At 52.1% G+C, this 57,671-nt stretch carries 52 protein-coding genes (2 of these 52 only partly in view); 23 read left to right on the top strand and 29 right to left on the bottom strand.

The genetic code is table 11. The features are described 5' to 3' along the window. Nucleotides 1-15, top strand: partial view of a 2-keto-3-deoxygluconate transporter gene (gene kdgT / locus FDW97_RS04605; protein WP_038635946.1) — the 3' end only. It extends 969 nt beyond the left edge of the window; the window shows 15 of its 984 coding nt (coding positions 970-984); the start codon falls outside the window, past its left edge; its stop codon occupies nt 13-15. A gap of 41 nt (nt 16-56) precedes the next feature. Here the strand turns inward: kdgT and FDW97_RS04610 are convergent, their stop codons facing one another. Then, nucleotides 57-953, bottom strand: coding sequence for a dihydrodipicolinate synthase family protein (locus FDW97_RS04610; RefSeq protein WP_137350709.1), 897 nt, complete (start codon nt 951-953; stop codon nt 57-59). A gap of 152 nt (nt 954-1,105) precedes the next feature. Between FDW97_RS04610 and yiiM the strand changes: the two genes are divergently transcribed. The 4 genes from yiiM to FDW97_RS04630 all read left to right on the top strand — a co-directional run bounded on the left by yiiM (nt 1,106) and on the right by FDW97_RS04630 (nt 5,035). Beyond that, nucleotides 1,106-1,780, top strand: coding sequence for a 6-hydroxyaminopurine reductase (yiiM, locus tag FDW97_RS04615; protein WP_137350710.1), 675 nt, complete (start codon nt 1,106-1,108; stop codon nt 1,778-1,780). 218 nt (nt 1,781-1,998) lie between these two features. Continuing rightward, entirely contained in the window at nt 1,999-2,703 is a 705-nt protein-coding gene (locus tag FDW97_RS04620) for a GntR family transcriptional regulator (RefSeq protein WP_060683053.1), read from the top strand. A gap of 7 nt (nt 2,704-2,710) precedes the next feature. Then, entirely contained in the window at nt 2,711-3,667 is a 957-nt protein-coding gene (locus FDW97_RS04625; protein WP_137350711.1) for a sugar phosphate isomerase/epimerase, read from the top strand. A 117-nt stretch (nt 3,668-3,784) separates the two neighbouring features. Next, on the top strand, nt 3,785-5,035 hold the full coding sequence (locus FDW97_RS04630; protein ID WP_137350718.1) for an MFS transporter: 1,251 nt from the start codon (nt 3,785-3,787) through the stop codon (nt 5,033-5,035). 40 nt (nt 5,036-5,075) lie between these two features. Here FDW97_RS04630 and cpxA read toward each other — a convergent pair whose 3' ends face one another. Together cpxA and cpxR are read right to left on the bottom strand one after the other, a co-directional pair. Further along, nucleotides 5,076-6,449, bottom strand: a complete 1,374-nt coding sequence (gene cpxA / locus FDW97_RS04635; RefSeq protein WP_042313425.1) for an envelope stress sensor histidine kinase CpxA — start codon at nt 6,447-6,449, stop codon at nt 5,076-5,078. Next, the gene (gene cpxR, locus FDW97_RS04640; protein WP_038635960.1) at nt 6,446-7,144 is read right to left on the bottom strand and encodes an envelope stress response regulator transcription factor CpxR; all 699 of its coding nucleotides are present in this window, start codon (nt 7,142-7,144) and stop codon (nt 6,446-6,448) included. The genes cpxA and cpxR overlap by 4 nt, the downstream gene beginning before the upstream one ends. Before the next feature lie 150 nt (nt 7,145-7,294). Between cpxR and cpxP the strand changes: the two genes are divergently transcribed. Beyond that, nucleotides 7,295-7,795, top strand: coding sequence for a cell-envelope stress modulator CpxP (gene cpxP / locus FDW97_RS04645; RefSeq protein WP_069324867.1), 501 nt, complete (start codon nt 7,295-7,297; stop codon nt 7,793-7,795). A gap of 124 nt (nt 7,796-7,919) precedes the next feature. Here the strand turns inward: cpxP and FDW97_RS04650 are convergent, their stop codons facing one another. Next, a complete protein-coding gene (locus FDW97_RS04650) occupies nt 7,920-8,378 on the bottom strand; it encodes a DUF3757 domain-containing protein (RefSeq protein WP_137350712.1) in 459 nt (152 codons plus the stop codon). Between the two features lie 325 nt (nt 8,379-8,703). On the opposite strand from FDW97_RS04650, the gene fieF reads away from it, so the two are divergent. From fieF to FDW97_RS04680, 6 genes are all read left to right on the top strand, one after another. Next, nucleotides 8,704-9,606, top strand: a complete 903-nt coding sequence (gene fieF, locus FDW97_RS04655; protein WP_038635968.1) for a CDF family cation-efflux transporter FieF — start codon at nt 8,704-8,706, stop codon at nt 9,604-9,606. Between the two features lie 185 nt (nt 9,607-9,791). Next, a complete protein-coding gene (gene pfkA / locus FDW97_RS04660; RefSeq protein WP_006686196.1) occupies nt 9,792-10,754 on the top strand; it encodes a 6-phosphofructokinase in 963 nt (320 codons plus the stop codon). A gap of 204 nt (nt 10,755-10,958) precedes the next feature. Then, entirely contained in the window at nt 10,959-11,948 is a 990-nt protein-coding gene (gene sbp, locus FDW97_RS04665) for a sulfate/thiosulfate ABC transporter substrate-binding protein Sbp (RefSeq protein ID WP_085049739.1), read from the top strand. Between the two features lie 104 nt (nt 11,949-12,052). Further along, entirely contained in the window at nt 12,053-12,802 is a 750-nt protein-coding gene (locus tag FDW97_RS04670) for a CDP-diacylglycerol diphosphatase (protein ID WP_038635973.1), read from the top strand. A 73-nt stretch (nt 12,803-12,875) separates the two neighbouring features. Then, on the top strand, nt 12,876-14,180 hold the full coding sequence (locus FDW97_RS04675; protein ID WP_085049740.1) for an SLC13 family permease: 1,305 nt from the start codon (nt 12,876-12,878) through the stop codon (nt 14,178-14,180). Nucleotides 14,181-14,293: 113 nt separating this feature from the next. Further along, complete coding sequence (locus tag FDW97_RS04680; protein WP_038635979.1) at nt 14,294-15,766, top strand: DASS family sodium-coupled anion symporter; 1,473 nt, start codon at nt 14,294-14,296, stop codon at nt 15,764-15,766. Between the two features lie 40 nt (nt 15,767-15,806). Here the strand turns inward: FDW97_RS04680 and tpiA are convergent, their stop codons facing one another. Both tpiA and FDW97_RS04690 read right to left on the bottom strand, forming a co-directional pair. Continuing rightward, nucleotides 15,807-16,574 carry a triose-phosphate isomerase gene (tpiA, locus tag FDW97_RS04685; RefSeq protein ID WP_038635981.1) on the bottom strand — a complete coding sequence of 256 codons (768 nt, stop codon included), beginning with the start codon at nt 16,572-16,574 and terminating at the stop codon, nt 15,807-15,809. 111 nt (nt 16,575-16,685) lie between these two features. Continuing rightward, nucleotides 16,686-17,282: a YiiQ family protein gene (locus tag FDW97_RS04690; RefSeq protein WP_038635984.1), complete on the bottom strand. Its 597-nt coding sequence runs from the start codon at nt 17,280-17,282 to the stop codon at nt 16,686-16,688. A 100-nt stretch (nt 17,283-17,382) separates the two neighbouring features. Here FDW97_RS04690 and FDW97_RS04695 point away from each other — a divergent pair, with 100 nt between their 5' ends. Continuing rightward, complete coding sequence (locus tag FDW97_RS04695; RefSeq protein WP_038635986.1) at nt 17,383-17,811, top strand: DUF805 domain-containing protein; 429 nt, start codon at nt 17,383-17,385, stop codon at nt 17,809-17,811. Between the two features lie 70 nt (nt 17,812-17,881). Here FDW97_RS04695 and fpr read toward each other — a convergent pair whose 3' ends face one another. From fpr to FDW97_RS04715, 4 genes are all read right to left on the bottom strand, one after another. Then, nucleotides 17,882-18,628 carry a ferredoxin--NADP(+) reductase gene (gene fpr, locus FDW97_RS04700; protein WP_038635988.1) on the bottom strand — a complete coding sequence of 249 codons (747 nt, stop codon included), beginning with the start codon at nt 18,626-18,628 and terminating at the stop codon, nt 17,882-17,884. Between the two features lie 95 nt (nt 18,629-18,723). Continuing rightward, nucleotides 18,724-19,734, bottom strand: coding sequence for a class II fructose-bisphosphatase (glpX, locus tag FDW97_RS04705; protein WP_137350713.1), 1,011 nt, complete (start codon nt 19,732-19,734; stop codon nt 18,724-18,726). Between the two features lie 140 nt (nt 19,735-19,874). Beyond that, nucleotides 19,875-21,383 carry a glycerol kinase GlpK gene (gene glpK, locus FDW97_RS04710; protein ID WP_085049741.1) on the bottom strand — a complete coding sequence of 503 codons (1,509 nt, stop codon included), beginning with the start codon at nt 21,381-21,383 and terminating at the stop codon, nt 19,875-19,877. A gap of 22 nt (nt 21,384-21,405) precedes the next feature. After that, a complete protein-coding gene (locus FDW97_RS04715; protein ID WP_038635996.1) occupies nt 21,406-22,251 on the bottom strand; it encodes an MIP/aquaporin family protein in 846 nt (281 codons plus the stop codon). 428 nt (nt 22,252-22,679) lie between these two features. Here FDW97_RS04715 and zapB point away from each other — a divergent pair, with 428 nt between their 5' ends. Further along, a complete protein-coding gene (zapB, locus tag FDW97_RS04720) occupies nt 22,680-22,925 on the top strand; it encodes a septal ring assembly protein ZapB (protein ID WP_019077914.1) in 246 nt (81 codons plus the stop codon). A gap of 206 nt (nt 22,926-23,131) precedes the next feature. On the opposite strand, the gene FDW97_RS04725 is transcribed toward zapB, so the two are convergent. From FDW97_RS04725 to priA, 11 genes are all read right to left on the bottom strand, one after another. Further along, nucleotides 23,132-25,063 carry a sigma 54-interacting transcriptional regulator gene (locus FDW97_RS04725; RefSeq protein ID WP_137347083.1) on the bottom strand — a complete coding sequence of 644 codons (1,932 nt, stop codon included), beginning with the start codon at nt 25,061-25,063 and terminating at the stop codon, nt 23,132-23,134. Nucleotides 25,064-25,222: 159 nt separating this feature from the next. Next, a complete protein-coding gene (locus tag FDW97_RS04730) occupies nt 25,223-26,182 on the bottom strand; it encodes a 2-keto-3-deoxygluconate permease (RefSeq protein ID WP_038636001.1) in 960 nt (319 codons plus the stop codon). A gap of 86 nt (nt 26,183-26,268) precedes the next feature. After that, on the bottom strand, nt 26,269-27,432 hold the full coding sequence (locus tag FDW97_RS04735; protein WP_085049743.1) for a UxaA family hydrolase: 1,164 nt from the start codon (nt 27,430-27,432) through the stop codon (nt 26,269-26,271). Between the two features lie 21 nt (nt 27,433-27,453). Next, nucleotides 27,454-27,744, bottom strand: coding sequence for a UxaA family hydrolase (locus FDW97_RS04740; protein WP_038636007.1), 291 nt, complete (start codon nt 27,742-27,744; stop codon nt 27,454-27,456). A 227-nt stretch (nt 27,745-27,971) separates the two neighbouring features. Continuing rightward, a complete protein-coding gene (gene rraA / locus FDW97_RS04745) occupies nt 27,972-28,457 on the bottom strand; it encodes a ribonuclease E activity regulator RraA (RefSeq protein WP_008787034.1) in 486 nt (161 codons plus the stop codon). 92 nt (nt 28,458-28,549) lie between these two features. After that, the gene (gene menA, locus FDW97_RS04750; RefSeq protein WP_038636012.1) at nt 28,550-29,479 is read right to left on the bottom strand and encodes a 1,4-dihydroxy-2-naphthoate polyprenyltransferase; all 930 of its coding nucleotides are present in this window, start codon (nt 29,477-29,479) and stop codon (nt 28,550-28,552) included. 67 nt (nt 29,480-29,546) lie between these two features. After that, on the bottom strand, nt 29,547-30,878 hold the full coding sequence (gene hslU / locus FDW97_RS04755) for an HslU--HslV peptidase ATPase subunit (RefSeq protein WP_038636017.1): 1,332 nt from the start codon (nt 30,876-30,878) through the stop codon (nt 29,547-29,549). A gap of 9 nt (nt 30,879-30,887) precedes the next feature. Then, complete coding sequence (hslV, locus tag FDW97_RS04760) at nt 30,888-31,418, bottom strand: ATP-dependent protease subunit HslV (protein WP_003028805.1); 531 nt, start codon at nt 31,416-31,418, stop codon at nt 30,888-30,890. A gap of 91 nt (nt 31,419-31,509) precedes the next feature. Continuing rightward, on the bottom strand, nt 31,510-32,484 hold the full coding sequence (gene ftsN, locus FDW97_RS04765) for a cell division protein FtsN (RefSeq protein WP_074458535.1): 975 nt from the start codon (nt 32,482-32,484) through the stop codon (nt 31,510-31,512). 93 nt (nt 32,485-32,577) lie between these two features. Next, entirely contained in the window at nt 32,578-33,603 is a 1,026-nt protein-coding gene (gene cytR, locus FDW97_RS04770; RefSeq protein WP_003028807.1) for a DNA-binding transcriptional regulator CytR, read from the bottom strand. Between the two features lie 154 nt (nt 33,604-33,757). Beyond that, on the bottom strand, nt 33,758-35,956 hold the full coding sequence (gene priA, locus FDW97_RS04775) for a primosomal protein N' (protein WP_087856662.1): 2,199 nt from the start codon (nt 35,954-35,956) through the stop codon (nt 33,758-33,760). 257 nt (nt 35,957-36,213) lie between these two features. Between priA and rpmE the strand changes: the two genes are divergently transcribed. The 3 genes from rpmE (at nt 36,214) to FDW97_RS04790 (ending at nt 38,959) form a co-directional block, all read left to right on the top strand. Then, complete coding sequence (gene rpmE, locus FDW97_RS04780; protein ID WP_038636025.1) at nt 36,214-36,426, top strand: 50S ribosomal protein L31; 213 nt, start codon at nt 36,214-36,216, stop codon at nt 36,424-36,426. A gap of 338 nt (nt 36,427-36,764) precedes the next feature. Then, nucleotides 36,765-37,445, top strand: a complete 681-nt coding sequence (locus FDW97_RS04785) for an oligogalacturonate-specific porin KdgM family protein (protein ID WP_087856663.1) — start codon at nt 36,765-36,767, stop codon at nt 37,443-37,445. 89 nt (nt 37,446-37,534) lie between these two features. After that, complete coding sequence (locus FDW97_RS04790; protein ID WP_137350714.1) at nt 37,535-38,959, top strand: MFS transporter; 1,425 nt, start codon at nt 37,535-37,537, stop codon at nt 38,957-38,959. A 53-nt stretch (nt 38,960-39,012) separates the two neighbouring features. Here the strand turns inward: FDW97_RS04790 and metJ are convergent, their stop codons facing one another. Next, the gene (gene metJ / locus FDW97_RS04795; RefSeq protein ID WP_003825168.1) at nt 39,013-39,330 is read right to left on the bottom strand and encodes a met regulon transcriptional regulator MetJ; all 318 of its coding nucleotides are present in this window, start codon (nt 39,328-39,330) and stop codon (nt 39,013-39,015) included. 265 nt (nt 39,331-39,595) lie between these two features. Here metJ and metB point away from each other — a divergent pair, with 265 nt between their 5' ends. After that, entirely contained in the window at nt 39,596-40,756 is a 1,161-nt protein-coding gene (gene metB / locus FDW97_RS04800; RefSeq protein WP_069324858.1) for a cystathionine gamma-synthase, read from the top strand. A 2-nt stretch (nt 40,757-40,758) separates the two neighbouring features. After that, the gene (gene metL / locus FDW97_RS04805; RefSeq protein ID WP_085049747.1) at nt 40,759-43,191 is read left to right on the top strand and encodes a bifunctional aspartate kinase/homoserine dehydrogenase II; all 2,433 of its coding nucleotides are present in this window, start codon (nt 40,759-40,761) and stop codon (nt 43,189-43,191) included. 108 nt (nt 43,192-43,299) lie between these two features. Here the strand turns inward: metL and FDW97_RS04810 are convergent, their stop codons facing one another. After that, nucleotides 43,300-43,677, bottom strand: a complete 378-nt coding sequence (locus tag FDW97_RS04810; RefSeq protein WP_087856665.1) for a carboxymuconolactone decarboxylase family protein — start codon at nt 43,675-43,677, stop codon at nt 43,300-43,302. Between the two features lie 89 nt (nt 43,678-43,766). Here FDW97_RS04810 and FDW97_RS04815 point away from each other — a divergent pair, with 89 nt between their 5' ends. The 3 genes from FDW97_RS04815 (at nt 43,767) to katG (ending at nt 48,068) form a co-directional block, all read left to right on the top strand. Next, nucleotides 43,767-44,675 carry a LysR family transcriptional regulator gene (locus FDW97_RS04815; RefSeq protein ID WP_137350715.1) on the top strand — a complete coding sequence of 303 codons (909 nt, stop codon included), beginning with the start codon at nt 43,767-43,769 and terminating at the stop codon, nt 44,673-44,675. A gap of 157 nt (nt 44,676-44,832) precedes the next feature. Continuing rightward, nucleotides 44,833-45,720, top strand: a complete 888-nt coding sequence (gene metF / locus FDW97_RS04820) for a methylenetetrahydrofolate reductase (protein ID WP_038636049.1) — start codon at nt 44,833-44,835, stop codon at nt 45,718-45,720. Between the two features lie 167 nt (nt 45,721-45,887). Next, the gene (gene katG, locus FDW97_RS04825) at nt 45,888-48,068 is read left to right on the top strand and encodes a catalase/peroxidase HPI (RefSeq protein WP_042313364.1); all 2,181 of its coding nucleotides are present in this window, start codon (nt 45,888-45,890) and stop codon (nt 48,066-48,068) included. Between the two features lie 85 nt (nt 48,069-48,153). Here katG and FDW97_RS04830 read toward each other — a convergent pair whose 3' ends face one another. From FDW97_RS04830 to argE, 6 genes are all read right to left on the bottom strand, one after another. Next, on the bottom strand, nt 48,154-49,257 hold the full coding sequence (locus FDW97_RS04830) for a glycerol dehydrogenase (protein WP_038636055.1): 1,104 nt from the start codon (nt 49,255-49,257) through the stop codon (nt 48,154-48,156). A 12-nt stretch (nt 49,258-49,269) separates the two neighbouring features. Continuing rightward, nucleotides 49,270-49,932: a fructose-6-phosphate aldolase gene (gene fsa / locus FDW97_RS04835; RefSeq protein WP_038636057.1), complete on the bottom strand. Its 663-nt coding sequence runs from the start codon at nt 49,930-49,932 to the stop codon at nt 49,270-49,272. 245 nt (nt 49,933-50,177) lie between these two features. Continuing rightward, on the bottom strand, nt 50,178-51,038 hold the full coding sequence (locus FDW97_RS04840; RefSeq protein ID WP_087856668.1) for an AraC family transcriptional regulator: 861 nt from the start codon (nt 51,036-51,038) through the stop codon (nt 50,178-50,180). 85 nt (nt 51,039-51,123) lie between these two features. After that, nucleotides 51,124-52,857, bottom strand: coding sequence for a phosphoethanolamine transferase CptA (locus FDW97_RS04850; protein ID WP_137350716.1), 1,734 nt, complete (start codon nt 52,855-52,857; stop codon nt 51,124-51,126). A gap of 211 nt (nt 52,858-53,068) precedes the next feature. Then, entirely contained in the window at nt 53,069-55,720 is a 2,652-nt protein-coding gene (ppc, locus tag FDW97_RS04855; protein WP_042313352.1) for a phosphoenolpyruvate carboxylase, read from the bottom strand. 279 nt (nt 55,721-55,999) lie between these two features. Beyond that, nucleotides 56,000-57,151, bottom strand: coding sequence for an acetylornithine deacetylase (argE, locus tag FDW97_RS04860; RefSeq protein ID WP_110496288.1), 1,152 nt, complete (start codon nt 57,149-57,151; stop codon nt 56,000-56,002). Between the two features lie 155 nt (nt 57,152-57,306). Here argE and argC point away from each other — a divergent pair, with 155 nt between their 5' ends. Beyond that, on the top strand, nt 57,307-57,671 hold the 5' portion of the coding sequence (gene argC, locus FDW97_RS04865; protein ID WP_085049753.1) for an N-acetyl-gamma-glutamyl-phosphate reductase. The gene runs 640 nt beyond the window's last position; only the first 365 of its 1,005 coding nucleotides appear in the window; its start codon is at nt 57,307-57,309; the stop codon falls past the right edge of the window.

The following is a 57,671-nucleotide window of genomic DNA, read 5'->3' on the forward strand; positions in this document are numbered from 1 at the left end:
GGTACCGTGAAGTAAGCCTCTTTTGCCGGATGGTCTGCGCCATCCGGCTTAGTCAGTTAACCTTTGACGACGAACACCTCATCAATAGTCCGACATTCCCCCTCATTCAACTCTCCGCCAGCATTACGTGACACGCCGGTGCAGTAGCCAAACTTACGCGATACCACGGTTTTGATGGTGGTGACAAAATCTTCGCCAATGGCGTAGATGGACATATAGGTGCCAATCTGGTCCTGAATATCGCGAAGCGTCGCCAGGTCGCCCTGCTTAAACGCCTCCCGCGCGCTGACAAACAGTTCCGGCATAACGTTGTTCAACCCTGAAATAATCCCCGCCCCGCCTGCCAGCAGGTTAGGAATGTAGTATTCGTCATAACCGGACAGTACGGCAAAATCTTCCCGCACGGCGCGCGTTGTCTGAATCATACTGCGGGTATGTGACTGACAGTCGACGGTATCTTTGATGCCTGCGAAATCTGGGAACTCGGCAGCGAGAGTGGCAACCAGCTCCGGCGTTAAATCACAGCCGGTACGCGCCGGGAAATTATAGGCAAACCATTTACCGCTGAGTTTCTGTCCCAACTGGCGGAAGTAGCTCAGCAGCTGTTTCGCCGTTTGTCCGTAGTAGTAAGGTGGCAGGATCATCACGGCATCATAACCTGCGCGATATGCTTCCTGCGCCATCAACAGAACATCATTCTGGCAGGTGGATGAGACGTTGGCGACCATCTTCAGCGAGCTCATAGCCCGGGCTTCACGGATCAGCAGCAGTCGTTCTTCGAGCGTAAAAGAAGCAAACTCCCCGATGCTGCCCATCAGCAAAATCACGTCGATTTTGGCCTCGGTTAAACGTTTGAGATGCTGGCTCAGACCGTTGAGATCGATCTTGCCGTCATTATCCATTGGCGTAATGGAAGGGCACCAGACGCCAGCAAATTGCGATTGACCAGTCACGTAGTCGACTCCTTATTTGAAATGATGTTTCAAAACAAGCTTACATTGATAGCATGTGTCCCTAAGCTTCATGTGAACCGTGCTCTCATTTTGAGCGACTGGGATAAAATAAATATGGTGTAATGGGGGAAATTTATCGGGAGAGGGAACAGATGCGATATCCGGTCGATGTTTTTACAGGCAAGATTCGGGACTACACGGGAAGCCGTCCCAGCGCGATTGCTAAAGTTCAGGTCGATGGTGAGCTGATGCTGACCGAACTGGGCCTGACGGGGGATGAACAGGCGGAAACGAAAATTCACGGCGGGCCGGATCGCGCGCTGTGCCACTATCCGCGTGAACACTATCAGCACTGGAGACAAGAGTTTCCGGAGCAGGCGGAGTTATTTGTCGCGCCCGCTTTTGGCGAAAACCTCTCCACTGAGGGGCTGATGGAAGAGAATGTGTATATTGGCGACATTTTCCAGTGGGGAGACGCGCTGATTCAGGTCACCCAGCCGCGCTCGCCGTGCTTTAAGCTGAATTTCCATTTTGGCATTAGTGATATGGCCAGCCAGATGCAGAATGCGGGCAAGACGGGCTGGCTATGCAGCGTCATCGCTCCCGGTCAGGTTTCGACGGACGCGCCGTTGATCCTGGCGTCACGCGTCAGCGACGTCAGCGTGCGCGAGGCGATTGCCATTGCCTGGCATATGCCGTTTGATGACTCGCAGTATCACCGTTTACTGTCGGCTGCCGGGTTATCGAAGAGCTGGACCAGAACGATGCAAAAGCGCCGTTTAAGCGGCAAGATCGAAGATAATTCCCGCCGTTTGTGGGGGAAATAACGCTCACCTTTAGCTTGCCATTAAATCAGGTGGCGACACCTGATTTATCGTCCTCATGGTTCATCTCCTCACGTACTAAAACCTGCCTGTCGCGCCATGTGTCCAGGCCATTCTTGATACCTGGCCCACAAAAAGAAACGATGCGTTGAAAAAAAACTTGAGTATTTCGTGCACTCAAATATCTTAGCTTCAAATTGGTTTAAACCAGATTGAGTGAGATGAAAAAGAAAAACAATGTTGATGTGCTCAGAGAGCGCTTTGAAAGCTGGTTAAACGAGAATAATTTGCCAGCGGGCTCCAAATTGCCTTCGGAGAGAGAGCTATGTGAGCTGCTGGATGCAAAGCGCATGACCTTACGTCAGGTTCTGATCGAGCTGGAGATTGATGCACGTATTTTCCGCAAGAACCGTAGCGGGTGGTTTATTTCATCGAAGCGATTTATTTATAACCCGAAATCACTTTCCAGCTTCAATGCCGAGGCCTGTGCCCAGGGGCGTAAACCTTTTTGGGATTATTTGACCAAGGAAACGATTGAGACGGTTCCGCACCATGTTGAGGATGTGTTTCTCTCCTCCGGCGATCGCTATTTAGTTACCGGCTGGTGTGGTCTTGATTCGCATAAGGTGTTTTACCATGAATCCTATATTGATGCCGATGTTGCGCCAGGATTCATAAACAAACTTGGCAATCAGTCTTTTGCCAGCGTCTGGGAAGATGCGTTTGGTCATGTATTAAATATCAAAGAAATGATTTTTAAACCGGTCAACATGCCGGAAGTGGCCTGTAAAGAACTGGGCGTTGCGCCAAATACTTATGGAATTTTAGTAGAAAAACATCGGGCAACCCGAGATAAAAAAGTGGTTCAGGTTGATTTTGAATACTGGCGACTTGAATCAGTGGAACTTGTTATTCGTGATGAATGAGAAAACTATGGGAAAATATAACCAGGAACTTCTCGCTGAACGCGCGAGAAATATACCGCTGTACCTACATGCTTATGCCTTTCATCTGAATATGCGCTATGAGAGAGTCCTTCCTGGCGATCTTCTGGATATTGCATATCAGCAAAAATTAAAAGGTGTAAAAATACATGTTGAGGATGGTGAATCCCAGTCACTGCAGAAACTAAACGATCGACAGTTACACGATTTTAAAGAAAAGGCCAAAAAATATAATTTGGATGTGCATATCGAAACGAGCGCATCGGACAAGGCGACGTTGACGGATGCGATCCGTATTGCCGTGGCAACTGGCGCAACGTCAGTTCGTTTCTACCCGCGCTATGAAGGGCATCTCAACGATATTATGGCGAAGATCGCCAATGATATTGCGTGGTTGTCTCAGTATGATGATTGCGGCCTAAGCTTTACCATCGAACAGCATGAAGATCTGCAAGGCCATGAGCTGGTGACGCTGGTTAAGAATAGTGGAATGAAGAATCTCTCTATTCTGTTTGATTTTGGCAACATGATTAATGCCAATGAGCAGCCGCTTTCTGCGTTAGAGGTTATGTCTCCTCTGATCACTCAGGTACATATCAAAGACGCTAAAATTATTAAAGAAGGTAAAGGCTGGGGGCATGAGGCTTGTCGTTCTGGATACGGCGACTTACCCATGGAAGAGATGCTCAAAGCATTATTACTCTTAGGTGAAGATAAACCGCAAGTACATGCTTTTGGTCTGGAAGAAGAGGTTGAATATTATGCACCGGCATTTCGTTTCGATGATGAAGGTGATAATCCCTGGATCCCATGGCGCGATGCAAGTTATACGCCGCTACCTGACGCTGACATGATTGATGCGCGACTGGCGCAGGAAAAAGAACATGCTCTGGCTCAAATAAAATATATTCGTGACTTGTGTAATAAATTTATAGGTAATCAATAACTTTTTAAAATTTTACTAAATGCGAAAAGGGTTATGAAAATAACTCTACAATTTTATTAATTATATAATTTAATCTGGATATTTCTCTCAACAAGCAATGAGGGTTTACTCATGTTCATGAATAAATGGGCAAGGCTTTGTTTTTTGATTTTAGGCGGCGGCACAATATTCAAACTTTCAAGTATGAAAGATGTTTTCTATGTGCCAATGCAAAATGACTGGGGTTTAACCAATACGCAGATTGGCTTAAGCTTTACGGTTTATACGATTGTTCAGACAACCGGACTGTTTCTTTCGCTCTATATTGCAGACCGTTATTCTAAGAAAATATTATTACCCTTTGGTCTGATCGGCGTAGGGCTTTGCGGTTTATATCTGGCAACGCTACCGTCATTTACCGGTTATCTCATTTGCTTTGCCGCAATGGCGTTCTTTGCCGATGTGGTGTATTGGCCGGTATTGCTGAAAGCCGTACGTCTGCTGGGTACGAAAGAAGAACAAGGTCGCATGTTTGGCTTTTTAGAAGCCGGACGCGGCGTGGTGGATGTCATCGTCGCTTCTGGCGCCCTGTTTGTTTTTGTTCAGTTTGGTGAAGGCAAAGCGGGCATGCAGGCGGGTCTGTTGTTTTATACGGTCATTACGCTTGCGGCAGGTATTGTGACGTACTTTATTGTCGATGACGACAAAGTGAAAGGCGGCGAGAATACCAGTGCCAATATGGAAGTGTTAAAGGGTATTAAACATGTTTTGTCCTGCCCTAACGTCTGGTTGGCTTCTTTAGGGATTTTCTTCGTTTACGCCGCATATTGTGGGCTGACTTACTTTATCCCCTTCTTAAAAGACATCTACATGTTGCCGGTAGCACTGGTCGGCGCGTACGGCATCATCAACCAGTATGCGTTAAAAATGGTAGGAGGGCCGATTGGTGGACTGCTGGCGGATAAGGTTGCTAAATCGCCGACGGTGTACCTGAAATGGACCTTTCTGATCTCTGCCGTTGCGATGCTTGTTTTCATGCAGTTGCCGCATCAAACAATGAACGTGTATATCGGTATGGCCGCAACATTAGGATTCGGGGCGATTATCTTCTCACAGCGTGCGATTTTCTTCGCGCCAATGGATGAGATTGGTACGCCACGTGAGTATGCCGGTTCGGCAATGGCGTTTGGTTGCATCATCGGTTATATGCCAGCCATGTTTGCGTACACGTTATACGGCTATTTGCTGGACACCAATAGCGGCATCAAGGGCTACAACTATGTCTTTAGCGTGATGATTGCGTTCAGCTTAATGGGCTTTATCTGTTCGACAATTCTGGTGAAGCGGATTAAAAAGCAAAAGCTAGCGGCTGCGACCGCAACTGCATAATGTGAGTGCTTCCCCGGCAATACGTGACCGGGGAAGCCTGTTAAGCGCGTTTGTACAGCGGTAACCAAATCACCAGCCGTAAACCACCCAGCGGGCTGTCTTCGGCCTTCACCCAGCCACGATGCTGCTGGATTGCGGTTTCCACAATCGCCAGACCCAGCCCCGTTCCGCCAGACTCGCGATCGCGCGCCTCATCGGTACGATAGAACGGACGGAAAATCTGCTCCCGGTCTTCAGGGCTAACACCCGGACCATCGTCGTCCACGGTGATGGTGATCCCGTCTTTATCCACCGCGAAGCCCACTTCAATCTGCGTGTGTGAATAGCGCAGGGCGTTGCGCACAATGTTTTCCAGTGCGCTTTCCAGCGCATTTGGGTTACCGTACAGCGGCCACGGACCCGGCGGGAAATTCACCGTGAGCGATTTACCCATTTGCTCGGCTTCAAAGGCGGCGTTATCCAGCACTTCGCCCCATAGCTGATTGGCTTTCACCGTTTCACTGACCAGCGCGTTTTTCTGCTGATTACGTGACATCACCAGCAGGTCGTTGATCATGCTGTCCAGCCGATGCGCTTCTGTTTCAATGCGCTCCAGCTCCTTGCTCTCGCCACTACGACGACGCAGCAGGGCAGTGCCCAGTTGCAGACGCGTCAACGGCGTTCTCAACTCATGAGAGATGTCCGACAGCAGGCGTTGCTGCGTGGTCATCATCCGCTCCAGCGCCGTCACCATCTGGTTAAAGCTGGCGCCCGCCGCCAGAAACTCCTGCGGACCGGCTTCCAGTTCCGGATGCTGGCGCAGGTTGCCCTGGGCCACTTCATCTGCCGCGTTTTTCAACTTACGCGCCGGTTTCGCCAGACTCCAGGCAAGCCAGAGCAATAACGGAGAGCTGACTAACATGGTGACGATCAGCAACAACAGCGGTCGGTCGAACAGCAGGTTGATAAAGTCAGATTGCGAGCTGCTGGCAGGTCGAATGAGATACAACTGGTAGTTATCTTCACCGTCTCTGACGGAAAAAGGCCCGACCATCTCAACGCGACCGTATTTTTTCTTTTGCGGATGGTCGGCGTTATCGGCCTGACCAATAAAGTTACGAATGATCTGCATTTCGTTGCGTTCTGCGCCGATCACGCGTCCTTCCGTGGTAACAAGTAATAACCGCTGTCCTGGCGGCGCCCACTTGTCTATCGCCCGAAACAAGCGACGCCACCACATCAAATCGTTGGGTGGATCGTTCGCCAGTTCAGCTTCAACGTGTTGCTCAATCATCAACCCCTGGCGCTGCTCGCTGTCCAGTAGCTCGGTCATCTGACGTGAGTCGAGCTTGGGTAGCATCAGTACCAACATCAACACCAGTGCCAGCGTCAACCAGAAGATGGCAAAGATGCGTGCGGTTAAACTCCCTATCATGAAGCGGAGACCATCAGGTAGCCACGACCACGCAGCGTTTTAAACCACGGATGCCCATCTTTACGCTCTGGCAGCTTACGACGCAGGTTCGAGATGTGCATGTCGATCGCGCGATCGAAAGGCGTCAGGCGTTTGCCCAGCACTTCCTGGCTTAGATGTTCACGCGAAACCACCTGGCCGAGATGCTGCGCCAGCAAATAGAGCAGGGTGAATTCGGTGCCGGTTAGCTCCAGAGTTTGCCCGTCGAAGCTGGCTTCCTGGCGACCAGGGTTGAGGCTTAACGCATCCACTTCCAGAGTCGGCGAACCGTTGTCGCTGCTCTGCTGCTGTTCGCTCCAGTGCGAGCGACGCAGAATAGCGCGGATGCGCGCGACCAGTTCGCGGTCGTTAAACGGTTTCGGTAAATAGTCGTCCGCGCCCAGTTCAAGGCCGAGAACGCGATCCAATTCGCTGCCGCGAGCGGTCAGCATGATTACGGGGGTCTGGTGTGTCTGGCGAAGCGCTTTCAGTGTATCGATGCCGTTTTTCTTCGGCATCATGACGTCGAGCAAAAGTAAATCGATGCTGTCATCCAGAAGCTCGAGCGCCTGTTCCCCATCATGGGCAACCAGCACATCGAAACCTTCCATTTCGAGCAACTCCTTTAACAGGGAAGTCAGCTCTCGGTCATCATCAACTAACAGGATTTTATTCATTGTTTACGTACCTCCGAGGCAGAAATTACGTCATCAGGCGTCGCTAATCTATGACTTTACGTTGTTTTACACCCCCTGACGCATGTTTGCAGCCCGAATCGTAAACTGTCTCTCGTTGAATCGCGACAGAAAAGATTTTGGGAGCAAGTGATGGGCAAAGTTACCGCTGCCGTCATGGCCTCAACGCTGGCATTCAGTACCTTAAGCCATGCAGCTGAAGTCGTCACAGGCGATCACTGGCACCTGGGTGAAGGCTCCGCGCAACGCAGCGTACAGAGCCACATGTTTGACGGTATCAGTTTAACCGAACATCAACGTCAACAGATGCGAGATTTAATGCAGCAGGCAAGACACGAACAGCCTCCTGTTAATGTTAGCGAAATGGAGACAATGCATCGCCTTGTCACCGCAGAGAAATTTGATGAAAGCGCTGTGCGCGCTCAGGCAGAAAGAATGGCGCAAGAACAGGTTGCCCGCCAGGTTGAAATAGCCAGGATTCGCAACCAGATGTATCGCCTGTTAACGCCCGAGCAGCAAGCGGTTTTAAATGAGAAACATGAACAACGAATGGAGCAACTGCGCGACGTCGCGCACTGGCAAAAAAGCTCATCGTTGAATTTATTGAGTAGTAGCAACTCACGTTCCCAGTAGTAACCCTGTTTTCCTTGCCATAGACACCATCCCTGTCTTCCCCCACATGATGTGGGGGTTTTTTTTTGCCCAAAAAACGGTCTCTGATGGGGCGTGCTTGGGTGGCAGGCTAAGGGAGAAGGGATCAGTTATTGACTGTCTGCAGTGGTTCGAATCCGCAGGCGTCTGCTGACTTGTCGCAATCATAAAAACGTTCGGTTTTTGCGGCCGATTCAGGATACCAGTTATCGTTTCCTTCAATCGACACAATCAGATTGCTGAGTATATTCTCTTTCCCTTTACGGCTATACGTCAGGTCAATTTCCTGGCCGTTTGCCAGTTCGTAAGTGCAGTTGACTAATACGCCTTCAGCCAGTTTATTTTTTGCAAAATAAAGTGCAGTGACGAAGCGTTTAATGTCCTTCTGTTGGTGTACTTGAGAATTCCAGCTCCCTTCCCATCTGGATAAGGTAACGGGAGAGGTATAAATATGGTTTTCATAAGTGATGTTTTCTGGCGCTGGGCATTGCATGCTTTCCGTCGCGGCTGCCGCAGAGCCTGAAAGCAGGGCGAGCGTAAGCGCAGTACATATACTATGTTTCATTATTTTTTCCTTTATATTCGCTTGACTTATCTATTACAGAGTGAATAGTTGACCTGCAAGGAAAATATAATGAAAAAAGAGTAGTAAAGGCAATATTAATTATGAGTAATTCAGAGGCTGTGCCGATTTTTATTATTATTTAGGTCGTTTGATTTTTAATTGATGCTAAATGATATATATATAAAATGTTTTCTATTATTCACTTTGTTGATAATTGTTTACTCAGGCTGGTGCTAAACGGTTATATCTCATTTTCTACACTTCGCTGTCGTCAGACGATCATCGCTATGAGTTATACTACGCCAAGATGATGGCAGGAGTGTTTATGAATCAAACCTATGGGCGGCTGGTTAGCCGGGCGGCAATCGCGGCGACCGTGATGGCATCGCTGTTACTTTTGATCAAAATTTTTGCGTGGTGGTACACCGGATCGGTCAGTATTCTGGCTGCACTGGTGGATTCTTTGGTGGATATCGCGGCGTCGTTAACCAACCTGTTGGTGGTGCGCTATTCTTTGCAGCCGGCCGATGATGAACATACCTTCGGACATGGTAAAGCGGAATCGCTGGCGGCGCTGGCGCAAAGCATGTTTATTTCCGGTTCGGCGCTGTTTTTATTCCTGACCGGGATTCAGCATCTTATCCAACCCACGCCGATGAAAGATCCCGGTGTCGGGGTGATTGTCACCATCATTGCGTTAGTGTGCACAATCATACTGGTCTCGTTTCAGCGCTGGGTGGTAAAGCGTACGCAAAGTCAGGCAGTTCGGGCGGATATGCTTCATTATCAGTCTGATGTTATGATGAACGGTGCGATTCTCATTGCGCTTGGGCTGGCATGGTACGGCTGGCATCGCGCAGATGCCTTGTTTGCGCTCGGGATTGGCATCTATATTTTATATAGCGCATTACGCATGGGGTATGAGGCGGTACAGTCATTGCTGGATCGCGCTTTACCCGATGAAGAACGTCAGGAAATTATTGATATCGTGACGTCATGGCCGGGAGTCAGCGGCGCTCACGATCTTCGTACGCGGCAGTCAGGGCCGACCCGCTTTATTCAGATTCATTTGGAAATGGAAGATAATCTGCCGCTCGTTCAGGCGCATGTAGTGGCTGAGCAGGTCGAGCAGGCAATTTTGCGACGTTTCCCGGGATCGGATGTCATCATTCATCAGGATCCCTGTTCGGTCGTACCCAAGGAAGGCAAGATGTTTGAGCTTTCATAATTCGTTGTAAAAAAAGTGAACCAGGCCAGCATTTTGTGTATAAATTACCACCATTTGGCCTGACCTGAATCAATTCAGCAGGAAGTGATTGTTATACTATCTGCATATTCGTTGGATCGTTTCGATATGCGGAATCGACTTCCGGCAGCAGATTTCATTTTGCATTCCAAAGTTCAGAGGTAGTCATGATTAAGAAAATCGGTGTGTTGACAAGCGGCGGTGATGCGCCGGGCATGAACGCAGCAATCCGTGGTGTTGTGCGTGCAGCGTTGACGGAAGGGCTGGAAGTCATGGGGATCCATGATGGCTACCTGGGTTTGTATGAAGACCGTATGGTCCAGCTTGACCGCTATAGCGTGTCCGACATGATCAACCGTGGCGGTACCTTCCTCGGTTCTGCCCGCTTCCCGGAATTCCGCGACGAAAACGTGCGTGCGGTGGCTATCGAAAACCTGAAGAAGCGTGGCATCGACGCCCTGGTTGTTATCGGCGGTGACGGTTCTTACATGGGTGCGAAACGCCTGACTGAAATGGGCTTCCCGTGCATCGGTCTGCCGGGCACTATCGACAACGATATCAAGGGCACCGACTACACCATCGGTTATTTCACCGCGCTGGGTACTGTAGTCGAAGCGATTGACCGTCTGCGTGATACCTCTTCTTCTCACCAGCGTATCTCTATCGTTGAAGTGATGGGCCGCTACTGTGGCGATCTGACCCTGGCGGCAGCGATTGCCGGCGGTTGTGAGTTCGTAGTGGTTCCGGAAGTAGAATTCAGCCGTGACGATCTGGTTGCTGAAATCAAAGCCGGTATCGCGAAAGGTAAAAAGCACGCGATTGTAGCGATCACTGAGCACATGTGCGACGTTGACGAACTGGCGCATTACATCGAGAAAGAAACGGGCCGTGAAACGCGTTCAACCGTACTGGGTCACATCCAGCGTGGTGGTTCTCCGGTTCCTTATGACCGTATTCTGGCGTCCCGTATGGGCGCGTATGCCATTGAATTGCTGCTCGAAGGTCACGGTGGTCGTTGCGTAGGTATTCAGAACGAAAAACTGGTTCACCATGACATCATCGACGCTATCGAAAACATGAAGCGTCCTTTCAAAGGTGACTGGCTGGACTGCGCGAAAAAACTGTACTGATTGTTTTTTTCGCGCCTGATGGCGCTACGCTTATCCGGCCTTCAGGTTGCTGAGACTTGCAGGCCGGATTAGGCGCTAGCCGCCATCCGGCAATCCCTCAGATTTATTCCTCGAAGTTATAGCAAATCTTTTTTTATTCTTTAATGTTTGGTTCGCTTTCTGGCACGCTTTGCTCATCACAACACCACATAAGAGAGCTGGGCGATGAACAAATGGGGCGTAGGGTTAACATTATTGCTGGCATCGACCAGCGTTCTGGCAAAGGACATTCAGTTACTTAACGTATCGTACGATCCAACGCGTGAACTGTACGAGCAGTACAACAAAGCTTTTAGCGCGCACTGGAAGCAGGAAACTGGCGACAACGTCGTGATCCGCCAATCGCACGGCGGTTCGGGTAAACAGGCGACTTCCGTCATTAATGGCATTGAAGCCGATGTCGTGACGCTGGCGCTGGCTTACGATGTGGACGCTATTGCTGAACGTGGTCGTATCGATAAAAACTGGATCAAGCGTCTGCCGGATAACTCAGCACCTTACACCTCCACCATCGTTTTCCTGGTCCGCAAAGGCAATCCAAAACAAATTCATGACTGGAACGATCTTGTCAAACCGGGTGTGTCCGTCATTACGCCAAACCCGAAAAGCTCAGGCGGCGCACGCTGGAACTATCTGGCGGCATGGGGCTACGCCCTGCACCACAACAATAACGATCAGGCCAAAGCGCAAGACTTTGTCAAAGCCCTGTTTAAAAACGTTGAAGTGCTGGACTCTGGTGCGCGTGGCTCAACCAATACCTTCGTTGAACGCGGTATCGGTGATGTGCTGATTGCCTGGGAAAACGAAGCGCTACTGGCGACGAACGAACTGGGTAAAGATAAATTCGAGATAGTGACCCCGAGTGAATCGATTCTCGCGGAGCCGACCGTTTCCGTGGTCGACAAAGTGGTGGAAAAGAAAGACACCAAAGCGGTAGCGGAAGCCTACCTGAAGTATCTCTACTCGCCGGAAGGTCAGGAGATAGCAGCGAAAAACTTCTACCGTCCGCGTGATGCTGAAGTGGCGAAGAAATACGAAAATGTCTTTCCGAAGCTGAAGCTGTTCACCATTGACGAAGAGTTTGGCGGCTGGACGAAAGCACAGAAAGAGCACTTTTCTAACGGCGGTACGTTCGACCAGATCAGCAAGCGTTAAATAAATCTGTGAGTTACCAACCCGGTGGCATAACGCGACCGGGTTTTTTATTTGTCATGGTTTTGCGTTACTCTTGCCCCTCAATAGGATACAGGGAACGCGTAATGAAAAAAGCAGGTTATCTTTTACTGGCGGTGATTGTGGTGGCTGCCGCTGCTGGCATTGGTTACTGGAAATTCACCGGCAACCCGGACGCGTTACGCCAGATTGTTCTTCAGCAATGCTTGCCGCACCAGTTGCAGCAGCAGGATCCCGCACCGTGCGTGGAAGTGAAACCAGACGCCGGATATGTGGTGTTCAAAGATCGTAACGGTCCGCTGCAATATCTGTTGATGCCTGGTTACCGTATCAATGGTACGGAAAGCCCGTTGCTGTTGGAATCAGGCACGCCGAACTTTTTCTGGCTGGCCTGGCAGGCGCGTAGCTTTATGAGCCAAAAATACGGTCAGGAGATCCCTGACAAAGCGGTATCGCTGACCATTAACTCGCGTAGCGGTCGTACGCAAAATCACCTACACATTCATATCTCCTGCCTGCGGACCGATGTCAGAAAACAGCTGGATGACAACATGGCGAAAATCAGCACCCGCTGGTTGCCTTTGCCGGGTGGATTACGTGGGCATGAATATCTGGCGCGTCGCGTCACGGAGAATGAACTGGCGCAACGCAGCCCGTTTATTATGCTGGCGGAAGAAGTACCGGATGCGCGAGAACATATGGGCAGCTATGCGCTGGCGATGGTGCGCCAGAGCGATGAGTCCTTTGTCCTGCTGGCGACTCAGCGTAACTTGCTGTCGCTGAATCTGGCCTCTGCTGAGGAAATTCAGGATCATCAATGTGATATTCTGCGCTAACCCTACCTAATCTGGCGTTTACTCCGCATGCCTGTCCCCGTATTCTTGTTGAAAAAAACAACAGGAGACAGGCATGTCGCTCTGGCTTTCGCACCCTCTGTTTATCCCTTCTCTGGTGGTTGGCATCACCATTCTTCTCTGGGCGACGTCGCTGCTGCCGGAATTTATAACGGCGCTGCTGTTCTTTGCCGTGGCGATGGTGGCCAAAATCGCGCCACCGGATGTGATTTTTGGCGGCTTTGCGTCGTCGGCGTTCTGGCTGGTCTTCAGTGGATTCGTGCTGGGTATCGCGATTCGTAAAACGGGATTGGCGGACAGGGCGGCGAGGGCGCTGTCATCGCGATTGACCGACTCCTGGCCGTTAATGGTAGCGAGTGTGGTACTGCTAAGTTATGCGCTGGCGTTTGTAATGCCGTCCAACATGGGGCGCATTGCGCTACTGATGCCGATTGTTGCCGCGATGGCGAAACGGGCGGGAATTAACGACGGCACGCGAGCCTGGTATGGTCTGGCGCTGGCCGTCGGGTTTGGGACGTTCCAGCTTTCCGCGACGATTTTACCCGCTAACGTGCCGAATCTGGTGATGAGCGGCGCAGCGGAAGGTTCTTACGGTATCCACCTGAATTATCTGCCTTATTTACTACTGCATACGCCGGTTCTGGGCTGGCTCAAAGGCGCGATACTCATCGTACTTATCTGCTGGCTGTTTCCTGGTAAGCCCCATGCGCCGCGAGATTTGACGCCGCCTGAGCCGATGAGCCGGGATGAAAAACGTCTGGCATGGATGTTAGCGGTGGTGTTGTTTTTGTGGGTAAGCGAAAGCTGGCACGGCATTGGTCCAGCGTGGACCGGACTGGCGGCGGCGGTTATCACGCTGCTACCTCGGGTTGGCTTTATTAATGGCGAGGAGTTTTCCAGTGGGGTCAATATCCGTACCTGTATCTACGTGGCGGGTATTCTGGGGCTGGCGATCACGGTCACGCAGACCGGTATTGGCAGTGCGGTGGGCGAGGCGCTGTTACAGGTGATGCCGCTGGACGCGGAAAAACCGTTCACCAGCTTCCTCGCGCTGACCGGCATTACCACCGCACTCAATTTTATTATGACGGCAAACGGTGTTCCGGCGCTGTATACCACGCTGGCGCAAAGCTTTGCCGATGCCACAGGATTCCCGCTGCTGTCGGTGATTATGATTCAGGTTCTGGGGTATTCCACACCGCTGCTGCCGTATCAGGCTTCACCCATTGTTGTGGCGATGGCGCTTGGGAAAGTGCCTGCGAGGGCGGGGATGCTGCTGTGTATGGCGCTGGCGGCGGCAACGTATCTGTTGCTTCTGCCGTTGGATTACCTCTGGTTCAGTATACTGGGTAAATTATAACTGTATCTAAATGTTAATTTTTTGTTTTGTGAGATGATGAATTGTTTTATTTGGGCTGATGGCGGTTAATACCGGGGCGCAGATTTGCGCACTGGAAACTCAAGGATTGATTCATGGACAGTTTGACCCCTATCCGCTGTTGGCCTGCCATCATTTCGCTCGCGATCACGCTGACCATCTGGTTTGTTATCCCGTGTCCGCCTGACGTCACTCCGCAAGCGTGGCATCTGCTGGCGTTGTTCATTGGTACGATCGCAGCGATTATCGGTAAAGCCATGCCCATTGGCGCCATTGCGGTTGTGGCGATTATGCTGGTGGCGATGACCGGCGTCACTAACCCCGGTAAACCCTCGGCCGCGCTGAACGATGCCTTGAGCGGCTTCTCTAATCAACTGATTTGGCTGATTGGTTTATCCATCATGCTGTCGCAAAGCCTGTTAAAGACCGGGTTGGGCGCGCGTATTGGCTACGGGTTTATTGCGCTGTTTGGTAAAAGAACGCTGGGTATTGCGTGGGCATTAACCCTTGCGGAAACCCTGATTGCGCCGGTTACGCCAAGCAACACGGCGCGTGGCGGCGGTATTATTCACCCGGTAATGCGGGCGATTGCGGAAAGCCTCGGATCGCAGCCGGGCAACAACGAGAATGGCTCAACGGGCCGCTATCTGGCGCTGGTGAATTACAACATTAACCCCATCAGCTCGGCAATGTTCATCACCGCGACCGCGCCTAACCCCTTAATCGTTAGCTTTTTAACGAAGGGAACCGATGGTGTGCTGAATATGACCTGGGGAATGTGGGCTATCGCCGCGCTGCTTCCCGCGGTGGTCTCACTGGTCGTTATGCCGATTGTTATCTGGTGGCTCTACCCGCCAGCCATCACACGCACGCCAAATGCGCCTCAGTTCGCACGACAAAAACTGGATGCGCTAGGTCCGCTTTCACTGGCAGAGAAAATTACCCTGGCCGTCTTCATTTTGCTGCTCTGCCTGTGGGCGGGAGTGCCCGCGATGTTGATGGGCAGTGGCTGGAGTGTAAACCCTACCAGCGCCGCGTTAATTGGTTTGTCGATTCTGTTGATGGCGGGCGTATTAAGTTGGGATGACATTCTTAAGTGCCGTGGCGCGTGGGATACTATAGTCTGGTTCGCGGCGCTGGTAATGATGGCAGATTTTCTCAGCAAGTTGGGGCTGGTGGGGTGGCTGGCAACCAGCGTGGGTAGCGCAATCGACCATCTTGGTGTGCACTGGAGTATCGCGACGCTATTGCTGATCCTGCTTTACGTCTACTCGCACTACTTTTTCGCCAGTACAACCGCGCATATTACGGCGATGTTCGCTGCGTTCTTCGCCGCAGGATTAGGCCTCGGCGCGCCGCCGGCGCTGCTTGGGTTGATGCTCGGCTTCTCCTCCTCGCTGATGATGTCGCTCACGCACTATGGCACGGGTACTGCGCCTATCATTTTTGGTTCAGGCTATGTCACGCTGGCGGAGTGGTGGAAAACGGGACTGGTAATGAGTGTGGTCAACCTGACCATTTGGGGGATAACCGGCGCCTTCTGGTGGCACTGGCTGGGATACTGGTAAACCTGATGCGACGGGAGGAGTGCTCCTCCCGCCATACAACTTAAGCCTGTTTAGCGGCTTCTGCTGCTTTAACGATGACTGCGAAGGCGTCTGCTTTCAGAGAAGCACCGCCAACCAACGCGCCGTCGATGTCCGGCTGAGCGAACAGTTCAGCCGCGTTGCCCGCGTTTACGGAACCGCCGTACTGGATGATAACCTGTTCAGCTATTTTCGCGTCAGCTTTAGCAATGTGGTCACGGATGAATTTGTGAACAGCCTGAGCCTGAGCCGGAGTTGCAGATTTACCGGTACCGATAGCCCATACTGGTTCGTAAGCGATAACTACGCCTTCGAATGCCGCAGCGCCCTGAGTTTTCAGAACGGCGTCGATCTGACGTGCGCAGACTTCTTCAGTTTTGCCCGCTTCGTTTTCTGCTTCGGTTTCACCGATGCACAGAACTGGAGTCAGACCCTGCTCTTTCAGCACAGCAAATTTCTTCGCGATCAGTTCGTCAGACTCTTTGTGGTAAGTACGGCGCTCAGAGTGACCGATAATGATGTACTGCGCGCCGATATCTTTCAGCATTTCAGCGCTTGTTTCACCGGTGAATGCGCCAGACAGGTTCAGGTCAACGTTCTGCGCGCCCAGGATGATGTGGCTACCGGCAGCGGCGTGTTTCGCCAGGTCGATATACATTTCCGGCGGAGCAATCGCTACTGCACAGCCAGCAACGCCAGCCAGTTCTTTACGCAGATTAGCAACCAGTTCGTTTACCATATGGCGGCTGCCGTTCAGTTTCCAGTTACCCATCACTAAAGGATGTCGCATTTCATTTCTCCACGCTTGTCAGCGAATTAAGGAATATGGCCGCCCGTCAGGGCAGCATGGTCTGTGAAACAGTATAGAGATTCGTCTGCGGAAAGGCTTTGCTTTTTGTCATCAATTCGCCTTCTCAAGACTTTCTGATAGTGCCAGCTTAATCGGTTCAACAGCGAAGGTCAGCCCCTTTTCACCGTTATCTGCTATGACATAGCGAATAGCGCCTTCTGTTTCGGCGTAATAGTGCTTACCTTTACCGGCGGCGAGCAATTTTTGCAGCTTTTTCTGACTTTGTTCTTTTGTCAGCAGCGGCGCGACGGTATGAATGACGGCGGTCATGTATTCCAGCGCTTTCGCTTTCGCCGCCTTTTGTTCAGGCCCCTGAATCGGTAGCCAGGTGATCTGCATACTTTTGATTTTCAATGTACCGCGTTCAAGCGCGGATGACGCATACAGATTTTCGTTGATTTTGCTGGCGGCGCGGGTGAGATTCGCCCGGTCGCGGCTGCTGTCGATGGCACGGAATTCATTGAGGATAAGCTTTGGATTCTGTGTATTAAAGTTTTCACGAAACTGGCTAATCGATAGATCAAAAGTCGGCGCGCCCGCCAGCAAATAGGGGGCCGTGATTGCCGTCGATGGCTCTTCCGCCTGCGCTGTAGTGCTTACGGTTAAGGCTGAAAACAGTAATAAAAACAGTGTAAATCCTTGCTTCATCAATTGTACCTTTCATTCTCACTGCTCACGATTAAAACGGTAACCGTCCGGCTTGTCAAAAGGGTAAACTGTCCTGGAAGGTAATAATAAAGGAACCTACATGACCATACAGCAGTGGTTATTCTCATTTAAAGGGCGTATTGGACGCCGTGATTTCTGGATTTGGATAGGTCTGTGGATCGTCAGTATGCTGGCGTTGTTCTCCCTGGCAAGTAAGCAATTACTCGATATTCAAACCGCAGCATTTTGTCTGGTGTGTCTGTTATGGCCGACGGCGGCGGTGACGGTAAAGCGTCTGCATGACCGAGGGCGTTCAGGAGCGTGGGCGTTGCTGATGATTCTGGCGTGGATGCTGCTGGCCGGAAACTGGGCGATGTTACCTGGCGTCTGGCAATGGGCGGTAGGTCGTTTTCTTCCGACGCTGATTCTGGTCGGCATGCTTATCGATCTGGGCGCGTTTGTCGGCACCCAGGACGAAAATAAATACGGTAAAGATACGCAGGACGTAAAGTACAGAGCTGACTCGTAGGCCGGATAAGACGCGTTAGCGTCGCCATCCGGCAAAATGCCCGGGACGCTTACCGGGCAGTAAAACGTTCTTACCAGTAGTGTTCAGCGGTCATATGGCCTGGTCGACGGCGCAGGTGTTTGGTCATCTGCCGGGTCTCTTTCAACAGTTGCTGCGTGTCGCGCACCATTTGTGGATTTCCACACAGCATTACGTGGCTGGTTTCTTTATCCATTGGCAGACCTACCGCTTTTTCCAGCTCACCGCTTTCAATCAGCGCTGGCACTCGTCCGGTCAACGAATTTGCCGCAGTTTCACGGCTAACAACGGTCTGGATACGTAATTTACCTTCGTAGCGTTTTTCCAGCGCCTGCATCAATGGCAGGTAGCTTAAATCGGCGGCATAGCGCGCGGCGTGGACCAGCACCAGATTTTTAAAGCGATCCAGATCTTTGCCTAACTGCAGAATCGACAAATACGGGCCGATAGCCGTGCCGGTCGCCAGCATCCATAGCGTGTCGCAATCGGGGACCTCATCCAGCACGAAGAAGCCAGCGGCTTCACTGACCACCTGAACGTCATCGCCAGGCTTCAGCGCGGCCAAACGAGGGCTGAGTTTGCCGTCGGGAACCGTCACCAGATAAAACTCTAAATCGGGATTGTCGGGCGCATTCACGTAGGAATAGGCGCGCTGGACGCGCTCGCCGTCGATTTCCAGGCCAAGCTTGGTAAACTGGCCAGCAGTAAAAGGAAGAACCGGAGCTCGCACGGTCAAACTAAATAAGGCATCGGTCCAGTTCTGCACCTTTGTGACTTTGCCTGTTACCCAATCTGCCATGGTTGTCTCCTGTCTGCTTTGATTGCCTTATCTTCGTTCGTTGGACGAAAGATTTCCAGCCCGGATGGGCTGGAAGGCTCTATTGATCAAATCAATTACAGGATGTGCGCCTGCACATCGGGATCTTTGCGATCGAGATAGTGAATCGACTGAATGCGGCGGATTGTGCGCGATTTGCCGCGGATCAGCAGCGTTTCGGTGGTCGCGATATTGCCTTTGCGGCTAATGCCTTCCAGCAGATCGCCTTTGGTGATGCCGGTGGCAGAAAAAATGACGTTGTCGCTGCGCGCCATTTCGCCCAGACGCAGCGCTTTGCCCGCTTCAATGCCCATCGCGGTGCAGCGGGCCAGTTCCTGTTCGCCAATGCGGCGGTTTTCTTCGCTGTCGCCTTTGACGTCATGACGCGCCAGGAGACGGCCCTGCATATCGCCATCCAGCGCGCGGATAACGGCGGCGGAGACCACACCTTCCGGTGCGCCGCCAATGCCGTACAGCACGTCAACTTCGCTGTCAGGCATGCAGGTCAGAATTGAAGCCGCAACGTCGCCGTCGGGAATAGCGAATACGCGCACGCCCAGTTTCGTCATCTCTGCAATAACGTCATCATGGCGAGGTTTTGCCAGGATAGTGACGGTCAGGTCACTCAGGGGTTTGTTCAGCGCGGCGGCAATGTTACGCAGGTTGGCTTCCAGCGACAGGTTCAGGTCAATGGACCCTTTTGCGCCTGGGCCGACAATCAGCTTTTCCATGTACATGTCCGGCGCGTTCAGGAAGCAGCCTTTATCGCCCACGGCCAGTACCGCCAGCGCATTTGCCTGGCCCATTGCCGTCATACGCGTGCCTTCGATAGGATCGACTGCGATGTCTACCGCATCGCCAAGACCCGTACCGACTTTCTCACCGATAAACAGCATCGGCGCTTCATCGATTTCACCTTCGCCAATCACGATGGTGCCGTCGATGTTGACCTGGTTGAGCATAATACGCATGGCGTTCACCGCCGCGCCGTCAGCGGTATTTTTATCGCCGCGGCCCAGCCATTTATAGCCAGCCAGCGCGGCCGCTTCGGTCACGCGTGAAAATTCAATGGCAAGTTCTCGTCTCATTGCAAACTCGTAGCTGAAAGGAATGGCGCGAAGTGTAGCACAGGGGAGGGGGCGAGATTATTGATGTGTGTGCGGGGTTGTCCCCGCACGAAGATATTGCCGGATAAGACACCTTAGCGTCGCCATCCGGCAATGACGTATTACTCGTCGTGATCTTCCCACGCCATGGCGCGTTTGACTGCTTTTTTCCAGCCGCTGTAACGGAAGTTACGTTCGGTGGTTTCGATGCCAGGACGGAATTCACGCTCGATGACCGCTTTTTCCTGCAGCTCATCCAGGTTTTGCCAGAAGCCGACCGCCAGACCGGCCAGATAAGCCGCACCCAGCGCAGTGACTTCGCGGACTTCCGGGCGCTCAACGCGCGTGCCGAGAATGTCCGACTGGAACTGCATCAGGAAGTTGTTGGCGACCGCACCGCCATCGACGCGCAGGGCGTGCAAGCGAATGCCGGAGTCAGCCTGCATCGCTTCCAGTACGTCACGGGTCTGGTAAGCGATAGACTCAAGCGTTGCGCGAATGATGTGGTTGGAGTTTACGCCACGGGTCAGACCGAAGATGGCGCCACGCGCATACGGGTCCCAGTACGGTGCGCCCAGACCGGTGAATGCCGGAACGACGTACACGCCGTTGGTGTCTTTCACTTTAGTCGCGAAATACTCAGAGTCGAATGCATCGCTGATGAGTTTCATTTCATCACGCAGCCACTGGATAGAGGCACCCGCCATAAACACCGCGCCTTCCAGGGCGTAGTTCACTTCTCCGGTCGGTCCGCAGGCGATGGTGGTCAGCAGCCCGTTTTCGGACTTAACGGCTTTCTCGCCGGTGTTCATCAGCATGAAGCAGCCGGTACCGTAAGTGTTTTTCGCCATCCCTTCTTTCACGCACAGCTGGCCGAACAGCGCCGCCTGCTGGTCACCGGCGATACCGGAGATAGGAATACGAATGCCGCCCTTACCACCGATGTTGGTCTGACCGTACACTTCAGAAGAACGACGTACTTCCGGCAGCATGGCGCGCGGAATATCCAGCGCATCCAGCATCTTGTCGTCCCAGTCCAGGGAGTGAATGTTGAACAGCATGGTACGTGAGGCGTTGGTGTAATCGGTGACGTGTACACGCCCCTGCGTCATTTTCCAGATAAGCCAGGTGTCTACGGTACCAAACAGCAGTTCACCGCGACGGGCGCGCTCACGCGAACCTTCTACGTGGTCGAGGATCCACTTCACTTTGGTACCGGAGAAGTACGGGTCAATCACCAGGCCGGTGTTATTGCGGATGTACTCTTCCATACCGTCGCGCTTGAGCTTCTCGCAGATATCCGCGGTACGACGACACTGCCATACAATGGCGTTATAGATTGGTTTACCGGTCTCACGTTCCCAGACGATGGTGGTTTCACGCTGGTTGGTAATACCGATCGCGGCAATTTCATCGGAACTGATATCGGCTTTCGCCAGCACTTCAACCAGCGTGGAGCTTTGGGTTGCCCAAATTTCCATTGGGTCGTGTTCTACCCAACCTGCTTTCGGGTAGATTTGCTCGAATTCGCGCTGTGAAACGGCAACGATATTCGCATCGTGGTCCATGACGACCGCGCGGGAGCTGGTGGTGCCCTGGTCGAGCGCAACGATATATTTTTTTTCAGTCATAATTTTTTGTCCCGTAGTCACATTACTGCGAAGCTTTTTGTTGAGTGTTGGCCGCAACGTCTTTCTCTTCAATCGCGCAGACATCGCACGGTAAATGACGACCAATCAGTTTGCGATAGGCCCATGCGCCCAAAATTGCGCCGGTAATCGGGCCAAACACCGGCACCAGGAAGTAAGGGATATCACGACCACCCGTGAAGGCAATCTCACCCCATCCGGCCAATCCGGCGAACAGTTTCGGTCCGAAGTCACGTGCCGGGTTCATCGCAAAACCTGTTAGCGGACCCATGGAAGCACCAATAACGGCAATCAGTAAGCCGATCAGCAGTGGCGCCAGCGGACCACGAGGTACACCGTTACCATCGTCGGTCAGGGCCAGAATCAGCCCCATTAGAATAGCGGTAATGACCATTTCAACCGCGAAGGCCTGCACAAAATTGATATGCGGGTTCGGATAGGTGGAGAAAGTACCTGCCAGACCCAGGCTCTCGGTACTGCCGCGCACGATATGATTGGTTTGTTCGAAATCGAGGAAAAGATTGTAATAAAGCCCGTAAACCAATGCCGCTGCGCAAAAGGCGCCGGCAATTTGCGAAATAATAAAAGGGACGACTTTGCGTTTATCAAAACAGGCAAACAGCCAGAGTGCGATGGTGACCGCTGGATTCAGGTGTGCGCCAGAAACGCCTGCGGTCAGATAGATAGCCATCGCTACCCCCAGACCCCAGATGATGCTGATTTCCCACTGACCAAAAGTAGCCCCGGCCACTTTGAGTGCAGCGACACAGCCCACACCGAAGAAAATCAACAACCCGGTACCGAGGAATTCAGCAATGCACTGGCCTTTTAAGGTTGATGTTTGACTCATAATCGGATCCTGAAGAGAGTTTAATGTTTATTGTGTGCGAGAAGGTCACTGACATCCCCGGAGCCGGTAGGCACACTGTTAATTTATCGTTAACGCTCAAAAACGAGAAATATCGAAATTAAAATGTGTGTACTGCATCAACAAAATGAGCGTTTTCGCGCCATTGCGCGGTATTTGTTATACAAAAATAGTGTGAGCTGAATCATTTCACCGATCAATCTCTTAACACTTAAGCGTTATGACAGTCATGTCACCAGGAGAAAGACTAAAAGTGTTGCAAACCGCAATCTGCGCGGGATGCCGCTGGACAGGGATGACGCGGCTTCATACAATCGGTGTTAAGTAGAGTGCGCTCGTTTTTATTAAGGCGTCGCCGGTTATCGGGACGAGGATTTTTATCCATCAACGCCTTGCAATTCAGGAGAGGTATGACGATGTCATTAGAAGTGTTTGAGAAACTGGAAGCAAAAGTACAGCAGGCGATTGATACCATCACGCTGTTGCAGATGGAAATCGAAGAGCTGAAAGAAAAGAATAACTCACTGTCGCAGGAAGTTCAGTCTGCACAGCAGCAGCGTGAAGAACTGGAGCGTGAGAACAACAATCTGAAAGAACAGCAGAACGGCTGGCAGGATCGTCTGCATGCCCTGCTGGGTCGTATGGAAGAAGTCTAATCCTCGTCATATTTCACGTTATGGCGGCGTTGGCTGCGTGCGTTCACCCCAGTCACATAGTGGCCTATGCTCCTGGGGATTCACTTACTTGCCGCCTTGCCCTGACGCGAAATCTATAGAGGATTTAGTTTGTAGGCCGGATAAGGTGTAAGCCGACATCCGGCAATACTTATCTTTGATAACGGCCTTGCTTGCGGGCTTTCCCATCAATCACCAAGCCAACGGGTGAACGAGCTACGGTCAATATCCAGTTGCTTCGCTGCACGGCTTTTGTTGTTTTGCTGTCGTAGTAGCACCCCTTTGAGAATACGGCTACGGATCCGTTTATACGGCCCTTCGAGCAACTGGCAGTCCGGGCAGTGATGGCGAGGTTGTTGGGGGGAAGACGCTTTATCGGCTTGTAAATCCTCAATCAGTAACGTGGCGGCAGAAAGAGACACCACACCGGATGAAAACGATAACGCCAGGCGCTCCATAATATTATTCAACTGACGTACGTTACCCGGCCATAAATATTTTTTCAGCTCACTCCATAAACTTTCGCTCAATGCAATGGGAGGCAGCTGATAGGACTTTCTCAGCGCATCTAAAGTTGTTTGCCCAATAAGTTGGATATCGTCCGGGCGTTCACGTAACGGTAATGTGGTGACCTTGAGCACATTCAAGCGATAAAAAAGGTCTTCTCTAAAATCACCGGCTGCAATCATTGCCGGTAAGTTTCGGTTTGTGGCCGCAATAACGCGGACGTTAACCGGAATCATGTGATCTGCGCCCAGGCGCATCAGTTGGCGCTCTTGCAGAATGCGTAAGAGTTTTGCTTGTAAGAACTTATCCAGTTCGCTGATTTCATCAAGAAAGATGGTGCCGTTATGCGCCAGTTCAAACATCCCTGCGCGGCCTTTTTTAGAGGCACCGGAAAACGCGCCATCGACATATCCAAAGAGTTCGCTTTCCATAATTGAAGCGGGGATTGCGCCGCAGTTAACTGCAACAAATGGCCCATTGCGATGTGAACTGGCGTTATGAATGCTCTGCGCCAGAACCTCTTTGCCGGTACCATTTTCACCGAGTAGCAGTATTGTTGCTTCGGTTTCAGCATATATCCTGGCTAACCTTAAGCGATCCTGCATTTCACGGTTGCAGGTAATAAAATCTTCGAAGTGATACCTGGCGTGAAATCCTAACTTTTTCGCTTCTTTGATTCTTATCTTCTGCTCAGCATTCTGTAAGTTAGATGATGTCTGGAGGGTGATCACCACGCGGTTGAGATTTTCGTTTTCTACAATGGGGAACTGGTTAACCACAAATTCGCCATAGGGTGTGTTGATTAACTCATTTTCTATCGGGATATTATTTTGCAGGTCTTCCCAGTTTAGCGTTAAGGAAGGTATTTTTTTACTGATTAAATCATGTTTACTGAGTTGTAAAAGCTCGACGGCTTTATGGTTACAGTGAATGACCTTACCGCAATTATCAATGAGAAGAATGAATTTATTGGTGTGGTCAAGTAACAGGTTTAGCTGGTTTTGCTCAATGCGCTCATTAGCGAGCGCCTGATACAGCTGAATTGCCTCATGTAATGCCAGTTCTATGGACTCGACACCTGAATGGAAAGGGATGAAATGTTCCATGCTGTGTGTGCCAAAATAAAGCGGGCAAATGGCATCGCCAATAATAAGATCTATCTGGTTATTTTGTGTGTAATTGACAAAGTCATTTCTGACATTCTCAATGCAAGGGTTGGCCATTTCGTCAATGATAAACTCAGTGAGTTGCAGATTAAGCATCCTGGCTATTTTCATACAACCGTCGATAACGCTGCGAAACCCAATAACCCCAATATTTTTATTGAGCCCAAGATATGGCCTGAGGGCATCGATAATATCATAAGCGGATGTTTTTATTTCAATGACAGGCTGCGGTATTTTTTGTTTAAGCATCCATGCCATGCCACCGCGACTAATCACAAGATCAGGGGAGTTCGTGCGCAATATCGGGATCACGGAATCAACATCGTCAAGGGTGGCATTTAATATCGTTATATTTGCGATGTGCTTATATCGGATAGACAGGCGTTCAGCTTCGAGAGAGAGCGCTTGTAAAGGAGAAACGATGTAAATATTAGGTAATTTTAACATGTTGAATCCAGCATGATCATGATGTGAAGTCGATAACGGTGGAAACAGTTGTCGGCATTATTGTAGAAACAGTAATCCATTCACGACTTACTGTTTCTGCAATCTTTTTGTCACATAAATGGTGAACAGCGGAATTGTTTTCGATCAACTCTGTGGAATTTATGTTTTTGATAACTGCTGGCGTTGGGCGATTCTCCTTTGTTCGCGGCGAGCAACCCAGGCGGTTATAAACGGTACGACTAAGGAGGTGACGATCGTAGAGGCGGCAATCTGCGGCGTCGCTACGGCGATTAATGCTGACACGCTGGGGTCAACCGCGGCGATGGCTGCGGGGGTCGCAACGGCGTTACCGGCCGTCGTGGAGACTGCCGCTCCGGCGATGCCTGAACCTCCGACAAAACGGGAGACGGCAACATTAATCAGCGCGCCAATGAATGCGGTCATGAGACCCAGAATAACCCCTGCGAATCCGGCCATCAGCAGGGTGCTGAAATCGATTCCGGTACCCAGACCAAAAGAGAAGAAGGGAATCAGCATCGCGCCGCCGCTTTTCAGGAACGAACGCATATCCTCATCCAGATTTCCGAGCAGCATACCAATCAGTATTGGTAAAACAACGGCGAACAGTTCCATTATTGGGATCGACACCAGCCCAGCGGCACCCATCGCCACCATCGTCAGAAAGGGGCCTTCAAGTACGGAAAGCACAGCGATAGCGCCCGCATCGGTTTCATTGCCAAACTGTTTGGTCAGTGCAGCGTAGAGGCCCATATTCGCATTGGTCATAGCCGCGATAATGGCGAGTGCAGACAAACCAAAGAAGCCGTTGGCGCCGCAAAACTTTGCGACCAGTAAGCCAATTGCTGTCCCGACAACCAACTTGGACAGCATAATGGCGAACCCTTTTTTCAGGGCGACCGGCGCGGCCTGTAGGCGGATTTCAGCGCCCATACAGACAAAAAATACGCCCAGGATAGCGAGAGCGCCATGAGCTACCGCCGTCGAAAAGCTCCCTATTTCTAAAGCACCAGGACAAAATGTCTTTAATAATGCTCCGATCAATAACGGGATTACCATCATCCCGCCTGGGAATTTCTCAATTGTTTGTTTTATTTTCATGAGGAGACTTCCGTGTTTTCGTAACGGATATTAATGATGGGAATATGTTATTTATTCCCACCGTATAGGGTTATATTTCTATCGTCTTAGAATGTTGGTGCGATCTTGTAAATAGAGAATTCCTTATGCCCAAGATCTTCAGCTTTGGTTGTTTTACCATTAGAAACCTTAATGATTTCCTGATAAATCACCTCGCCCATCTCATTAATAGAAGATTCTCCCCGCATAATCGATGAAACATCAATATCAATGTTGTCGCGCATTTTGGTAAATGTTTCTTCGTTGGCGGTGATTTTGATCACTGGCGCAATCGGGTTTCCCGTGGGGGTTCCGCGCCCGGTAGTAAAGATAATAATTTGTGCGCCGCCGGCCACCATCCCGGAGATGGATTCGATATCTTGTCCAGGGGAGTCCATCACCCATAGTCCACGACCGCCAGGGAAATCTGCGTATTGCAGGACGCCCTGTAGCGGTGAATGACCCGCTTTGTGCATGCAGCCCAGAGATTTTTCCTCAATGGTGGTGATACCGCCCTGGATATTACCTGGCGTCGGTTGCCCGCCCCTGATATCTGCGCCCAGGGCTTTCGCTCTTTCTTCACACCCCACAACCAGCTTGATTAAATCGTCTGCGACTTGTGAATTAATGGCCCGACGAGCAACAACGTGTTCTGCGCCAATGAATTCGGTGGTTTCTGAAAGAATCGATGTGCCACCATCGTTAACTAACAAATCAGATGCAACACCACAGGCAGGGTTGGAGGCGAGGCCAGAGGTGGTATCAGAACCTCCGCATTCCATTCCGAGGATCAACTCGCTGACGTTTATTTCTTCGTAGTCTTGCTGGGACAAATCCTGCGCATACTGACGTGCGATTGAAATTCCGCGCGCCTGACACTGCAAGGTCCCCCCTTCATTCTGAATTGTGATGCAGGAAACCGGCTTACCAAATTTCGTGATTTCTTGCGCAATGTGAGTAGGTTCAGCGCCTTCACAACCCAATCCGACAACGAGTATGGCGCCAACGTTGCCGTTCCTGGCAACGTTGATCAGTGTTTTTTCGGTTAATGCAGCATCACCAGCAATCTGGCAGCAACCAAAATCATTATTAAGCCAGGTTGAGCCATGAACCTGAGCTGAGATGTCCTGAGCGACTTTATTGGCGCAAACGCTGGTAGGTAAAATTAAGACGTAGTTGCGAATACCCACGCTGCCATCCGGACGACGATAACCTTTGATTGTTTTTTTCATTTTCACTTGTTCCTTCAGCCTTTATTTCCAATCCCCACGGCCACGTTCACTTTCAACATTATGAACATGAACATAATCTCCGGTCTGGATAGGCTTTGTTGCCCGACCAATGGATTCACCGTATTTGTAAACTTCGCCATGAAGCGCAACGGCTTTAATGGCAAATTTATGACCGTAAGGGATGTCATCCCGTAAGGTGATGGTCAGATTTTCATTGCCAACAAACATGTTGGCGACGTCTCCGGCCTTGAGGGGCTGGATAGCAGTAGCAACGCTATCTTGCGGGTTAATAACCACTGCATTTTTCTTCATAAAAAATCCTTATGCGCTTTGATTGGATACAGTGGTATAAAGCATAAGGCGTGCCATGTTTTTAAATTATTGTTTATTAAGACAAATAACACGCAGAGTGGGAAGGGGGAGATAGAGCCGCTGTAAGTAGCTTCATCAGTTGGGGCAAATAGCTACAGTTGCAAGGCGTGCAAAAGGTGGGTACGACGGAAACGCATAAAAAAAGGCACCTTGCGGTGCCTTTTTGATCACTCGATATCGAGCGGGTCTTCGGAGAGGATTATCCCGGTGTTGTCGGCGTACAGGTGGTCGCCGGAGAAGAAGGTCACGCCGCCAAAGTTGACGCGCACATCGCTTTCCCCAATGCCTTCACCTGAAGCGCCTACCGGAATTGCGGCAATCGCCTGAATGCCGATATCCAGTTCTTCCAGATCGTCTACCTGGCGTACTGAGCCGTAGATGACCAGACCTTCCCATTCATTCTGTACGGCCAGCCGCGCCAGTTCGGCATCGACCAGCGCGCGGCGAACAGAACCGCCGCCATCGACCAGCAGAATGCGACCACGGCCGTTCTGTTCGAGCAGATCGTACAGCAACCCGTTGTCCTCGAAACATTTTACCGTGATGATTTGTCCGCCAAACGACGACCGTCCCCCAAAGTTAGAGAACAGCGGTTCCACGACGTTGACATCTTCCTGATAGATGTCACAAAGCTCGGATGTATCGTATTTCATAGGCTTAACGTTTAGTTGCTGCGAGAATTTTTAGTATATCGCGCTATGTGTACTGTTGGCAAAATCATCAATTGTTAATTGATATTTGTCAGTTAAAGAGACCACTGACTTAAGAAAATTCCAACGACAAACAGCAGGTTAGTTAATAGTGCCGCTTTTACGGTGCGTTCCAGCATCGGGCGCATTGCCTCAGGGTTCATCTCACGCATCACGTAACGCGCCTGTTTGAAAAGCAGCGGAGCGGCGAGAATAAACAGCCATCCCCACAGGCTTTGCAGCGAGAACAGGTTAAACAGCGCCAGACAGACCAGCGTACCCATCAGCAGGCAGGCATGGTAGCGGCGGGCATTCACGGCGCCTAAACGCACGACCAGCGTGTTCTTGCCATTCTCTCTGTCGCTGTTGATATCGCGCAGATTGTTGACGTTGAGCACAGCGGTTGCCAGCAGGCCGCAGGCGGTGGCAGGCAGAATCAGCGCCGGAATCAGCGTATGGGCCTGTAAATACCAGCTTCCCATCACGCTGAGCCAGCCGAAGAATACCAGCACGGAAATATCGCCCAGACCGATATATCCGTAAGGGCGATTACCCACGGTGTAAGTGATCGCGGCGATAATTGACAGGCCCCCGAGCACCAGGAAACCGACAAAATCCGCCAGCGTGTGACAGGCCACGGCAACCAGGGCCAGACCAGACAGACAGATCAACACTACGGTGACGATCAGCGCACGCTTCATCTGCTCTTGGGTGATAACCCCTTTTTGCATCCCGCGCAGCGGTCCAATGCGATCGGGCTTGTCGCTGCCTTTGACGGCATCGCCATAGTCGTTAGCGAGATTGGACAGAATTTGCAGCAGTCCCGCCGTAATCAATGCCAGCAGAGCAACCAGCGGATCGAAGTATCCTTGCCACCATGCTAATGCCGTACCGACGATGATCGCCGCGAAGGCGAGCGGTAAGGTCTTAGGTCGTAAACTTTCCAGCCAGGCTTGTGAGCGGCTAATTTGTTGTTGTTCAGTCATATTTAGCGCCAATAAAAATGGGGCTTTATCAGCCCCATCAACAGTGATGAAAATGCATTGAACGCGATTATAGGATAAAACGGCTCAGATCTTCATCTGCGACCAGCGCATCCAGATGTTTGCTCACATAATCGGCATCAATTGTGATGCTTTGGCCGTTCAAATCGCTCGCATCATAGGAAATATCTTCCATCAGACGTTCCAGAACGGTGTGCAGACGACGCGCACCGATGTTTTCGGTGGTTTCGTTAACCTGCCATGCCGCTTCGGCAATGCGTTTAATGCCCGATTCGGTGAAGTTAATGTCCACACCTTCGGTCGCCATCAGCGCTTTGTACTGAACGGTGATGGAGGCATTCGGTTCGGTCAGGATACGCTCAAAATCGCTGGTGGTCAGCGCCTGTAGTTCAACGCGAATCGGTAGACGACCCTGCAGTTCCGGGATCAGGTCCGACGGTTTCGCGACCTGGAATGCGCCAGAAGCGATAAACAGAATGTGATCGGTTTTCACCATGCCGTGCTTGGTGGAGACCGTGCAGCCTTCAACCAGCGGCAGCAGGTCGCGCTGTACACCTTCACGGGACACATCCGGACCAGAGGATTCGCCGCGCTTACAGATTTTGTCGATTTCGTCGATAAACACGATCCCGTGCTGCTCAACGGCGTCGATAGCTTCCTGTTTCAGCTCTTCCGGGTTCACCAGTTTGGCCGCTTCTTCTTCAATCAGCAGCTTCATCGCGTCTTTGATTTTCAGCTTACGCGGTTTTTGCTTCTGACCGCCCAGGTTCTGGAACATGGACTGCAACTGGCTGGTCATCTCTTCCATGCCCGGAGGTGCCATGATTTCAACGCCCATCGGTGCGGCGGCGAGATCGATTTCGATCTCTTTATCGTCGAGCTGGCCTTCGCGCAGTTTTTTACGGAACGCCTGACGCGCGGCAGAAGGTTCCTGCGGCTGCTCAGACTGCCCCCAGTTATTTTTAGCCGGTGGGATCAGCACGTCGAGAATGCGCTCTTCCGCCATCTCTTCAGCGCGGAAGCGGTTTTTCTCGATGGCCTGAACGCGAACCATCTTAATGGCTGCGTCGGTCAGATCGCGGATGATCGAGTCAACTTCCTTACCAACATAGCCAACTTCGGTGAATTTGGTTGCTTCAACCTTGATGAACGGCGCGTTGGCCAGTTTTGCCAGGCGACGGGCGATTTCGGTTTTACCGACGCCGGTCGGGCCAATCATCAGAATATTTTTCGGCGTCACTTCATGGCGCAGCTCTTCGTTGAGCTGCATACGGCGCCAGCGGTTACGCAGGGCAATCGCCACGGAACGCTTAGCGTTATCCTGGCCGATGATGTGTTTGTTCAGTTCGCTGACAATTTCGCGTGGGGTCATTTCAGACATGGGGGATCCTTACGCTTTGGAGTTCAATTCTTCGATGGTATGGAAGTGGTTGGTATAAATGCAGATATCCCCTGCAATATCCAACGCTTTCTCAGCAATCTCGCGCGCGCCAAGCTCGGTGTTTTCCAGCAGAGCGCGTGCAGCAGCCTGGGCGTAGGGACCGCCGGAGCCGATGGCAATCAGATCGTTTTCTGGCTGGATGACGTCGCCGTTACCGGTGATGATGAGTGATGCCGTTTCATCTGCGACGGCCAGCAGCGCTTCGAGTTTGCGCAGCATACGGTCGGTACGCCAGTCTTTTGCCAGTTCAACGGCCGCTTTCACCAGGTGACCCTGGTGCATTTCCAGCTTGCGTTCGAACAGTTCAAACAGCGTGAATGCATCCGCAGTACCGCCCGCAAAGCCCGCAATGACTTTGTCGTTATACAGACGGCGGACTTTCTTCACGTTGCCTTTCATTACGGTGTTACCCAGTGTGGCCTGACCATCACCGGCGATTACCACATGGCCGTTACGGCGTACGCTTACTATTGTTGTCACGAGCAGACCCCTTGGTTACAAATGCAGAATACAGGCCCCGCACAGGATGCGGGGCGTAATGCAAGTATAGATGGGGGGGATTTTGGGGGTTTCAACCCCCAGTGGCGAGTCGAATGCAGTTTGTGTGACCAGCAACCTTCAGGCGGCTGATGGTATTGTCGGCATTCTCTTTGCCTTTGAGCGGACCAATAACCACGCGATTCCAGCCGTTATTAGTGGTAATTCGCGAGTTGAACCCTTCAAAGGCCAGCTGTGCACGCACGGTTTCTGCCTGCTCAGCGCCTTTAAATGACCCGCACTGAACCATCCAGCGGCGTTCATCTTTTTTCTCCGCCGTCTGTTTTGGCGGCTGCGTTTCATTCGTTATTGGCGCGGCCGGTTGCGTTTTCGGCTGAGCGGCGGTGGTATGCGCAGGCGTTTGCAGCAGATCCTGATACGGCTGTTGCGCCGCCGGTTTTGGCTGCGGTTTCGGCTGTTGTACCGGTGCGGTTTGCGCCGTACGCGTTTGCGGCTGCTGGTACGGCTGTTCCGTTGCCCGTTGGCGTGGTTGTTGAGCCTGCTGCTGCGTAGTGTTCCACTGCTGCTGTTGCACCTGACGTTGACGCTGCAGCGTTTGCTGGCGTTGCTCAGGCGTTTGTTCGTTCCATGGTACTTCGTTGAGCTGCGTTGGCTGTTGACGCATATCAGCCTGCATCTGCGCCAACAACTGGCGCTGCTCATTGGTTAACTGGTCGGCGTTCAGCACCTCGCCGCCGGCAGACGGTTCGGTAGGCGCGCGTACGCCAGGCTGACGGCTTTCCAGCTCTTTGATGTATCGCCAGCGCTCTTCCGGTTTTGGTGGAATGCCATTCCCGGTGACTTTCTGGTTTTGCAGCGTTTCGGACTCTTCTTTCTTGTGATGCGTAATGAAGTACAGACCACCGATAAAGGTCACGAGTACGGCTGCAGCAATAGCAACCATAGCGGGCGATACCGCAGGCGTATTGCGTTGTTTTTTCCGTGATGTGCTCTTTTTGCGCCGCGAAGGTGCCGGTTGGCCGCGACGTACATAATCTCGTTGTGCCACTATCGTTTCGCTGTATTTATTCGTTCGTCAGCCCGCCATGTTACTTAAGCGGCGGGCCTTTGACCAGACAGGGGAGTCCGAAAGCACTTTACTTTACGTCAGTGCCCGGGTTGTACCCCGAATAATAAGCTCGCAGTCCAGTAAACGTGAGCCACTGCTGACGTTCTGCCCTTGTAATTGATCGAGCAGTAACAGCATAGCTTCGCGTCCGATATCGAAACGCGGCTGTGCGACGGTTGTCAGGGGTGGATCACAAAATTCCGCGAGCGAAATGTTATCGAAGCCAATGATCGATAAATCGTCGGGTACTTTCAGGCCCTGACGTTTGGCGTAAGAGAGGGCGCCAAGCGCCATGACATCGCTGTGGCAGAAGACTGCGGTAGGCGGCTGTGGTAGCGCCAGGAGCTGTTTAAGCGCATTAGCTCCCGCTTCATAGGTAAAGTCTCCGCGCGCGATGAAATGCGGATCGACCGTAATTCCGCTGCGGCGCAGTGCCTGAACGTAACCTTGCAGACGGTAATGGCACAGCGGCATATCCTCTGGTCCGGCGATACAGCCAATGCGTTTATGTCCCAACTCCAGCAGATAATTCATCGCGTTGAAGGCGGCGGTGAGGTTATCAATGTGCACGGTGGGGAGTTCCAGCTCTGGCGCGAACTCGTTGGACATAACCATCGGTGGTAAATTACGCTGCTCTTCAACGCTGGCATCAAACGGCAGGCGCGAGCTGAGCAGGACCATGCCATCGATCTGCTTGGTGATAATGAGGTTAAGAAAGGTCTTTTCCTGCTGATTCTGGTGCGCGCAATCGCCGATAAGCACCAGATATCCCTGTTCTGCGGCGGTGACTTCTATGCCACGAATGACTTCGCTAAAAAACGGATCGCAGATATCAGGCACAATCACCAGAATGGTACGTGACTCATTACGCTTTACGTTGCGTCCCATCGATTGAGGTAGATATCCCACTTCCAGAGCTGCCTGCTCAACCTTGTTACGGGTTGACTGCGAAACTTTGTCTGGATTCATTAATGCGCGGGATACGGTTGCCGTTGAGACTTTCGCCTTCAGGGCAACATCTTTCATCGTAGCGGCGGCAACCTGCTTATTCGGTTTCACTCTTTCTCCTCGCCAGGGCGGCTGGCACAGACTCGTCCCTGGATAACCTTCATCTGAAACATTTTTATCAGATAGTGAATGGAAGCGGTTACAGAATTTTCATAAAAAGTGTGATGGATCTTTAATTTTACGATCCGCCTCGCATCGTGAGGGATTATCCCTCGATGGGATCGACATCCAGCACCCATTTAACTTTACGCGCATCGGGTAACGTATTGATCAGCGCCAGTGTGCCGCTGACGATATGCTGCAGGCGAATTCGCGATGGGTGCTGCAACAAAATTTGCCAGCGATAGCGACCGCCACGTTTGGGCGCCAGGGCGGGAACCGGGCCTAACACCCACAGTTTTTCATCGGCCAGCGGACTGGCCTGAATCAGATTTCGTAACTGCTGCAAGAACATCGGCGCATGCTGGTTGTTGTGATCTTCTGCCCGCACGATCACATGGCTGGTCCATGGGGGAAGCTGGAGCGTTTGTCGCTCGGCCAGCGCCTGCTCGGCAAAAGCGTCATAACCTTTATACAGTAAGGTTTGCAGTAGCGGATGTTCAGGGTGGTGCGTTTGCAGCACCACTTCACCCTGTTTCCCGGCGCGACCGGCACGCCCGGAAACCTGCGTGTAGAGCTGGGCGAAGCGTTCTGCCGACCGGAAATCTGCGGAGAACAGCGCGCCGTCAACGTCCAGCAGCGCCACCAGAGTGACGTCCGGGAAATGGTGGCCTTTCGCCAGCATTTGTGTGCCGATCAGGATTCGCGCGCCGCCGCGATGCACTTCCGCCAGATGCTGCTCCAGCGACCCTTTACGGCTGGTCGTGTCGCGATCGATGCGTGAGATGGGCACGCCGGGGAAAAAAGGCGCCAGAGCCTGCTCAAGCTGTTCGGTGCCGAGTCCTACCGGAACCATATGCGTTGAGCCGCAGGAAGGGCACTGACGCGGTATCGGACGCTGACTGTCGCAGTGGTGGCAGCGCAGATGGTGCTGCGCCTGATGCAGCGTGTAGTAGTGATCGCAGCGCGGGCATTCAGCAATCCAGCCACAGTCGTGGCACAGCAGGGCAGGAGCAAAACCCCGGCGGTTTAAAAACAGGATCACCTGGTTATCCGCCTGCAGGTGCTGACGCATACGGGCGATAAGCGCAGGGGCGAGTCCGGCCTGTACCTGCTGACCTTTCAGATCCAGCACGTGCTGAGTGGCTGGGCGCGCATTTCCGGCGCGGCGCGTCAGGCGCAGCATGCGGTATTTTTTCTGCCGCACGTTGCACAGCGTTTCCAGCGCTGGGGTGGCTGAGCCGAGAATAATGGGAATTTGTTCGCTATGGGCACGATAAACCGCGAGGTCGCGCGCATGATAGCGCCAGCCTTCCTGCTGTTTATAAGAGCTGTCGTGCTCTTCGTCGATGACAATCACGCCCAGATTTTTAAACGGTGTAAACAGCGACGAGCGCGTGCCGATGACAATCGCCGCTTCGCCATTTTTCGCCTTCAGCCATGCCGAAAGACGTTCGCTGTCATTTAAACCCGAGTGCAGGACTTCGACCGGCGCATTGAAGCGCTCGCGAAACCGGGCAATAGTTTGCGGCGTCAGGCCAATCTCCGGCACCATCACCAGCGCCTGTTTGCCCTGGGCGAGCACATTTTCCAGTACGCTTAAATAGACCTCTGTTTTACCCGATCCCGTCACGCCCGCTAATAGCCAGGCGCTAAAACTGTCCGAGGCGCTGTGGATCGCCCCGACGGCGGTAGCCTGTTCGGTATTCAGCCGCAGACGCTCACCGGAAACCGCGTAGTGTGTACGCCAGTCGCTAAAGTCTGGTGTTTCGCTTGCCAGATCGCACAGGCCTTTTTTACGTAGCGCCTGCAAGGCGGCGTCATTAAATTCCAGCTCTGCCACCTGGTCGCGCCAGATTTTTCCCTGGCGTAATGCTGCCAGCGCCTGCTGCTGCTTGGGAGAGCGTTTCAGGCCGTTGAGATCAATAACCTGGCCCTCTTCAGTGGCAAACCAGTACCACATGGGCGCGTTGGCAGCCGGGCGTCCCTGGCGTAACAGAATCGGCAGGGCATGAAACAGCACGTCGCCAATAGGATGATGATAATAGTCAGCTGCCCACAACAGCAGACGCCAGACGGAGGTCGAATAGACCGGCTCGCTGTCCAGCACTTCGAGAACGGCTTTCAATTCGTTGAGCGGCAGTTCGCTGTGCTCGCTAACGGAAAGGACGATGCCCACGCGCTCCTGTTGCTTGCCAAAAGGCACGCGTACACGACACCCGGCTTTGGCGCTCATGCCTTCCGGCAGAAGGTAGTCAAAGGTGCGAGGTAGCGGAACGGGTAAGGCAACGTGCGCAACGGGCATTGAATCATCCTGACTTGAAATCTGGCGGGTTAGTATACACATTAGTGAAGGGTAGAATGCGGATCAGTTTGCATGAGCAGGTTAATTTCTGTATGATTCGCCGCCTTTGATGCAAATTGATTGCGTCAAACAATGACCATTACCCGAGAATTTCAAGCTGTTGATGCAGTGTGAAAGGTGACGGGGAATAATTAACATCGCGTGGTGTCTGGCGTTAGGGCTGGAAGAGCGACGCGGCCTTAAACTGAGGTTTTCCCATGAAAAAAGATATTCACCCGAAATACGAAGAAATTACTGCAAACTGCTCTTGCGGTAACGTCATTAAAATCCGCTCCACCGTCGGTCACGATCTGAACCTCGACGTGTGCAGCAAGTGCCACCCGTTCTATACTGGCAAGCAGCGTGATGTTGCTACCGGTGGCCGCGTTGATCGCTTCAACAAGCGTTTCAACATCCCAGGCAGCAAATAAGTCTCAGCTGTCAGAAAAAAGCGCCTTTCGGCGCTTTTTTTGTTTCTGCGCCTGAAGAATGAAATTCATATTGATGTGTTGAATAGTGTCTTTTGTTTAATAAATAAAACAGTGTTTTTATTTTTTAGGTAAAATGTTTCTACTGGTGATCTACATCCTTTTTATCTTCTGATTTTTGCCACTCATGCCAATTGTTGGCAAAATACCAAAGGTTTCTGCTTTCTTTCTAAAATACACTTTCGTGGAAATATAAAATTATTCTTAATCCTTCATCGTTTCCCATTAATGGACGGAACGAGATGGATAATTTCCTTGATTTAGTGTGAAGAGGGATGGTCATGAAATTTAAATCTGCGTTATTACTGATTCCATTATTCTCTGTGACCGCGCAAGCGGGTTATGTTGATTATCGTCATGAATATTATGACGATGGGCGCAATTACGATCGTGTTTATATGTCTCATCGTTTTGCGACTGGTTTTGGTGTAGCCGTTGAAGCCATTTCACGTTCCGAAGATACGCAATCTAATGATGCGTGGAATAATATGGAAAGTAATGGCAACGAGTATACTGCAAGCTACCAGTTTACCTGGCGGGATCTTATCTGGCAGCCGGGTATTGCGATCGAAACGGGCGATAACATTACGATTTACAAACCTTATATCCGCGTACAGTACAATATCAATGACAACTGGTGGACTGCGTTCCGCTATCGTCAGGAGTACATGCGCAGAAACACTGACGGCAAGGATGATCGCATGGTCTATCGTCCGGAAGCATGGCTCGGTTATAACATTCATGACTGGATGTTTGAGCTTAACGGTATTTATAAAATTGCCGATAGCGAAGATTTATATAACAACCGAAAAGACGATTATGAATATAACTTCCGTGTAGCTTATAAAATAGGTTCCTGGATTCCATTTGTTGAGGTGGGTAACGTTTCCTCCGGTTATAACACCACCACCACAGACGATCGCCAGACTCGTTATCGTGTCGGTCTCGGTTATAACTTCTGACCGTTAATACTCTTCATAGCGGTTTATTACGCCGAGCATCGGTATATCCATATAGTTTGCGTGAATAATGAGTCTAAGGAGTTGATATCATGTCTAATGATGGAACTATAATCGGAAGTAATCAAAGTATTGCTGTCAGGCCTTTCGGATTAAGAGATAAATTTGGTTATTTGTGTGGCGACCTCGGAACCTGTTTTATTCTTGGGCTGGTGAACAGTTTTTTAATGATTTATTACACCAACGTACTCGGTATTTCCGGGGTTATTGTCGGCTCGCTCTATTTTGTGACCAAACTCTTTGATGCGTTTGTCGATGTTGGCGTAGGGCGCTTATGTGATACCTCTAAACTAACGGTACATGGACGGTTTAACCCGTGGGTGCGCCGTATGAAATATCCGTTTTGCATCATTGCGGTCGTCCTGTTCCTGCCATTTGTGAATGATTTCTCTTATACGGCGAAAATTATCTACATCTGCTGCTCCTATTTTATCTACGGTTCGTTGTTATCGACGGTCAGTATCCCGTATGGCGCCATGTCTGCGGCGATTAGCTCGAACCCGGAAGATCGTGTTTCGCTCTCCACCTGGCGCAGCGTTGGGTCTGCCATCGGCGGTGGGGCAACCGGCTTTTTTATTCCCATTCTGATGTACACCACCCTGGCGGACGGAAGCCAGGTGATTTCCGGGCAGCATTTCTTCTGGATTGCCATGGGTTGCGCAGTACTGGGTTTTCTCTTTTTAACCCTGACCTGTCAGTTAACGACAGAACGCGTGCGTGTGGAGAGAAAAGAGAGCATGCCCGTGTCGGTGCTGCTGAAGGGGCTATTACGTAATAAGGCGCTGATTGTTTTGGTTGTGGTGGATCTGCTGATTGTGATTAATCAGGGGTTGTCCGGGACCAATATGACCTACCTGTTTAATGACTATTTCCATAACAAAGAGGCCATGTCCGTTGCATTGCTGTTTACCTTTGGCTCTCTGGTTTTGCTGGCGCCATCGGCATCCTGGCTCACGAAGCGGTTTGGTAAAAAAGAAGCAAGTGTAGGCGCGTTGCTCTTTGCGGTAGCGATGTATCTGATTATGTACTTCGTCCACATTACCGACGCGAAAGTCTATTTGGTTTTCCTGTTTCTGGCGACGCTGGGGGCGGGGTTATTCAACCTGATGATATGGGCGTTTATGACCGATGTTTGTGATTATCACCAGTATGTCACTGGCGATCGTGAGGATGGTACCGTTTATGGCGTGAACTTCTTCGCCCGCAAGGTTGGTCAGGCGTGCGCCGGGGCGATTGGCGGCTTTATGCTGGCCATCATTGGTTATCAATCTTCCTCAACGGGTGGGGCTGTGCAAACCAGCATCGTGCAGGAAAATATTTATACGATGGCGAATCTCTTGCCGGCTTTGTGCCTGTTTTTGGCGGCGGTCATTCTGATTTATTGCTATCCATTGAACCGTAAAGAAACGCTCAAAATGGAAGAAACATTGAATAAAATCAATGGGATTAGTAAGTAATGTTGTGAAAGATGGCGGGAATAATCCCGCCTTCTTTCATCTTTCTCTAACGATCAGTATTCCCACGTTTCCGGGTTGATACCCAGTTCACGCATGATTACCTTTGCTTCTTCCGGGATTTCATCACTGCGTTCTTTACGCAGGTCGTCATCGTTGGGTAGTGGTTGCCCGGTAAAAGCATGCAGAAACGCTTCACACAGCAGTTCGCTGTTGGTGGCGTGGCGCAGGTTGTTCACCTGACGACGCGTGCGTTCATCGGTAAGGATTTTTAACACCTTCAGAGGAATGGAAACCGTAATTTTTTTTACTTGCTCACTCTTCTTACCGTGCTCAGCGTATGGGCTGATATATTCGCCGCTCCATTCAGCCATGAGATACCTAATCCTCTTCGTCATTAATATTGAGGCCAGAACCTGAGCCCGGACCATAATTGCGCGTAGTTTATCGTAGTGGCGCGGCCCTGACACGAAGTAAGCCGACGCGGATGTACGCTAATGCATATAATTTTAACGGCTATTTGCGGTTTGCTCAATCTATACGCAAAGAAGTTTAGATGTCCAGATGTATTGACGGCTATCGTAACTATGATTAATCTGGTGCCTGACTTTTCACCGACTCAGCCAGGATCTCCTCTCTATGACGCGTAAACAGGCCACCATCGCAGTGCGTAGCGGATTAAATGACGACGAACAGTACGGTTGCGTTGTCCCGCCGATTCACCTCTCCAGTACCTATAACTTTACCGGCTTTAATGAGCCTCGCGCCCATGACTATTCACGCCGCGGTAACCCGACGCGCGATGTGGTTCAGCGCGCGTTGGCAGAACTGGAAGGTGGCGCGGGTGCGGTACTAACCAATACCGGCATGTCGGCGATTCATCTGGTGACGACGGTATTCCTGAAACCTGGCGATCTGCTGGTTGCGCCGCACGACTGTTACGGCGGCAGCTATCGCCTGTTTGACAGTCTGGCAAAGCGAGGCTGTTATCGCGTACTGTTTGTTGATCAAGGTGATGAGCGGGCGTTGCAGGCGGCGCTGGCGGAAAAACCGAAGCTGGTGCTGGTAGAAAGCCCAAGCAACCCGCTACTACGCGTGGTGGATATTGCGAAAATCTGTCAATTGGCGCGTGAAGCTGGTGCAGTCAGCGTGGTAGACAACACTTTTTTAAGCCCGGCACTGCAAAATCCACTGGCATTGGGCGCCGATCTGGTGTTGCATTCATGCACGAAATATTTAAACGGTCACTCAGACGTGGTGGCTGGTGTGGTGATAGCGAAAGATCCGGAAACGGTCACTGAACTGGCGTGGTGGGCGAATAATATTGGCGTGACCGGCGGCGCGTTTGATAGTTATCTGCTGTTGCGCGGCCTGCGTACTCTGTCACCGCGTATGGAGGTGGCGCAACGTAATGCTCAGGCGATTGTTGATTATCTGCAAACGCAGCCGCTGGTGAAAAAATTGTATCACCCATCATTGCCGAATAATCAAGGGCATGAGATTGCCGTGCGTCAGCAAAAAGGCTTTGGCGCGATGCTGAGTTTTGAACTGGATGGCGATGAGCAAACGCTGCGTCGCTTCCTTGGCGGGCTGTCATTGTTTACGCTGGCGGAATCGTTAGGAGGCGTTGAAAGTCTGATCTCCCACGCCGCAACCATGACACACGCGGGAATGGCGCCAGAAGCGCGCGCGGCGGCAGGGATTTCGGAAACGCTGCTGCGTATCTCCACCGGTATTGAAGATGGCGAAGATTTAATTGCCGACCTGGAAAATGGCTTCCGGGCTGCAAACAAGGGGTAAACATGAGTGTGATTGCGCAGGCAGGGGCGAAGGGTCGTCAACTGCACAAATTTGGTGGTAGTAGTCTGGCTGATGTGAAATGTTATCTGCGTGTCGCAGGCATTATGGCGGAATACTCGCAGCCTGATGACATGATGGTTGTTTCAGCCGCAGGCAGTACCACTAACCAGTTGATTAGCTGGCTGAAGTTAAGCCAGACCGATCGTCTTTCTGCGCATCAGGTTCAGCAGGCGTTACGTCGCTATCAGAGCGAGCTGATTAGCGGTTTGTTACCACCAGAAGTGGCCGACGGCCTGATCGGTGCGTTTATTCACGACCTGGAGCGTCTGGCCGGATTACTCGACAGCGGCGTGAACGATGCCGTTTATGCTGAAGTCGTCGGACACGGTGAGGTATGGTCGGCGCGTTTGATGTCCGCTGTCCTTAACCAACAAGGTCTGGAATCGGCCTGGCTGGATGCGCGCGATTTTTTACGTGCGGAGCGTAGCGCTCAGCCGCAGGTGGATGAAGGTCTCTCCTACCCATTGTTGCAGCAACTTCTGGCGCAACATCCGGGTAAACGCCTGGTCGTTACCGGCTTTATTAGCCGTAACAACGCCGGTGACACGGTACTGCTGGGGCGTAATGGTTCTGACTACTCGGCGACGCAGGTTGGCGCGCTGGCCGGGGTTTCCCGCGTAACCATCTGGAGTGATGTCGCCGGGGTTTACAGCGCGGATCCACGTAAAGTAAAAGATGCCTGCCTGCTACCGCTGCTGCGTCTGGATGAAGCCAGCGAACTGGCGCGTCTGGCGGCTCCGGTTCTCCATGCCCGTACCTTACAGCCGGTTTCCGGCAGTGATATTGATCTCCAGCTGCGTTGTAGCTATACCCCTGAGCAAGGTTCAACGCGTATTGAACGCGTGCTGGCTTCCGGGACCGGGGCGCGTATCGTGACCAGTCATGACGACGTCTGCCTGATTGAGTTTCAGGTTCCCACCGGTCAGGACTTTAAGCTGGCCCATAAAGAGGTCGATCAGATTTTAAAACGCACCCAGGTGCGTCCGCTGGCGGTCGGTGTGCATCCCGATCGCCAACTGCTGCAATTTTGCTATACCTCCGAAGTCGCTGACGGCGCGTTGAGAATTCTTGATGAGGCCGGATTGCCGGGCGAGCTGCGTCTGCGCCAGGGGTTGGCGCTGGTGGCGATGGTCGGGGCGGGCGTCACCCGTAACCCGCTGCACTGCCACCGCTTCTGGCAGCAACTGAAAGGTCAGCCGGTCGAATTCACCTGGCAGTCGGAGGAGGGCATCAGCCTGGTTGCCGTACTGCGTACCGGACCGACGGAGAGCCTGATTCAGGGTCTGCATCAGTCAATTTTCCGCGCGGAAAAACGAATCGGCCTGGTGTTGTTCGGGAAGGGGAATATTGGATCACGTTGGCTGGAGCTATTCGCCCGTGAGCAAAGTACGCTCTCGGCGCGTACCGGATTAGAGTTCGTGCTGGCGGGCGTGGTCGATAGCCGCCGTAGTCTGCTGAATTATGAAGGGCTGGATGCCAGTCGCGCGTTGGCCTTCTTTGATGATGAGGCAGTGGAACAGGATGAAGAGTCATTGTTCCTGTGGATGCGCGCCCACCCGTATGATGATTTAGTGGTGCTGGACGTAACCGCCAGCGAGCAGTTGGCGGATCAATATCTGGATTTCGCCAGTCACGGTTTCCATGTTATCAGCGCTAACAAACTGGCGGGTGCGAGCAGCAGTAATAAGTATCGCCAAATCCATGATGCGTTTGAAAAAACCGGTCGTCACTGGCTGTATAACGCCACCGTGGGCGCAGGTTTGCCGATCAACCATACCGTGCGCGATCTGATTGATAGCGGAGATACCATTCTGTCGATCAGCGGGATCTTCTCTGGCACGTTGTCGTGGCTGTTCCTGCAATTTGATGGCACGGTGCCGTTCACCGACCTGGTGGATCAGGCGTGGCAGCAGGGGCTGACCGAACCAGACCCGCGGGTGGATCTTTCCGGCAAGGATGTGATGCGCAAGCTGGTGATTCTGGCGCGTGAAGCGGGTTACGACATCGAGCCGGATCAGGTTCGCGTGGAGTCGCTGGTGCCTGCGCATTGTGAAGAAGGCTCTATTGACCATTTCTTTGAAAATGGCGATGAACTGAACGAGCAGATGGTGCAGCGTCTGGAAGCGGCGCGTGAAATGGGGCTGGTGCTGCGCTATGTGGCGCGTTTTGACGCTAACGGTAAAGCACGTGTGGGTGTTGAAGCGGTACGTTCTGAGCACCCGCTGGCGGCATTGTTGCCGTGCGATAATGTGTTCGCCATTGAAAGCCGCTGGTATCGCGATAACCCGCTGGTGATCCGCGGACCTGGCGCAGGCCGCGATGTGACCGCCGGAGCCATTCAGTCGGATATCAACCGCCTGGCGCAGTTGCTGTAGTTTGCGTTGCCGGATGGCGCTTACGCTTATCCTGCCTGGCTATGACACGAACCATAGGCCCGGGAAGCGGCAGCGCCACCGGGTAAATCTCACCGCTGGCCTGTTGTTTTAGCCTCTGTGGGAGGCAAACACCTCTTTCGCGGCGAACAGACCATTCAACGCGGCCGGAAAGCCAGCGTATACGGCCATCTGCATAATCACTTCTACGATCTCATCCTGTGTTAAGCCAACGTGTAATGCCGCGCCAATATGCACTTTCAACTGCGGGGCGGCATTACCCAGCGCCGTTAACGCCGCGACGGTAGCAATCTCTCTACTGCGTAAATCCAATCCCGGTCTTGAATAGATGTCGCCAAAAGGAAATTCAAGCAGGTAGCGGGCGAAGTCTGGCGCAATATCTTGCAGACTTTCGACGACCGCATCGCCCCCTTTACCATCCACTTTTTGCAGCATCTTCTGACCGGTAATAAAGCGTTCTGAATGCATAATCTCTTCCTCATTTGTCTGGTATATAGCCTGAGGATAGAGCGTGCAGAATGATTGGGATAATACCATTTCCGTGATACCTTTTTGGTATGACAACATCGCCTTTGCACTCTCTGGATATTCGTCTGCTGCGTTACTTTTCCGTAGTAGCGGAAGAGAACAATATGAGCCGGGCGGCGCAGCGTTTATTTATGTCGCAGCCGCCGCTGAGTCGCCACATTCGCCAGCTTGAAGAACGTCTGGGGATGACGCTTTTTGTCCGTCATACCCGTGGGCTGACGCTGACGGAAGACGGTCTGCGCGTACTTGAAATAGTGCGCCCAGTGCTGACGATGTACGAAGAAACCTGCGCGACGTTGAGCCAGTTAGCGCAAGCTGGGGAGCACTCTCTGCGCCTGGGGCTAAGTACGGCGTTTGAACAAGGTGTTTTTGCTTCGCTTGAATCGCAGCTACACGAGCGTACGGAGAGGCTACATATTGTTCGTCATGGTTCGCCTGAGCTGGTGCGTCAGGTTCGTCGGGGAAAACTGGATGCAGCGCTGGTGGCGTTACCGCTTGAGACTCCCGGGCTTACCGTCATGCCACTCGGCTGGCAAGAACCGATGATTGCCGCATTACCCGCGATCTGGCCAGAGGCGAGCCTGCCGTCACTCTCATTAACGACGCTGAACCACCGACCACTGTTCTGGTTTAAACGCGAACGGAATCCTGCCTTTTTTGATTACACCCGACATATTTTTCGCCGCGCCGGTTACTCTCCAGCCTGTATTGAAGAGCCGCTGGAACATGACGTGCTGCTGGCGCGGATCGCGCATGGCGACGGTCTGAGTTTACTCCCGGCCTCCTTTTCCGCTATCCAGCGTCAGGGCGTGATATTTCTGCCGCTTACCGATTCCGAATTGCGTATCCACGTGGGACTGGTAATGCTGCCTGAGAGCGAAGCAACGTTGCAGTGGTTGCAGACGGTTGTGAACCAATCCCTCGGTCTTTCAGGTTGATGTGAATTATTTTCACGTTGACTGAGTATTCCTCACCTTTAACGATGATTTTTGTGTTGACGCCAGCGTGCTTTTCCGTCATTTTTACATCTAGACGTCTAAACGTATAGCAGTTCACAACACAACATATAACGACAAAAGATTGATGAGGTAAGGTATGAGCTTTTTTCACGCCAACCAGCGGGAAGCGCTGAATCAGAGTCTGGCCGAAGTACAGGGGCAGATTAACGTTTCTTTCGAATTTTTCCCGCCGCGCACCAGTGAAATGGAGCAAACCCTGTGGAACTCTATCGATCGCCTGAGCAGCCTGAAGCCGAAGTTTGTTTCAGTCACTTACGGTGCAAACTCTGGTGAGCGCGACCGCACGCATAGCATTATTAAAGGGATCAAGGATCGCACCGGGCTTGAAGCGGCGCCGCACCTGACCTGTATTGATGCGACCCGCGATGAGCTGCGCACTATTGCTCAGGACTACTGGAATAACGGTATTCGTCATATTGTTGCCCTGCGCGGTGACCTGCCGCCGGGAAGCGGTAAACCGGATATGTATGCCTCTGACCTGGTGACTCTGCTGAAAGACGTTGCGGACTTTGATATCTCCGTTGCGGCTTACCCGGAAGTGCACCCGGAAGCGAAGAGCGCTCAGGCCGATCTGCTGAACCTGAAGCGTAAGGTTGATGCCGGTGCGAACCGCGCGATCACCCAATTTTTCTTCGATGTAGAAAGCTATCTGCGTTTCCGCGATCGCTGCGTTTCTGCGGGTATCGATGTGGAAATTATTCCGGGCATCCTGCCGGTATCTAACTTTAAACAGGCGAAAAAATTTGCCGACATGACCAACGTCCGCATTCCGGCATGGATGTCGACTATGTTTGCTGGCCTGGATGACGATGCGGAAACCCGCAAGCTGGTGGGCGCAAACATTGCCATGGATATGGTGAAAATTCTCAGCCGCGAAGGGGTGAAAGATTTCCATTTCTATACTCTCAATCGCGCCGAAATGAGCTACGCAATTTGTCACACGCTGGGAGTAAGACCGGCATAATCAGTACGTCAGCCCTCTGCGGAGGGTTTTTTATTGATCATTTTGATCTACATCTCTGTAACTAAAAATATAAAAGGATCTGGCTATCGAATCTGTGGGTTATTTCGACTATATCTAATCTTTGGTGGTGTATATCGTAGTCATAACACTGTAAAGGGAGCATATAGATGAGCATGTCCGACGATAGCCAGAACGCATCAACTGCCGGTAAGTGTCCTTTCCATCAGGGCGGGCCGGATCACAGCGCGGGAGCAGGAAGAAGTAACCGCGACTGGTGGCCTAATCAACTCCGCGTTGATCTTTTGAACCAACATTCCAATCGTTCGAACCCGCTGGGTGAGGACTTCGACTACCGCAAAGAATTTAGCAAACTTGACTATTCTGCCCTGAAAGGGGATCTCAGAGCCCTTCTGTCCGAATCTCAACCGTGGTGGCCTGCTGACTGGGGCTCTTATGCCGGTTTGTTTATCCGTATGGCATGGCACGGGGCAGGGACCTATCGTTCCATCGATGGACGCGGTGGCGCGGGTCGCGGACAACAGCGTTTTGCACCACTGAACTCCTGGCCGGACAACGTCAGCCTGGATAAAGCGCGTCGTCTGCTGTGGCCAATCAAGCAGAAATATGGCCAGAAAATCTCCTGGGCCGACCTGTTTATCCTCGCGGGCAACGTGGCGCTGGAAAACTCCGGCTTCCGTACCTTCGGTTTTGGCGCGGGTCGTGAAGATGTCTGGGAACCGGATCTCGACGTAAACTGGGGTGATGAAAAAGCCTGGCTGACCCACCGTCACCCGGAAGAACTGGCAAAAGCGCCGCTGGGCGCAACCGAAATGGGTCTTATCTATGTTAACCCGGAAGGGCCGGATCACAGCGGCGAACCGCTTTCTGCGGCCGCGGCGATTCGCGCGACCTTCGGTAACATGGGAATGAACGACGAAGAAACCGTGGCGCTGATTGGTGGCGGTCATACGTTAGGTAAAACTCACGGCGCAGCAGCCGCTTCCCACGTTGGGGCCGATCCTGAATCTGCGCCGATCGAAGCGCAAGGCTTAGGCTGGGCCAGCAGCTACGGTAGTGGCGCGGGTGCAGACGCGATTACTTCCGGCCTGGAAGTGGTCTGGACGCAAACGCCGACCCAGTGGAGCAACTATTTCTTCGAGAACCTGTTCAAATATGAGTGGGTGCAGACTCGCAGCCCGGCAGGCGCTATCCAGTTCGAAGCGGTGGATGCGCCAGAGATTATCCCCGATCCGTTTGATCCTGAGAAAAAACGCAAGCCGACGATGCTGGTCACCGACCTGACGCTGCGTTTCGATCCTGAGTTCGAAAAGATCTCTCGTCGTTTCCTTAACGATCCGCAGGCGTTCAACGAAGCCTTTGCCCGTGCGTGGTTTAAACTGACGCACCGCGATATGGGGCCGAAAGCGCGTTACATCGGACCGGAAGTGCCAAAAGAAGATCTGATTTGGCAGGATCCGTTGCCGCATGCGTTCTTCAACCCAAGCGAAGAAGATATTCTTAACCTGAAGGCGACCATTGCTGCTTCCGGGTTGTCCGTGGGCGAGCTGGTTTCGGTGGCATGGGCTTCTGCATCAACCTTCCGCGGTGGGGATAAACGTGGCGGCGCGAATGGCGCTCGTCTGGCGCTTGACCCACAGCGTGGTTGGGATGTGAATGCTACCGCAGCACGCGTACTGCCCGTGTTAGAGGGTATCTATAAATCAGCCCATACCGCGTCGTTGGCCGATATTATCGTGCTGGCTGGTGTCGTAGGCGTGGAGCAGGCCGCAAGCGCTGCGGGTGTCAGCATCAATGTTCCTTTTGCGCCGGGCCGCGTGGATGCGCGTCAGGATCAAACGGATATTGAGATGTTTGAACTGCTCAAGCCAATTGCGGACGGCTTCCGTAACTATCGTTCTCGCCCTGACGTATCAACCACTGAGTCTTTGTTGATTGATAAAGCGCAGCAGCTGACGCTAACCGCACCGGAAATGACCGTGCTGGTGGGTGGTATGCGCGTACTGGGCACCAACTTCGATGGTAGTCAGCACGGCGTCTTTACCGATCGTCCTGGCGTACTCAGCACTGACTTCTTCGTCAATTTGCTGGATATGCGTTACGAATGGAAAGCGGTTGATGAGTCACAAGAGCTGTTTGAAGGCCGTGACCGTCTGAGCGGCGAAGTAAAATACACCGCAACTCGCGCCGATCTGGTGTTTGGTTCTAACTCTGTACTGCGTGCTGTGGCTGAAGTTTATGCCTGCAGCGATGCGCACGAGAAGTTCGTGAAGGACTTTGTGGCGGCATGGGTGAAAGTGATGAACCTGGATCGTTTCGATCTGCTGTAAACAAAAACGCCGGATGGCGCTTGCGCGTATCCGGCATGGTATGAATAAAAAATCCCCGCAATTGCGGGGATTTTTTATTGGCAGGTTATTCCCACTCTTGCAGATAACGCTGCCCATACTGGTCAGCGACCAGCAATGCGGCATACACCTGATCCGGCGTTGCGCCGCCAGGCATGTTGTGGATGGTTTCGCCTTCAGCACAGGCAGCCTCTGCCACAATGCGCATTTTCGCCGGGATATCCTGTTTGATATCCAGTTGCGCCAGAGTAATCGGTAGTCCAACGGAATGACACAGTGCCGCCACGGTTTCGATTTCATCGACCGGCGCGTTTTCCAGCACCAACTGCGTTAGCGTACCAAACGCCACTTTCTCGCCGTGGTAGTAATGATGCGCATCCGGGATCGCCGTCAGGCCGTTATGAATGGCGTGAGCCGCTGCCAGACCACCGCTTTCAAAACCGACGCCGCTAAGATAGGTATTGGCTTCAATAACGCGCTCCAGCGCAGGCGTAACCACGTGCTGCTCGGCTGCCAGCATCGCTTTTTCACCTTCTTCTATCAACGTATTAAAGCACAGCTCAGCCAGTGCCAGCGCCGCCTGGGTGCACTGACCACCCGCCATGGTGGTTGCGCCGCTGCGTGAACAGGCACGCGCTTCGAACCAGGTCGCCAACGCATCGCCGATGCCTGCGGCTAACAGACGTGCCGGTGCGCCCGCAACAATTTTAGTATCCACAATGACCCTGTCCGGGTTGTTCGGCAGTAGCAGATAGCGATCGAATTCACCCGCATCGGTGTAAATGACGGACAGGGCGCTGCACGGTGCATCGGTAGAGGCGATGGTTGGCGCAATGGCGACAGGCACGCCCATAAAATGCGCCAGCGCTTTGGCGGTATCCAGCGTTTTCCCGCCGCCAATACCAAGTACTGCGCCACACTGCGCTTTTTCCGCCACGCCGCGCAAACGGTCGATTTCGTTTTGCGAACATTCACCGCCAAAAGGCGCGATCTCCAGCGCCAGTCCGGCATCCTGGAAGCTTTTTTCCAGCGCGGATTGTGCGAAGCCTAAGACAAACTTGTCCCCAACGACCAGCCAGCGTGCTGCCAGTGGTTTGAGGTAGCTGCCAAGACGGGTAATAACATCGGCACCCTGGATGTACTTACCAGGTGATTGAATAATGCGATCCATACTTTATTTCCCTCACAGGTTGATGTGACCAAATGCGTTGTTCCAGTCCTGCTCAAACTTCTCTATTGCAGACTCTACCGCAGGGGTATTGAGCATTTGTTGCGCTACATCTAAGGGCAGGGTGATTGCTTCACATCCTGCCAGTAAGCAATCCAGCGCCTGACGCGGGGTTTTAAAGCTGGCCGCCAGTACCATGCTGTTTGGCGCATGTAGTTCCAGTAGCGTTTGCAGTTCCTGTACTGTGCGGATCCCGTCGCCGCCCTGAGCGTCAATGCGGTTAACGTATGGCGCGATATATTTTGCGCCAGCCAGCGCGGCCAGTAGACCTTGCGAAGCACTGTACACGGCGGTTCCCAGGGTGGTGATTCCCTCTTTTTTCAGTAACCTGATGGCGGCCAGACCTTCAGCAGTGACGGGGATTTTCACTACGATACCCGGTACGGCATTGCTCAGACGTTTGGCTTCTTCCACCATCCCCTGCGCGTCGCGGCTCATGGTTTGGGCAAAAAGAATGCCCTCTTCGCCAATGGCGTTTTGCAGGCGCGGCAGCACATCCCAGATGGATTCTTTGCTTGCCGCCACAATGCTTGGGTTAGTGGTTACGCCAGCGATAGGAAAGATGCGGGCCAGACGTTCGACTTCCGCGACGTTGGCGGTATCAAGGTAAAGTTCCATACAAAACATCCTCTTAATTTTGCGTGATCAGCCCGTTGCCGGAATGCGTTGTTGTGCACAGGATAAGAGTGTTTCGCCGCATGGCGCTATCTGACAAATCTGTCAAAAGCTGGATAAATGTAATGTATCGACAAAAGTGAGACTTACTTCACATGTCAGTTGCAGGTGGTGTTTATTAAGGTGATGTGGGTTATGAGTTCATTTCTTATATTACAAAAATCCAGTTAATATTATTTTTGTCTTCTTTATTGTTGATGAATCGCTTTTTCCGTCAACTGGCTGTGATATTGCCGACGATATTCTGAGGGGGAACGCTCGGTATTCTTGCGAAACAGGCGGCAGAAGTAGTTGCTGTCAACAAACCCACAGGTGTGCGCCACGTCTTTGATCTTCAGCTCGTAACCCTTCAGTAGCGTCTTCGCGTGTTCAAGTCGCGTGTGGTTCAGGTATTCGTTAAAACCGATTGCGCCCGTTTTTTGAAACAGGTGGGAGAGGTAATTGGGCGAGATGTAGAACGCTTGCGCGACCGATTCCCGGGTCAGCGGTGAAGCGTAGCGTTCGTCAATATAGTCGCGAATGGCTTCGAACAGCGCCTGACTGCGCGACGCGGTCTGTATTTGGCTGCCGAGCAGATCGCGACAGTGGCTCAGCAAGCTCGCGACGATTAGCCTGGCCGTTTGCTGCTCCTGCGGCTGCATCTGTATTTCATTAAGCGTTTGCAGCAGGAAAGAGCCAATACGCGGTCCACGCCGTGCGACATGCTGCCTGGCGAGGTTTTGATATTGCTTGCCGTCCCACTGAACGACGTTGAAACCCAACTGCTGCTTGCTGAACAGAATGCTGAGCGTGGTGACCGGTGTGAGCCATTGCGGAAAGTTCCAGCCGCCGGCCGGAACGAACAGGACATCGCCAGGTAGTAACGTCGCTGCTGTGCCGGCAATACCCTGATCGGTGAACTCACCTTCCAGCACAATCTCCAGCCGGGGAAAATCAACCTGATATGCCAGTTCCGGCATTGAGCTACAGGTGCTGGCAAAGTAAATCTGGCGCAGCGGTGTAGGGCCGTTAATCAGGCGGGCGAGAAGATGGCTGATGTCGTGATACATGTTAATCCCTTGCAGGCAGCAGACAGGGAGAACAGTAACCGCCATCATAAAAAAAGGCCACTCTTAAAGAGTGGCCTGTGTAGGATTATTGATTACCGATTTGATCGCCGTAAGGCAAGGTATCGTAATCAATCAGGGCATTCTTCTTGTATGGATTGCCAATCCAGCGAGTCGTCTCTTTAAACTGTGGGCTGGTAATGGAACGCGTTGGATCGAAGCCATCGTAAGTGAAGCCCGCTAAATCAGACCAGGTATGGATTAGCTCTGAGCTGCTGTATTTACGATTCACATCCTGTGAGAAATCCCGAGGGTGCGCGGCCTGCCATTTTTCCGAGGTCCACAATAAGAACGGCACCGTATACATATGGCGTGTCGGATTGTCTTCATTACGGCCCTGCGTTTTATGCGGCGGCGTGTCGTACACCTCTTCACCGTGATCGGAGAAGTACAACAGGAAACCGTTCGGATCGGTCGCTTTGTAGTCTTTGATCAGGCTGGCAATGATATGGTCATTGTAGACATTCGCGCTGTCGTAATCGTTGTAGGCTTCCAGCTCATCATTACCCAGGCCAGGGGGAACATTGTCGATATTGTTGTCGAACTTGCCCTGACCATCCGGATAACGGAATTTATACTTAATATGGGTACCCAGCAGGTGAACGATGATGAATTTTTTCGGCGCCGGGTCGGCCAGGACTTCTTTAAATGGCGCCAGCACATTGCTGTCATACTCGCGTGCGCTTTGCGTACGCTGCTGGTTCATATAGAACTGCTTATCTGTCTGCTTAGAGAATACCGTCAGCATGGTGTTGCGGGCAGTCATTGTCTGCTGATTGGTGATCCAGAAGGTTTTATAACCCGCCTGTTTCATCATGTTCATCAGGGATGGCTGGGTCAGATACAGATCCGGGTTCTTCTCGTTGGCAAAGGTCAGCGCCTGCTGCAGGATTTCAATGGTATACGGACGTGAGGTCACGACATTATTGAAAACGGTGAAGTTAGGATCGGTTTTATGCAGCGCATCCAGTTCCGGTGTGGTTTCACGCGGGTAACCATACAGGCTCATACGACCACGCTGCGTTGACTCACCAATCACCAGCACTAATGTGCGTGGCGCGTCACCGGAATGGTCTTTAAAGTTGGCCAGCGGAGGCAGGGCATTGTTTTCATTCAGCAGGCTATTCAGTGCGGTTAACTGCTGGCGATACTGATAATACCCGGAGATAAATTGCCATGGCGCGGCGGGCTCCATACGCGAAGCGAGACCATCCAACGTTTTTTCAAACGGTTTATGTTTGATAAACGTGTTAACCGCCATTGGGTGCAGAATCAAGCCATATAACAGCGCAAACGACACCAGATAGCGCCAGGGCGATGGAATATGAACAGGGCGCAGACGCGTCCACAGCAGAATCGCAATTGCCGTATACGCCAGCGCGATTAACACAATCTTCAGACTGAAATATTGGCTCAGATATTCGCTGGCTTCGTTCGCATTGGTTTCGAACATTACGTACAGAACGCTTTGCGAGAACTCTTGCCCGTAGATGACGTAATAGCTCAGAGCGGCCAACGAGGCAGCCCATAGCATGACACCAATAACGGCAGCAATAATACGGATACGGTTTGGAAATAAAAATACCGGAATTAACCACAGCGAACTGAATAGCAAGGAGTCGCGTAAACCGGTAGATCCGCTGTAGCCGCTAAAGTAGATAACGGCCTGCAGTAATGAGGAAAAAAACCAAAAATAGAGGAGCGCCCAACCCAGGGCTTTCCAGCTAAATGCAGGTTTAGACTGGGGTTGTAAGGATTGCATAGTGTGAGCCTGTCTTTAATCGTGTCGCCAAGAGTAGCGGGTAAATATTAAGAGGAACTGAAGCGTCGCGATGTTAAAAAACGCGTTTTGTTGATGATCCATTCATTAAATGAATAAATTCAGGCGGGAATATATTGAAATTGAAGCAGTTATAACAGCGATTTTTGATGTCGCCATCGCGCAATAGCACGAAGGCGACGGGAGGGGGACGTTAGCCTGTATTGCGCATACCGGCAGCAACACCTGCGATGGTTACCATCAGCGCTTGTTCAACGCGTGGATCTGGCGCATTGCCTTGCTCTTCCGCCAGGCGCGAGCGGTGTAACAGCTCTGCCTGTAAAACGTTCAGCGGATCGGTATAAACATTCCTTAACTGGATGGACTCGGCAATCCACGGCAGGTCGGCCATCAAATGTGAGTCATTGGCAATCGCCAGCACGACGTCGATATCTGCTTCCAGGCGCTGACGCAGTTCTTCGCCGAGCGGCCACAACTCTTTTTTGACCAGACGTTGATCGTAGTATTCAGCCAGCCACAGGTCTGCTTTAGCGAAAACCATTTCCAGCATGCCAAGGCGTGTGGAGAAGAATGGCCAGTCGCGGCACATTGCTTCGAGTTCGCTTTGCTTACCGTCTTCCACCACTTTTTGCAGCGCGGTGCCTGCCCCCAGCCATGCCGGGAGCATCAGGCGGTTCTGCGTCCAGGCAAAGATCCATGGAATGGCGCGCAGAGACTCTACCCCACCAGTCGGGCGGCGTTTTGCCGGACGTGAGCCGAGCGGCAATTTACCCAGTTCCTGCTCTGGGGTTGCGGAGCGGAAGTAAGGGACGAAGTCTTTGTTTTCACGTACATATCCACGGTAGAGCTCACACGAGATATCAGAAAGCTCATCCATGATATGGCGCCAGTTATCCTTCGGCTCTGGCGGCGGTAACAGGTTGGCCTCAAGGATGGCTGCGGTATATAGCGACAGGCTGCTGATGGTCACTTCCGGCAGGCCATACTTAAAGCGGATCATCTCACCTTGTTCCGTCACGCGCAGACCACCTTTCAGGCTGCCAGGCGGTTGAGAAAGCAGTGCGGCATGCGCAGGCGCGCCGCCGCGGCCAATGGAACCACCGCGGCCATGGAACAGCGTCAGCTCGATGCCGGCTTTTTCACACGTTTTGATCAGCGCGTCCTGAGCCTGATATTGCGCCCAGGAGGCCGCCATCACCCCCGCGTCTTTTGCGGAGTCAGAGTAGCCAATCATGACCATCTGTTTGCCCTGAATAAAGCCGCGGTACCAGTCAATATTCAAGAGCTGGGACATGACGTCATCAGCATTGTTGAGGTCGTCCAGTGTTTCAAACAGCGGCGCCACCGGCATAGCAAAACCGATCCCGGCTTCTTTCAGCAGCAGATGTACGGCCAATACATCGGACGGCGTTTTCGCCATCGAGATAACATAGGCGGCAATGGAGCCATACGGAGCTTCGGCAATGACGCGGCAGGTGTCGAGCACTTCGCGGGTGTCATTGCTTGGTTCCCAGTTACGTGGCAGAAGCGGACGCTTGGAGTTCAGTTCGCGGATCAAGAAAGCCTGTTTATCCGCTTCTGACCAGTTTTCGTAGTCGCCAATGCCCAGATACCGGGTCAGTTCGCCCAGCGCTTCAGTGTGGCGGGTGCTTTCCTGACGAATATCAATACGTACCAGCGGCACGCCGAAACATTTCACGCGGCGCAAGGTGTCGAGCAGTTCGCCATTGGCGATGATGCCCATGCCACAGGCTTGCAGAGACTGGTAACACGCGTACAGCGGATCCCAGAGCTGTTCGTTTTGGGTGAGAAGGCCGGCAGGTTTCGGTAATTTCTCGCCTTTCAGGCGGGCTTCCAGCCAGGCTTGAGTTGCCATCAGACGTGAACGCAGGGTTTTCATCAGATAACGGTATGGTTCTGCTGCGCCTTCTTCGCCGACCAGCGCCAGCAGTTCCGGCGTGGCATCCACCATCGACAGTTCAGAGATCAGAAACTGAATGTCTTTCAGGAACAGGTCGGTGGCTTTCCAACGGCTGAGCAATAGCACGTGACGGGTGATATCCGCCGTCACGTTCGGGTTGCCGTCACGGTCGCCGCCCATCCAGGAGGTAAAGCGAACCGGAACAAAATCAACGGGCAGCTTATAACCCAGATTCTCTTCTAACTGTTCGTTCAGCTCGCGCAGATAGTTCGGCACGCCTTCCCACAGGCTGTTTTCGACCACGGCGAAGCCCCATTTGGCTTCATCAACCGGGCTTGGGCGTATCTTGCGGATCTCATCCGTATGCCAGGACTGGGCAATCAACTGGCGCAGACGGCGCATCAGTTGATGGCGTTCATAATCGACGAGATCTTTGTTATCAAGCTGTTTGAGACAGGCGTTTACTTCACCCATTTTATGGATCAACGTACGACGGGTGATTTCTGTCGGGTGGGCAGTCAGAACCAGCTCCAGGGAGAGTGACTCCACGGCTTTTTTGATGGTGGCTTCATCGAGATTGGGCTGGTCTTTCAATTTACGCAGAGTGCGAGCAATCACTTCCGGGTTGCTGGCTGCTTCGCCTTTGGGCGAAATGCTGTGGTATTGCTCGGCGGTGTTGGCCAGGTTCAGGAACTGGCTAAACGCACGGGCAACCGGCAGCAGTTCGTCGTTAGACAGGTTTTGCAGCGTCGTAAGTAGCTCCTGGCGATTGACTTCATTGCCAGCGCGGGATGATTTGGACAGCTTACGGATTGTTTCTACGCGATCAAGAATGTGCTCTCCCAGCGCATCCTTAATGGTCTCTCCCAGCACTTTGCCGAGCATACTGACATTACTACGCAACGCGGAATATTGTTCGTTCATATTTACCCAGACACCCCATCTCTTTTGTAAATGTCCTGTATCTTTCGCGCCGCCGTCAACACTGCTGCAACGTGAAATTTTTCGGACTTAATTTTTTTGCCGTCTTTTATAAAGCCACGTAAAACTCGTGACGTCAATTGCTGCGAAATCGGTTCAGCAAACGAAAAAATGGCGGGAATTTACGTTATTTAATTCACATCGAATCAAATAAGCTGTGCTTATGAAAATGTTAATAAATGACCTTGCTCACCGCTGAAGGATGAGCAAGGTTATAAACGATTAATGCCAGCAGAAATGATGCACAACCTGGGTGATCAATTCGCGAGTTGGCTTAATGAAGCGTGTTTCCAGGTATTCATCTGGCTGATGTGCCTGATTAATGGAGCCTGGGCCCAACACCAGCGTCGGGCAAAGCGTCTGGATAAACGGCGCTTCAGTGCAGTAGTTCACCACTTCCGTTTGCGCTCCCAGCAGTTTTTCGACGACTTCAACCAACTGATGGTCTGGCGGACACTCATAGCCAGGAATAGGCGGATGCAGTTCCGACACCGTCAGGCGACCCGGCCAACGCTCGCTGACAGGGGCCAGCGCATCGTTAAGTAAACCATTAAGATCGTTGAGCGTTATGCCGGGCAGCGGGCGAATATCCATATGCAGCTCGCAGCAGGCGCAGATTCGGTTGGCGGCGTCACCACCGTGGATATGACCCAAATTTAACGTCGGGTACGGAACGGTAAAAGCGTCATGGTGATAGCGTTCTTTCAGGTCATCGCGCAGAGTCATGATATGGCCGATAGCATCATGCATGAGTTCAATCGCATTGACGCCACGCGCTGGATCGCTTGAGTGACCCGACTGCCCCAAAATGCGAATTGCATTAGAGATATGCCCTTTGTGCGCACGCACCGGCTGCAGGGAGGTGGGTTCGCCAATGATCGCGCAGTCCGGGCGCAGAGCGGTGGTTTCAGAAAAGTAGCGCGCCCCCGCCATGCTGGTCTCTTCGTCGGCAGTGGCCAAAATGTAGAGGGGCTTTTTCAGCTTCGTTACGTCGACGTCGCGCAGCGCGTCGAGGATAAACGCGAAGAAGCCTTTCATATCTGCCGTACCCAGGCCGTAGAGCTTATTGTCATGCTCTGTCAGGGTGAACGGATCGCGCGTCCAGCGTCCGTCGTCAAACGGCACGGTATCGGTATGACCCGCTAACAACAGACCGCCAGCCCCTTGTCCAATGCTCGCCAGCATATTGAATTTATTGCGCGTATCGGGGACCGGCTGAACCTCTACATTGAAGCCTAAATCTTTGAACCAGCCCGCCAGCAGAGTGATTAAACCTGCATTGCTTTGATCCAGTGCTTCTTCGGTGGCGCTAATCGATGGCGTGGCAATCAGAGCGCGGTAAATCTCGATAAATGGCGGTAAATTGTTTTTCATTGTTGACACACCTCGGGTCATGATAGTATCAATATTCATGCAGTATTTATGAATAAAAATACATTAACGTTGAGCGTAATAAAACCCACCAAGTGTAAGGTGAGGTGATAAAGGCTTATACCTGGCAACAGAATCTAAGAAGGTGAGCTGCCCCGATGTTGAATACGCTGATTGTGGGCGCCAGCGGCTATGCCGGCGCAGAGCTTGTGACCTATGTAAATCGCCATCCTGATATGAACATAACCGCTTTGACCGTCTCAGCGCAAAGCAATGATGCAGGAAAACTCATCTCCGATTTGCATCCGCAGTTGAAAGGCATTGTCGATTTACCGTTGCAGCCAATGTCGGATATCAGCGAGTTTAGCGCAGGGGTGGACATTGTGTTCCTCGCCACAGCGCATGAGGTCAGTCATGACCTGGCCCCGCAGTTTCTGCAGGCCGGATGTGTGGTGTTTGATCTTTCAGGCGCGTTTCGTGTTAACGATAGCGCGTTCTATGAAAAATATTATGGCTTTACCCA

Source organism: Citrobacter sp. wls708 (assembly GCF_005281255.1).
GTDB lineage: Bacteria > Pseudomonadota > Gammaproteobacteria > Enterobacterales > Enterobacteriaceae > Citrobacter > Citrobacter werkmanii.

Coding starts and splice junctions, on each gene's coding strand:
- FDW97_RS04735 (WP_085049743.1), bottom strand. CDS start 27,432: ATGAAAAAAACAATCAAAGGTTATCGTCGTCCGGATGGCAGCGTGGGT.
- FDW97_RS04785 (WP_087856663.1), top strand. CDS start 36,765: ATGAAATTTAAATCTGCGTTATTACTGATTCCATTATTCTCTGTGACC.
- FDW97_RS04830 (WP_038636055.1), bottom strand. CDS start 49,257: ATGGATCGCATTATTCAATCACCTGGTAAGTACATCCAGGGTGCCGAT.
- metB (WP_069324858.1), top strand. CDS start 39,596: ATGACGCGTAAACAGGCCACCATCGCAGTGCGTAGCGGATTAAATGAC.
- FDW97_RS04620 (WP_060683053.1), top strand. CDS start 1,999: ATGAAAAAGAAAAACAATGTTGATGTGCTCAGAGAGCGCTTTGAAAGC.
- sbp (WP_085049739.1), top strand. CDS start 10,959: ATGAACAAATGGGGCGTAGGGTTAACATTATTGCTGGCATCGACCAGC.
- cpxR (WP_038635960.1), bottom strand. CDS start 7,144: ATGAATAAAATCCTGTTAGTTGATGATGACCGAGAGCTGACTTCCCTG.
- fieF (WP_038635968.1), top strand. CDS start 8,704: ATGAATCAAACCTATGGGCGGCTGGTTAGCCGGGCGGCAATCGCGGCG.
- fsa (WP_038636057.1), bottom strand. CDS start 49,932: ATGGAACTTTACCTTGATACCGCCAACGTCGCGGAAGTCGAACGTCTG.
- FDW97_RS04790 (WP_137350714.1), top strand. CDS start 37,535: ATGTCTAATGATGGAACTATAATCGGAAGTAATCAAAGTATTGCTGTC.
- katG (WP_042313364.1), top strand. CDS start 45,888: ATGAGCATGTCCGACGATAGCCAGAACGCATCAACTGCCGGTAAGTGT.
- pfkA (WP_006686196.1), top strand. CDS start 9,792: ATGATTAAGAAAATCGGTGTGTTGACAAGCGGCGGTGATGCGCCGGGC.
- metF (WP_038636049.1), top strand. CDS start 44,833: ATGAGCTTTTTTCACGCCAACCAGCGGGAAGCGCTGAATCAGAGTCTG.
- zapB (WP_019077914.1), top strand. CDS start 22,680: ATGACGATGTCATTAGAAGTGTTTGAGAAACTGGAAGCAAAAGTACAG.
- FDW97_RS04625 (WP_137350711.1), top strand. CDS start 2,711: ATGGGAAAATATAACCAGGAACTTCTCGCTGAACGCGCGAGAAATATA.
- metL (WP_085049747.1), top strand. CDS start 40,759: ATGAGTGTGATTGCGCAGGCAGGGGCGAAGGGTCGTCAACTGCACAAA.
- FDW97_RS04715 (WP_038635996.1), bottom strand. CDS start 22,251: ATGAGTCAAACATCAACCTTAAAAGGCCAGTGCATTGCTGAATTCCTC.
- glpK (WP_085049741.1), bottom strand. CDS start 21,383: ATGACTGAAAAAAAATATATCGTTGCGCTCGACCAGGGCACCACCAGC.
- FDW97_RS04740 (WP_038636007.1), bottom strand. CDS start 27,744: ATGAAGAAAAATGCAGTGGTTATTAACCCGCAAGATAGCGTTGCTACT.
- ppc (WP_042313352.1), bottom strand. CDS start 55,720: ATGAACGAACAATATTCCGCGTTGCGTAGTAATGTCAGTATGCTCGGC.
- FDW97_RS04840 (WP_087856668.1), bottom strand. CDS start 51,038: ATGTATCACGACATCAGCCATCTTCTCGCCCGCCTGATTAACGGCCCT.
- FDW97_RS04690 (WP_038635984.1), bottom strand. CDS start 17,282: ATGAAGCAAGGATTTACACTGTTTTTATTACTGTTTTCAGCCTTAACC.
- FDW97_RS04630 (WP_137350718.1), top strand. CDS start 3,785: ATGAATAAATGGGCAAGGCTTTGTTTTTTGATTTTAGGCGGCGGCACA.
- FDW97_RS04680 (WP_038635979.1), top strand. CDS start 14,294: ATGGACAGTTTGACCCCTATCCGCTGTTGGCCTGCCATCATTTCGCTC.
- hslU (WP_038636017.1), bottom strand. CDS start 30,878: ATGTCTGAAATGACCCCACGCGAAATTGTCAGCGAACTGAACAAACAC.
- glpX (WP_137350713.1), bottom strand. CDS start 19,734: ATGAGACGAGAACTTGCCATTGAATTTTCACGCGTGACCGAAGCGGCC.
- FDW97_RS04695 (WP_038635986.1), top strand. CDS start 17,383: ATGACCATACAGCAGTGGTTATTCTCATTTAAAGGGCGTATTGGACGC.
- rpmE (WP_038636025.1), top strand. CDS start 36,214: ATGAAAAAAGATATTCACCCGAAATACGAAGAAATTACTGCAAACTGC.
- tpiA (WP_038635981.1), bottom strand. CDS start 16,574: ATGCGACATCCTTTAGTGATGGGTAACTGGAAACTGAACGGCAGCCGC.
- FDW97_RS04725 (WP_137347083.1), bottom strand. CDS start 25,063: ATGTTAAAATTACCTAATATTTACATCGTTTCTCCTTTACAAGCGCTC.
- FDW97_RS04675 (WP_085049740.1), top strand. CDS start 12,876: ATGTCGCTCTGGCTTTCGCACCCTCTGTTTATCCCTTCTCTGGTGGTT.
- argE (WP_110496288.1), bottom strand. CDS start 57,151: ATGAAAAACAATTTACCGCCATTTATCGAGATTTACCGCGCTCTGATT.
- rraA (WP_008787034.1), bottom strand. CDS start 28,457: ATGAAATACGATACATCCGAGCTTTGTGACATCTATCAGGAAGATGTC.
- FDW97_RS04810 (WP_087856665.1), bottom strand. CDS start 43,677: ATGCATTCAGAACGCTTTATTACCGGTCAGAAGATGCTGCAAAAAGTG.
- cpxP (WP_069324867.1), top strand. CDS start 7,295: ATGGGCAAAGTTACCGCTGCCGTCATGGCCTCAACGCTGGCATTCAGT.
- FDW97_RS04815 (WP_137350715.1), top strand. CDS start 43,767: ATGACAACATCGCCTTTGCACTCTCTGGATATTCGTCTGCTGCGTTAC.
- FDW97_RS04670 (WP_038635973.1), top strand. CDS start 12,053: ATGAAAAAAGCAGGTTATCTTTTACTGGCGGTGATTGTGGTGGCTGCC.
- fpr (WP_038635988.1), bottom strand. CDS start 18,628: ATGGCAGATTGGGTAACAGGCAAAGTCACAAAGGTGCAGAACTGGACC.
- FDW97_RS04650 (WP_137350712.1), bottom strand. CDS start 8,378: ATGAAACATAGTATATGTACTGCGCTTACGCTCGCCCTGCTTTCAGGC.
- yiiM (WP_137350710.1), top strand. CDS start 1,106: ATGCGATATCCGGTCGATGTTTTTACAGGCAAGATTCGGGACTACACG.
- metJ (WP_003825168.1), bottom strand. CDS start 39,330: ATGGCTGAATGGAGCGGCGAATATATCAGCCCATACGCTGAGCACGGT.
- FDW97_RS04850 (WP_137350716.1), bottom strand. CDS start 52,857: ATGCAATCCTTACAACCCCAGTCTAAACCTGCATTTAGCTGGAAAGCC.
- cpxA (WP_042313425.1), bottom strand. CDS start 6,449: ATGATAGGGAGTTTAACCGCACGCATCTTTGCCATCTTCTGGTTGACG.
- priA (WP_087856662.1), bottom strand. CDS start 35,956: ATGCCCGTTGCGCACGTTGCCTTACCCGTTCCGCTACCTCGCACCTTT.
- FDW97_RS04730 (WP_038636001.1), bottom strand. CDS start 26,182: ATGAAAATAAAACAAACAATTGAGAAATTCCCAGGCGGGATGATGGTA.
- menA (WP_038636012.1), bottom strand. CDS start 29,479: ATGACTGAACAACAACAAATTAGCCGCTCACAAGCCTGGCTGGAAAGT.